Source organism: Streptomyces sp. NPDC025721, from assembly GCF_055558595.1.
The window spans coordinates 1-56,346 of sequence record NZ_JBVHMF010000010.1 but is presented as its reverse complement, the minus strand read 5'-3'; the positions used below and the strand labels follow the sequence as shown (position 1 = coordinate 56,346).

The window sequence follows — 56,346 nt, the reverse complement described above, 5'->3', positions numbered from 1 at the left end:
CTTGGCGCGGATCGCGTCCACGTAGGCGGCGACCATCTCCGCGAAGGTGGCGAAGGGCTTCTCGCCGCAGTTGAAGCCGCGGGCGCGCAGCGCGTAGAAGGGCCGGTCGGCCACGAAGTACTTGGCGAGGTTGACGAAGACGAGGACTTCGCCGACGCCGGGGTGCACGCAGAACAGCGGGGTCTTGCCGCCGCTGAGCTGCATGGGGACGATCGGGTCGTACGGCCGCTCGCCGGTCGTGGTGTCCCCGGCGGCGAGGTCGGCGGTGATCCTGGCGGCCAGGTCGCGGACGGTGGGGGCGGTCAGCACGGTGATGATCTGGAGGTCGGCGACGCCGAGTCGCCGGGCGACACTGAGCCGCAGCCGCAGGATGTCGAGCGAGGTGCCGCCGAGGTCGAAGAAGCTGGCGGTGGCGCTGATCCGGTCGGCGGTGGTGTCGAACATCTCGGCGTAGATCGCGGCCAGTCGCCACTCGGTCTCGCCCTCGGGCGCGGTGTAGCCGCCGAGTTGACGCGAGGTCAGTTCCTGTACGGCCGCGGTGGCGGCGGCGAAGTCGCCGTTCTCCAGGCGCTTGCGCAGCAGGGAGCGCTGGATCTTGCCGAGGCTGGTCTTGGGGAAGGCGCTCTCGGGCAGCGGCAGCAGCAGCGCGGGGCGGAAGCCCCAGTGCATGACGACGGTGGAGCGGACGGCGGTGAGCAGCCGGAAGAGTCCGGCTTCGTCGGCCGCGGGGATCTCGGGGTGGAAGGCGACGACGAGCTGTTCGGTGTCGGCGCCGGGCACGCGGGTGGGGAAGGCGGCGACGAACGAGCGGGCGACGCCCTCCAGTTGCTCCAGGGCGGTCTCGATGTCGTGGCTGTAGTAGTTGACGCCGTTGACGATGACGCTGTCCTTGCTGCGGCCCACCAGCGTGAGCCGTCCGCCGTCGATCCGGCCGAGGTCGCCGCTGCGGAACCAGCCGTCGGCGGTGAACGCGTCGGCGGTGGCCTGGCCGTTGTTGTAGTAGCCGCCGGTGATCATCGGCCCGCGGAGCTGGAGTTCACCGACCTGCCCCTCCGCCAGCGGCCGGTGGGTCTCCTCGTCCGCCACCCGGATGGCCAGGCCCTCCACGGGCAGCCCGAGGTTGGCGAACTCCTGCCCGGCGTCCAGCTCGGGGAAGCCGGTGGAGTAGACGCTGCCCGCGCACGTCTCGGTCATCCCGAAGGCGGGCCACAGCGCGAAGGACGACAGGCCGTACGGGGCCAGTTCGTCGAGGAAGGTACGGCCGGTGGCACACACGATGGCCTCGCCGCCGCTGATGATGTGGCGCAGGCGGGACAGGTCGAGCGGCTCGCCGCCGCTCGCGCCCTCGGTGACCGAGGACGCCCCGCTCACGGCCGCGTTGACCAGGCCCAGCAGGAAGTTGGGCGTGAAGGTCATGGTGACCCGGTGGCGGGAGAGCAGCCGCAGGAAGTCCAGCGGCTCCTTGAGCACCACCTGCGGCTCGACGTGGAGTTGGAGCGCCCCCGCGTACAGCGGCAGCAGGTGGCACTCCAGCAGCGCCGCGACATGGTCGAAGGACACCCAGTTCAGCGAGGTGTCGGCGGGGGTGAGGCGGTGGAAGCCGTTCTTGCCCGCCATCGACGCCAGCAGATTGGCGTGGGTGAGCATCACGGCCTTGGAGTTGCCGGTCGAGCCCGAGGTCAGCACCAGCAGCGCCAGCTCACCGGGCTCCGCGTCGTACAGCTCCGCGGCGGGCTCGTGCCCGCGCAGCCCTTCCAGCGGTACGGCCGACAGGCCCGGCACGCGCGGGAGTTCGGCGGCCAGCGCCTCGTCGGCGATCAGCAGCGGCTTGTCGAGCAACTGGTCGACGTGCGCCAGTTGGGCCGCCCAGCGCTCCGGGTCGCCGCGCAGCGGCACCAGCGGGCAGGGCACGAGGCCGCCCAGCAGGCAGGCCCAGAAGACGGTGAGGAATTCGTGCGGGCGCTCCACCAGCAGCGCGACCTTGTCGCCCGCGCGCAGTCCGTGTGCGCGCAGTCCGGTGAGCGACCGGCGCGCGTCGTCCACTAATTGCGGGTAGGTCTGGAGCCGGGTGGATTCACCGGCCATTCCGTGACAGTAGCGGATGCCCGAGTCCTGGTGCTTTTCCGCGGCGCGCAGCAGCAGGTGCGCGATATTGCGGACGTTCTCGTCGGCGGCGGGATTTTCCGAAGCCTCGCGTAATCGCGGCGCATTGGACATGACTGTGCCGGGTCCTTTCGTCGCACTGTCCGGTTCACCAAGGGAATCCGTGTCAGCAAGCAAGCCTCTGAGCAGCACAGTTGACCGGCGAAGGCATGACGCCGACACCGTACCGATGTAGCACAGGGGTAACGAAGGAGGTACCTCAGGCAAACTGCCGGAAACACTCGACATTGAGAGAACCGGCCAGCGCGGATTATTTCCGGAAACGCTGGGTGAGGTCGATGGTTGAACTTTAGGAGGTCGCTCACCGCGCATTCAAGGCGGCCAGGGCGACATGGCTCAAAGCAGCCTGACGCGACTGCCGCGCAGCATGAATTCCGCAGTTGGCGGCGCTCCACGTGAGATGAGCCACAACGCGGCGGCGCTGGCCGAAAACACGTGACGTACCCGCCCGACCGCACAGCGCCACCCGCCGACCCGCGCCGCCCGGTACCGGACAACCGGCCGCTTATGCTGCTGCTGCCCAGGGAAAACACCCAGCAGGGCTCTGGCCACAGCAGAGCCCGGGGCCCCGGAGCAGAACCGAGCAGGCACCGTCCGTGGAAGGCAGCACCACATGAGCCCCCGTACCGCAGTGGTCACCGGCGCGAGCAGCGGCATCGGAGCCGCCACCGCGCGCAAGCTCGCCGAGGCGGGCTTCCATGTCGTGCTCACCGCGCGCCGCGCGGACCGGCTGGAAGCGCTGGCCAAGGAGCTGACGGAGCAGGGGAGTTCGGCGTCCGTGTACGGGCTGGACGTCACCGACCGGGCGGCCGTGGACGCGTTCGCGGCGGGTCTGGACCAGTACCCGCCGGTGCACGTCCTGGTGAACAACGCGGGCGGCGCCGTCGGCACCGAGCCGGTGGCCACCGCGGACCCGGCCGACTGGCGGGCGATGTTCGAGGTCAACGTGCTGGGCGTGCTCAACGTGACGCAGGCGCTGCTGCCCGCGCTGACCGCCTCCGGCGACGGCACCGTCGTCGTGCTGTCCTCGACCGCGGGCCTGGCCACGTACGAGGGCGGCGGCGGTTACGTGGCCGCCAAGCACGGCGCGCACGTGATCGCCGAGACGCTGCGCCTGGAACTGAACGGCAAGCCGGTGCGCGTCATCGAGATCGCGCCCGGCATGGTGCGTACCGACGAGTTCGCCCTGACCCGCTTCCGCGGTGACGCCGACCGCGCCGCCGCCGTCTACGCGGGCGTCGCCGAGCCGCTGACCGCCGACGACGTGGCCGACACCGTCTCCTGGGCGGTGACCCGGCCCGCGCACGTGAACGTCGACCTCCTGGTGCTGCGCCCGCGCGCGCAGGCCAGCAACTACAAGGTGCACCGCGAGGAGCCGCAGTGATATCCGAGCCGGAGCTGACGGGCGGCGGACCCCACGAGCGCGGCGAGCCGGACTACGGGGTGCTCGGCACGCCCGACGCCGCCGATACGGCCGACGGTCCCGGCGCCTCGGGCCGCACGGCCGACCTCGTCGTGGACTTCGAGGGCGGCCCGCCCCCGCCTCCGGCCGCCGCCTCCCGCGTACGACCGCCGTGGGTGTGGGTGCTCGGCGCGGCCGTCGTCACCTCCGCGCTGTGGGCGGGCGGCCTGTTCGTGTACGACCGGGGCCACAGCGACCTGCCGGACCTGCACGGTTACCACATCGCCGACAGCCCCTGCGAGGGCCCGACCCTCCAGCCGCTGACCGCCGCCGTCCGGGCCAACAGCCCGGGGAAGCTCTCGGTGGAGACGCCCGAGACGTCGTCGCCCGCGATGCAGCACCTCGGCCCCGCCCTCGACCAGGTCGCCTGCGACTTCTCCACCCAGGCGCCGTACGCGCGGGGCGCCACGATGTCCTACATCGTCGCCGTCGCCGTCGACCTGCACAAAGAGACCGATCCCCGCGTCGAGTTCGAGGACCAGGTGCGGATGATGACCGGCAGCCTCCAGGCCGCGAGCGAGGTCTCGTCGGTGCCGGGACTCGGCGACCAGGCGTACTTCCTCACGCGCAGCGACGAGGGCCAGGAGCTGAAGATCCTGCACGGCGGCGCGGTCATCTCGCTCACCCTCAACGCCTACAGCGACGTCAACGTCTCCGAGGACACCATCAACGGCCTCGACGGGGGCGGCTATCCGCTCTCCCCCGACCTCGTCCAGTACCAGCCCGCGCTGATCGAGACGGCGCGGAACATCATGGGCGTGCTCCGGAAGTAGCCGCGGGCCGCGTGTCGCCCTCATGACGTTGCCTGCGGGCACGGCGTACGCGGCGCGCGAGCCGTACCGCCCGCGCCGTCACCGGCTGCCCGATCAGGACACCGGCCAGGACGAGCGCCAGGCCGCCCCACTGCTGCCCGCCCAGCGTCTCGGCCGCGACCAGCGTCCCGAGCAGGACGCCGGTGACCGGGTTGAGCAGGCCGATCAGCCCGACCCCGGCCGCCGTGAGGTGCCGCAGCCCGGTGAACCAGGCGGCGAAGGCGACGGCCGTACCGACCGTGGTGACGTAGCCGAAGCCCAGCAGCGCGCGGCCGTCCAGGGCGGGCGGCGCGCCCTCAACCGCGGCGGCGACCGGCAGCAGGACGAGCGCGCCCGCGACGAGCTGCCAGGCCGTGGAGGACAGGACGTCCACGGCGCCGCCCCAGCGCTTGGCCAGGATGTAGCCGATCGAGGACATCGTCATGGCGGCGACGGACGCGAGCAGGCCGAGCGGGTCGATGCCGTCCGAGCCGTCGAGCACCATCAGGCACACGCCCGCGATGCCGACGCAGGCGCCGAGCAGCGGCAGCGCGCGCGGGCGCTCGGACAGCAGCGGCCAGGCGAGCAGCGTCATCACGACGGGCGAGGTGGCCATGACGGTGGACGCGACGCTGGTCGGCAGGAGCTGCGCGGCGACGTACACGAGCGCGAAGAACGCGCCCATGTTGAGCGTGCCGAGCACCAGCGACTTCCACCACCACGCGCCGCGCGGCGCCCGCCTGCGGACCGCCAGCAGGAGCAGCCCGGCGGGCAGGGCGCGCAGCACCGCGCCGTACAGCGGGTAGTCGGCGGGCAGCGCCTCGCGGGTGACGTAGTACGTCGTGCCCCAGGCGACCGGGGCGACGGCGGTGACGAGGGACCACCGCACATTAGCTTCCATGGAAGCTAATGTAGCTTCCTCGGAAGGTATTGTGGAGGGCATGAGCGCACGCAGATCGCTGGACTCGCCCGAACCGCTCGATCACGTCGCCCGGATCCAGCGGGAGTGGGCCCGCGAGCGGCCCGACGTGGACGTACGGCCGCAGGGCGTCATCGGCCGGCTGCACCGGCTCGCGGGCCGCCTCACCGACGAACTGTGCGTCGTCTACCGCGAACACGGCCTCGGCGAGGGCGACTTCGACGTTCTGGCCGCGCTGCGCCGCGCGGGCGCCCCCTTCGAGCGGGCGCCCTCGGAGCTGGCCGAGCACACCATGGTCACGACCGGCGCGATGACCAAACGGATCGACCGCCTGGAGCGCGCGGGTCTGGCGACCCGGCGCCCCAGCGAACTCGACGGCCGCGGCCGGGTGGTCGCGCTCACCGCGCACGGCCGCGAGGTCATCGACCGCGCCTTCACGGCCCACATGGCCAATGAGCGCCGCCTGCTGGGCGCCCTGACCGGCGACGAGGCCGCGCAGCTCGAAGCCCTGCTGACGAAGTGGCTGGCCCGGGTCGAACCGCCCGACGAGTGACACGGCCGGTCCGTGGCGGACTCAGTCCTCCGGGTCGAGGTCGACGCGCATCGTGAGCAGGTTGGTCCCGAACGCCCGGACTGCCGCGCTGTTGAACTTCGGCAGCCGCTTCAGCCGCTCACGCGGGTCGTCGTCGTCCACGAGGGTGGCCGTACCGGCGTGCCACTTGCCCTTGATCTGTACGCGTACGCGCGGGTCCGCCTCGATGTTCCGCACGTACTGCGACTGCCGGCCGAATTCGCTGACCCACCAGAAGGTGGTCCCCTCCAGCGCACCCCCCACCGGCGTCCGCCGCGGCTTCCCGCTCACCCGCCCGGTCGTCTCCACCACCGCCGCCCCCGGCGTGAACGCCGCCGTCCGCCGCGCCACCGGATTCACCACCCACCGCTGCCCCCAGACCACCAGCCCACGACCCGCCACACCCACCACTCCCTCATCCACCCGCACCAACCCAACACCCCCACTTCTACCCCCCACCCGCCTCCGGCGGGCACCCCCGGCCGGGGCGGGATCACACAGGGCGGCCACGGGCCCCCCGCCCCACGAGCCACCGCCGACCCCTCGGCAACCACCCGCCTCCGGCGAACACCCCACACGTGGCAGCGGGTTCGCACCCGCCGGGCGCGGGCCCGCCCAGCGGAAGGCCGCCGCCCCCTCGGCAACCCCCCGCCTCCGGCGGACACACCCGGCCGGGGCGGGATCGCACAGCGCGGGCACGGGCCCCGCGCCCGACGAGCCACCGCCGACCCCTCGGCAACCCCCCGCCTTCGGCGGACGCACCCGGCCGGGGCGGGGTCGCACAGGGCGGGCACGGGCCCCCCGCCCAACGACCCACCGCCGGCCCCTCGACACCCCGCGCCTCCGGCGAACACCCCACACGCGGCAGCGGGTTCGCACCCGCTGGGCGGGCCCGCCCAGCGGAAGGCCGCCGCCCCCTCGGCAGCCCCCCCCCGCCTTCGGCGGACGCACCCGGCCGGGGCGGGGTTGCACAGCGCGGGCACGGGCGCCCCGCCCGACGAGCCACCGCCGACCCTTCGGCAACCCGCCGCCTTCGGCGGACGCGCCCGGCCGGGGCGGGGTTGCACAGGGTGGACACGGAACCGTCGCCGGATGGCGGGATGGTGCTGATGTGGTGTGGGTTGACGTGAGCATGTTTGGCGGAGCCAATTCATTGGGGATGATTCCCGCGGCGTTCTTCGCGCGTAGATCCTTACGACAGCAGGGCCGTTGACGCTGGAGCCGCTTGATGCCACACCCTGTACAGCCAGAGGTCAGAGCGTTACCCCGTCCCCCCACTCACCCCCACACCCCCCACCCTCACCCCCCACCGTCACCGCCATCGCGGTCTACCGCTCAGAGCCATCTTGACATGCCCACCTCAGCGCACCCCGGCGCAACTCGTTGCTGAAGTGATCGCTGAAGCGATCGTCCCGCCGATGGAGGTTCCGTGAACCGCACCAAGTCCCTCTCCATGCTGGCCACGTTGGTCATGGGCGCCGCCCTGGCCCTCGTGGGCGTCAGCCCGGCCCACGCCGCAGGCCCCGCCTATGTCGCCCTGGGCGACTCGTACTCGGCCGGAAACGGCGCGGGAAACTACGACAGCGCCAGCGGCGACTGTCACCGCAGCTTCAGCGCCTACCCGTACCTGTGGAAGAACGCGCACGCCCCGTCCTCCTTCGCCGACACCGCCTGTTCCGGCGCGGTGACCTCGGACGTGCTGAACAACCAGCTCGGCCCGCTCAACTCCTCCACCGGCCTGGTCACCATCACCATCGGCGGCAACGACGCGGGCTTCTCCGACGTCATGACCGCCTGCGTGACCGGCTCCGACAGCGACTGCGTCAACCGGGTGAACACGGCGGAGAACTTCGTCAGGAACACGCTGCCCGCCCGTCTCGACGCGGTCTACAACGCGATCCACGCCAAGGCCCCCTCGGCGCACGTCGTCGTCCTGGGCTACCCCGACATGTACACCCTCAACACCTTCTGCGTCGGCCTCAGCGCCACCAAGCACGCCAAGATCGACGAGGCCGCCGACGTGCTCGACACCACCACCGCGGCCCGCGCCGCCGCGCACGGCTTCTCCTTCGGCGACGTCCGCTCCACGTTCAAGGGCCACGAGCTGTGCTCGGGCGACGCCTACCTCCACTCGCTGGTCATCTCGCCGAGCTGGGAGTCGTACCACCCGACCGCGACCGGCCACTCCAGCGGCTACCTGCCGGTGCTCAACGCCAACGACTGACGCCCGCCCCGACCCGGCCGAAGGCCCCCCGCCCGCTCAACCCCCCACCGGGCAGGGGGCCTTCGCGTACGCACGTCGCGGCGGCGGCCTCAGAATTCGACGTCCTTCGTCGCGACCGTCCCCGCCGTGCGGCCGGGGGCCGCCTGGAAGCTCCAGTAGAGATTGATGTGGGCGATCACCTGGGCCGGGGGCGGCGCGCCCCACTCGGTCAGATCCTCCGTCGTGTGGGCGTCCCCGACCAGCGTCGTGTCGTATCCCCGCACGAACGCGCCGTGCAGCGTGGAGCGGACGCACGCGTCGGTCTGGCCGCCGACGACGATCAGGCGCCCGACGCCGAGACCGGCCAGGACCTCCTCCAGGTCGGTGTCCTCGAAGGAGTCGCCGTACACCTTGTCGATGTGCGGCTCGGCGTCGTCCGCGCCCAGTTCCGGCGCGATCCGCCACGGCTCGCTGCCCTTCGTCCGGTCTTCGCCGGAGTCCTGGACCCAGACCACCGGGGCCTGTTTCTCCCGCGCCCGCGCGACCAGCGCGGCGATGTTGGCGACCACCGCGTCCCGTTCATGGCAGCCGTCGAGCACGCCCACCTGCGAGTCCACCACGAGGAGTGCGGTGTGCGGCCGGTTCTTGAGAGTGGTCATGGTCTTTCCCCCTTGCTCACGCGCCGTTCTGCTCACGCCCTGCGTCGCACAGAGCGTCACGTCCTGCGTCACGTCCTGCGTCACGTCCTGCGTCACGTCCTGCGTCACGTCCTGCGTCACGTCCTGCGTCACGTCCTGCGTCACGTCCTGCGTCACGCTCCGTGTCGGTCTCCGCCACCGTAACCCCCGCCACTGACAACGGGCCCGACGATCTCTTTGCCGTATCGAGCCGCGCATTCAGGTGATTCCGGTACGAAGGGCGATTTTCAGCCACCTAGTATCTGGTTCCGTGACAGACGGGAAGAGCCGGCGGCGACCGGCCGACCACACCAGCGGGACGGGCGGCAGCGCGACCGACGTGGTCGTCCTCGGGGCCGGTCCCGCCGGGCTCGTGCTCGGCAACATCCTTGTGGACCGGGGGATCGACTGCGTCGTGCTGGAACGGGCCGGGGCCGCGCGGGTGCGGACCCGTGCGCGCGCCGGATTCCTGGCGGCCAACACCGTACGGATTCTCGAACGGCACGGCCTCGCCGAGGGGTTGCGGCGGCGCGGGCAGCCCCACAGCACCTGCGAGTTCCGTACCGAGGACGGCCGGTTCCGGCTGGACTACGGCGCGCTCGGACAGCGCGAACCGCACACCGTCTACCCCCAACAGGACCTGGTGAGCGACCTGTTGACCCGGTTCCAGGAACGCGGCGGGCAGATTCGTTTCGGCACCGAGGCCGTGGCCGTACGCGACGCCGACGGCGAGCGGCCCGAGGTCGTCGCGCGCGAGGCCGACGGACGGCCGGGCCTGTGGCGGGCGCGGTACGTGGCCGGTTGCGACGGGCGGCACGGCGCCGCCCGGCGTTCGCTGCCGCCCGGCGCCGTCCGCCACCACCGCGATCACGGCGTGACCTGGCTCGGTCTGCTCGCCGAGGCGCCGCCCAGCCTGGACGCGGTCGGATACGCGGTGCACGAGCGCGGGTTCGCCGGGCACATGGCCAGGACCAGCGAGGTCACCCGCTACTACCTCCAGTACGAGCGCGGCGCCCCGGCCGACGCGTGGCCGGCGGAGCGGATCTGGGACGAGCTGGAACTGCGCATGCGGGCGCGGGAGTTCGGGCCGCTGCGGCGCGGCCGGTTCGTCCAGCGGTCCGTCGTCGACCTGGAGTCCGACGTGCTCGAACCCCTGCGCCACGGCGCGCTGTTCCTCGTCGGCGACGCCGCCGGTCTGATCAGCCCGTCCGCCGCGAAGGGCGCCAATCTGGCCGTACTCGAAGCGGCGGTCCTGGCCGACGCCCTGGCCGCCGCTCTCACGGCCGGGGACCCGCGCGGCCTCGACGCCTACTCGGCGCGCTGCCTGACGCACATCTGGCGGGCGCAGGAGTTCTCGCACTGGATGATCGGGCTGCTGCACGGCCCGACCGGCGCGGACGGCGAGTCGCTGTTCCACAACTCCCTGCGCCGCGCCCGCCTCGCCTCATTGCGCACGTCGCGCAGCCAGCAGGACTGGTTCGCCGAGCATTACGTCGGCGTCTAGCCGTTCCGGCCCGCCGCCCCAACCACTCGCCCGCGCACCGCCGTTCACGCATCCCCGTACGTGCGGCCGCATCCCGTACCGCCGCATCCCCGCACCCGTCTCGCGTACACCCGTCCGCGTACACCCGTACGCGGACGACCGAACCCCGGAACGAATGAGGGTCCCCCCGCACATGATCACGGCACTGTCGGGCGAGACGTCCGACGCGTCCCGCCTGCGCGCGACGGTCGACTTCGTCAGGGAGCAGGACACCGCCACGCTGCTCCGGCTCCTGCTTCCCGGGCTCGACGGCCCGGAGTTGCGGGCGCTGGCGGAGCGCTGCGCCTTCTCGCACGCGGCGCTGCTCGTCTTCCCGTCCGGCCGGGCGGAGTTGGAGGCCACGCTCGCCGACTGCGGGCTGGTCGCGGACGCGCCGCCGACGCCGAGCGTCGTCGTACGCGAGCGGCTGGCCGTACGGCACAAGCGGCGCGCGGCGGAGCTGGACGTCGCGATTCTGCGGCCGGCGGTGGAGTGCCGGGACGGGGTACGGCGGACGGTCGAGGTGTTCGCGCTGACCGTGCCACCGGGCTCCGGCCTCGGCGAGGTCGCGGCGTACGAGCGGGAGCGGCAGCACGAGACGCATGTCGCCTTCGAGGTCGAGGCACCGGACCCGCTGATGCTGCGCGGTCTGTGCGCGGCCTTCGGGCAGTACGGCGCGACGCCCGACGGCGGCGGCTACAACCCGCACGAGAACGGCACGGTGTTCTACTTCGCCGCGCCCGCCGAGGCCAAGGCCGGTTACGGGCGGGTGGAGTTGTACGTGCCGGGCGACCACCGCGACCTGCTCGACGCGCACTTGGAGGCGCATCGGGCGCGGCAGCCCGCCGAGACCTTGCTGCGGCTGCTGACCGGGGCGTGGACGACGCAGGCGCTGGCCGCGTTCGCGCGGCTGGGGGCGGCGGACGCGATGGACGGGGAGCGGGGCGTCGGCCTGCCCGAACTGGCCCACACGGTCGGCGCGTTGGCACCCAACCTGGCCACCTTGCTGCGGTACCTCACCATGCTCGGCGTGGTGAGCGAGGACCGCGACGGCTTCCGGCTCACGGACACCGGCGGGCTGCTGCGGGCGGACGCCGAGGGGTCGATGCGGTCGCTGGCGCTGATGTACGGGGGGCCGTTCTACGCGTCCTTCGCCGGGCTCGACCACACCGTGCGCACCGGACAGGTCGCCTTCGAACGGCACTTCGGCGAGAACCACTTCGAGCACTTCGCCCGCGATCCCGAACTCGCCGGGCTGTTCGACCAGTCGATGGCCGCCGGCGCCCGGATGTTCGCCCCGCTGCCCGACCACCCGGTCCTCGTCGCGGCGGCCGGAAGGGCGGCCGGAAGGGCGGCCGAAGCGCCGGCCGAAGGAGCCAAGGGAGCCGAAGGAGCCACCGTGGTCGACATCGCGGGCGGCAACGGCGAACTGCTCGGCCGAATCCTTTCCGCACACCCCCGCCTGCGCGGTGTCCTGCTGGAGCGCCCGCACACCGTCGAGACCGCCCGCCGCCTGCTCGGCGCGGCCGGTCACACCGGGCGGTGCGCCTTCCTCCCGGGCTCCTTCGCCGACGTGCCCGCGGGCGGCGACGTCTACATTCTGTCCCGCGTCCTGCACGACTGGGACGACGACCGCTGCCGCGAGATCCTGCGGCACTGCGCCCGCGCGATGTCCCCGACCGCCGAACTGCTCGTCGTGGAACGCGTCCTGCCCGACGACGGCTCGGCCTCCCTGGCCACCGCCTGGGACCTGCACATGATGTGCAACGTCGGCGGTCGAGAACGCCGCGCCGACCACTACGCCCGGCTGTTCGCCGACGCGGGCCTCACCCTTGTCGGCCGCTCGCCCCTCTCCCTGGACGGCACCGTCCTGCACGTCCGCAGGGCCTGAGCCGCGCCCCCGCACACGAAGCCATAGCCGAAGCCGAAGCCGAAGCCGTAGCCGAAGCCATAGCCGTAGCCGTAGGAAGGAACCCGCCACGGGCGCACGGCTCCAGGAACCGTGCGCCCGACGCGTCAGCCTTTGACGCAGACGACCTGCTTCAGCTTGGCCACCACCTCGACCAGGTCGCGCTGCTGGTCGATGACCTGGTCGATGGGCTTGTAGGCGGCCGGGATCTCGTCGACGACGCCGGAGTCCTTGCGGCACTCGACGCCGCGGGTCTGGTCCTCCAGATCGCGGGTGGTGAAGCGGCGCTTGGCCGCGTTCCGGCTCATGCGGCGGCCGGCGCCGTGGGAGGCGGAGTTGAACGCGGCGGAGTTGCCGAGGCCGCGGACGATGTAGGAACCGGTCCCCATGGAGCCGGGGATGATGCCGTGGTCGCCGGAGCCCGCGCGGATGGCGCCCTTGCGGGTGACCAGGAGGTCCATGCCGTCGTAGCGCTCCTCCGAGACGTAGTTGTGGTGGCAGGAGATGACCTCGTCGAAGGTCGGCCGGGCCTTCTTGAACTCCTTGCGGATGACGTCCTGGAGGAGCGCCATCATGATGGCGCGGTTCTTCTTGGCGTACTCCTGCGCCCAGAACAGGTCGTTGCGGTACGCGGCCATCTGCGGGGTGTCCGAGACGAAGACCGCGAGGTCGCGGTCGACCAGGCCCTGGTTGTGCGGCAGCTTCTGCGCCTGGCCGATGTGGAACTCGGCCAGCTCCTTGCCGATGTTGCGGGAGCCGGAGTGCAGCATCAGCCATACGGCGCCGGACTCGTCGAGGCAGACCTCCACGAAGTGGTTGCCGCCGCCGAGCGTGCCCATCTGCTTGGTCGCGCGGTCGGCGCGGAACCTCACGGCCTCCGCGAGCCCGTCGAAACGGTCCCAGAAGGAGTCCCAGCCGGAGGTCGCCATGCCGTGGAAGCGGCCGGGCGCGACCGGGTCGTCATGCATGCCGCGTCCGACCGGAATCGCCTGCTCCACCTGGGAGCGCAGCCGGGAGAGGTCGCCGGGCAGGTCGTTCGCCGTCAGGGAGGTCTTGACCGCGCTCATACCGCACCCGATGTCGACGCCGACCGCCGCGGGGCAGACCGCGCCGTGCATCGCGATGACGGAACCGACCGTGGCGCCCTTGCCGTAGTGGACGTCCGGCATGACGGCCAGGCCCTTGATCCACGGCAGCGAGGAGACATTGCGGAGCTGCTGCATCGCGACGTCCTCGACCGTGGTCGGGTCCGTCCACATCCGGATCGGCACCCGGACACCCGGCACCTCGGTATAAGACATGACAATCCCCCGTAAACGGCAAAATCAAGGATGCCTCACGCGATAAAACCGCCCCAAGAGGTGGTTTGGGTGAAGCTTGCGGTAGACATTGTGTCCACGGCGCACCCGCTCACGCCAAAGGTTTAGCGCGCGGGAGCGGCAGAACCTGAGGGGAAGGGGGCCCGCCCAGTGCGGTCCACGCGAAGTGTCCCGGCGGCGCGAGGTGCCCAGGCGACGCGACGTGCTCCGGCGGGACGCGGCCTCCCGGCCGCCGTCGGCACGGCCGTGACCGCGGTGGCGCTGGCCCTGGCCACGCTCGGCGCGTGCACCGGCGGCGGGGACTCGGCGGGTTCCGCCTCGGACCAGAAGGCGCAGCTCGCGGGCGGCGGCAGTGCGAGCACGGTCTCGCCCGCGCCGCCCGGCAAGTACCAGACGCTGCCCGCGCCCTGCACGGCCGTCGGCCAGGAGCTGCTCAAGTCCCTGGTCCCCGCCGTTCCCGACGTCGCGGGCTCGGAGTCGCTCACGTACGACACGGACCGCCGGGTCGGCTGCTCCTGGCGCGGCACCCGGGCCGACGGCACGTCGAACACCCTGAAGATCGACCTCGAACGCGTCGTGTCGTACGACCCGGCCGTCAGCGACGAGGTCCAGGCCGACCTCGACTTCTCCAACGAGGCGGCCGACGCCTCGATCCCGCCGCTGTCGTCCTCCGCCACCCCGAGCGGCCAGCAGACGACCGCCACGCCGACCGGCGGTACGACGAACGGCAACAATTCCACCACCGGCAGCGGTACGAACGGCGGCAACGGTACGAGCACGGGGTCGGCGACGAGTTCCGGCACGGCCGGTGGCGGCGGCACCGACCTCCTCCCCCGCCGCCTCACCGATGTGGGAAACGCCGCATTTATCAATGACGTCCTCAAGCCCCACGCACAGCCTCCCCGCCGCGACGTGACACTGGTTTTCCGCACCGCCAACGTCCTGGTGACCGTCACTTACGCGGAGTCGTCACCCCGTGGCAGTACGCCACCGGACAGCGCTGACCTGCAAAAAGGCGCCCAGCAGGTCGCGGAGCAGCTCCTGAGGAAAGTCAAGGACTGACCGGGGGCCGACAGCGCGGCCCTTTAGGGTGACCCCCATGGAACGACGACACACCGCCTCCCGCCTCGCTCTGCTGCTCGCCTGTGCGGCCGTCCCCGCGATGGCTCTCGCGGGATGCTCGTCCGGTTCGGGATCATCCGACGCGAAGTCCTCGGCCTCCTCCTCCACGGGTTCCGGCCCGTCCGGCGGCTCGGCCACCCCGACCCTCGCGCCCGCGAAGTTCGCCGCGCTCCCGGCGTCCTGCAAGGCGATCACGCAGGCCACCGTGAACGCGCTGGTGCCCAAGGCCAAGACGCCCGGCGGCACCCCGGTGAAGTCCGACGACATCACCTCGCGCGCCGGCTGCTCCTGGACGGGCAACGGCAAGGACGGCTACCAGTACCGCTGGCTGTCGGTCACCCTTCAGCGCTTCACGTCCTCCACCGCGCTCGGCACGGCCGAGGACCAGGCGAAGAAGCGGTACACCGAGCAGGTCGGCACGTTGAACCAGGTCCCCGGCGCGGCCTCCGCCGCCCTCACCGGCCTCGGCGACCAGGCGGCCTCGGTGGTCAGCAAGGCCACCGTCGCGAAGGTCACCTCGCAGAACGACTCGGTGGTCGTCCGCAGCGGCAATGTCGTGGTCCTGGTGGAGTTCAACGGCGCGGGCCTCGAAGGCAAGAAGAACCCGTCGGCCGGCGACGTACAGAGCGGTGCGCAACGGGCGGCGAAGGAGGCCGTCGCGGCGGTCGCGGCGGCGAACGCGTAACAACTCCCGCTCCCCTCGCCCCGGTATTCGCGCGTTTGTACGGCGTTCGTTCGTCAACGCCGCGCCTCTCCTTCTCACCCGTATGGCAGTCTGGGGCCCGCCGGAGCCGGTACGGCTCCGGTCCGCCAGTGAGGCTGGAGCCAAGGGGTAGGAGGGGTCGCGGGTGGCCGCGATACGTTTGACCCGGACGCACCGCATATTGATCGGCGTGGTCGTCACCGGAGCGGTGGTGATCGCGGGGATCGGCTTCGCCGGTTCGTACGCGGCCGTGCGCTCGCTCGCCCTGGACAAGGGCTTCGGCTGGTTCGCGAACGTCTTCCCGATCGGCGTGGACGCGGGCATCGTCGTCCTGCTCGCGCTCGATCTGCTGCTGACCTGGCTGCGCATCCCGTTCCCGCTGCTGCGGCAGACCGCGTGGCTGCTGACGGCCGCGACGATCGCCTTCAACGGCGCCGCCGCCTGGCCCGACCCGCTCGGCGTCGGCATGCACGCGATCATCCCGGTGCTGTTCGTGGTCTCGGTGGAGGCCGCCCGGCACGCGATCGGGCGGATCGCCGACATCACCGCCGACAAGCACATGGAGTCGGTGCGCATCACGCGCTGGATCCTCGCCCCCCTCCCCACCTTCCGGCTGTGGCGCCGGATGAAGCTGTGGGAACTGCGGTCGTACGAGGAAACGATCCGGCGCGAGCAGGACCGCCTGGTCTACCGGGCGCGGCTGCGGGCGCGGTACGGCGTCGCGTGGCGTCGCAAGGCCCCGGTCGAGGCGATCATGCCGCTGCGGCTGGCGAAGTACGGGGTGCCGCTGGCGGAGACGGCCGACGCCGGACTCGAAGCGGCGGGCATCGAGATCACGCGCCCCGCCAAGGAGTTGACGGCCGGGCCCGAGTCGGCCGCGCCGATCGCGGCGGAGGCCGCGGAGCCGGTGACGGCGGCGCCGTCGAAGGCCGCCGCGAACGGGACGGTCAACGGGGCGGTGAACGGAGCCCTGAACGGGGCGGTGAACGGCCATGTGAACGGCCACGCCCTCCCGAACGGCGTTCCCGACCTCGCGGCCGAGGCGGCTGCGGCCCTCGCGGAGGCGGCCCGGCAGCAGCAAAGCGGCCAGCAGAACGGACTCGCGGGCGGACAACCGGGCGGACAGCAGGCGGGGCAGCAGGACGGGCGGCAGGACGGGCGGCAGTTCCAGCCGCAGTCGGAGTTCGAGCACCAACAGGCGTACGAGCAGCGGCAGTTCGAGCAGTTCCAGCAGTATCAGCAGTACAACCAGCAGCCGTACCCGCAGGAGTGGCCCCAGCAGGACACGCCGGGCGCGCACGACAGCCCGTGGTTCGCCGCCGCCCAGCTCCAGGCCCAGCGCGAGCAGCAGGCGTTCATGGCGCAGCAGATGCAACAGGCCCAGCAGCAGGGGCAGCAGGGCCAACAGATCCAGCAGCAGCCGGAGCCGGAGCAGCCGCAGATCATGGTCCCGGCCGGCCCCAACCGGTCGCGCCCGCTGGGCGGTTCCGGACTGAACGGCAGCGCCGCCGCCGCGCAGCAGCGCTTCCAGCAGGGCCCCGAGCCGCAGTACGCCGCTCCGGAGCCGGAAGCGGTGCCCGCACCCGAGCCGGAGCAGCCTCCGGCGCCGGAATTCGTCTCGGGCCTCGAATTCCCCGACGGCATCTCGCAGGACGAGGCGTTCTTCGGCGCCTACCGCCGCTACGTCCGCGAATTCGGCACCTTCCCCAACGCCCGGCAGTTCGCCCGCTACCTCTCCGACATGTACACCGGTACGCCGCCGGAGGAGCGCGAGCTGGTCCCGTCCCTGCGCGACCTGCGCTACCGCTTCCAGTCCGAGTCCGACACCGAGCACATCCCGTAGACCGGGGGCCGTGAACCACAGGCCGCAGGCCGGGGGCCACGCATACGACGGGGGCGGAACCGCGGTCGCGGTCCCGCCCCCGATGCCGTACGAGCCCTTACGCGCCCGCGCCCAGCAGCGTGCGGACGCGGTCGGCGCCCACCGCGAGGAGCAGCGTCGGAAGGCGCGGACCTGTGTCGCGGCCGACCAGCAGCTCGTAGAGCAGGGCGAAGAACGACCGCTGGGCGACCTTCAGCTCAGGAGTCGGCTTGGCGTCCGGCTCAAGACCGGCCAGCACCTTGGGCACGGCGTAGACGAGGGTCGTCAGACCGTCCAGCGACCAGTGCGAGTCGAGGCCGTCCACCAGGAGCTTGAGCCCGGCGCGCTCGCTGTCGCCGAGGGCGGCGAGGCGGGCGGTGTCAGGCTCGGCGCGCACCACGGTGCGCTGCTCGGCGGGCACCTGGGTGGTGATCCAGGACTCGGCGCGGTCGAGCCGGGGCCGCACCTCGTCCAGCGAGCCGATCGGCCGGTCCGGGTCCAGCTCGGTCAGGATGCGCAGCGTCTGGGCCTCGGCGCCCGCGGTGATGTCGGCGACGGACGCCAGCGTGCGGTACGGCAACGGCCGCGCGGTACGCGGCAGCTCACCGGCGGCGGTGCGGGCGGCCCTGCTGTGCGCGGCGACGTCGGCCGGGAGCGCGGTGCCCTCGGCGACCTTCCGCTCCAGCGCGTCCCACTCGTCGTAGAGCCGCTGGATCTCCTGGTCGAAGGCGATCTTGAAGGACTGGTTGGGGCGGCGGCGGGCGTAGAGCCAGCGCAGGATCTGCGGCTCCATGATCCGCAGCGCGTCGGCGGGGACGGGCACACCGCCCTTGGACGACGACATCTTGGCCATGCCGGAGATGCCGACGAAGGCGTACATCGGGCCGATCGGCTGCTTCCCGCCGAAGATCGGGCCGACGATCTGCCCGCCGACCTGGAACGAGGAGCCCGGCGAGGAGTGGTCGACGCCCGACGGCTCGAAGATCACGCCCTCGTACGCCCAGCGCATCGGCCAGTCGACCTTCCACACCAGCTTGCCGCGGTCGAACTCCTCCAGCCGGACCGTCTCCCCGTGCCCGCAGCCGCAGGTGTACGTCAGCTCGGTCGTCTCGTCGTCGTACGCGGTGACCGTGGTGAGGTCCTTGCCGCAGACCGCGCAGTACGGCTTGTACGGGAAGTAGCCCACGCCGGAGCCGCTGCCGTCGTCCTCGCCCGCCGCGCCCGAGCCCTCGGCGGCCTCCAGCTCGGCCGCGTCCACCGGCTTCTGCGACTGCTGCTTGGCCGGGGCCTTCTTCGTCCGGTACTGGTCGAGGATCGCGTCGATGTCGGCGCGGTGCCGCACCGCGTGCAGGATCTGGGCGCGGTAGGCGCCCGCCTGATACTGGGCGGTCTGGCTGATGCCGTCGTACTCCACGCCCAGCTCGGCCAGCGACGCGGCCATCTGCGCCTTGAAGTGCTCCGCCCAGTTCGGATACGAGGACCCGGCGGGCGCGGGCACCGAGGTCAGCGGCTTGCCGATGTGCTCGGCCCACGACTCGTCGACCCCGGGGATGCCGACCGGGACCTTGCGGTACCGGTCGTAGTCGTCCCAGGAGATCAGGTGCCTGACCTCGTGCCCGCGCCTGCGCACCTCGTCGGCGACCAGGTGCGGGGTCATGACCTCGCGCAGATTCCCGAGGTGGATCGGGCCCGAGGGGCTGAGCCCGGACGCGACGACAACGGGTTTCCCGGGTGCGCGGCGCTCCGACTCGGCGATGACGTCGTCCGCGAAACGGGAGACCCAGTCGGCCTCGTTGCTCTCAGCCACGGTCCTCTTCTTCCTGAGGGTTCGATGGGGGTGTTCCGACGGCTCCGATTCTCCCAGACATCCGGCCCCCGATCGCCAGCGGATAACCCGGCCTGTGGATAACTCGCCCGCTCCGTCCCCACCTGTGGATAACCGGCTCGGCCCATCGGGGCTCGCGTGGGACACTGGGACCTCGCCTCACCGCGAGGCGAAGTCCGCTATCCACGACACACGGAACGGCACACCCATGGCCTCGGTCACCTCCCTGTCCGCTTCACTCCAGCAGCGTGTCTCGGCCGCCCTCGCGGCCGCCGTGCCGTCGGCCGACGGTGCCGACCCGCTGCTGCGCCGAAGCGACCGGGCCGACTTCCAGGCCAACGGCGTGCTGGGCCTCGCCAAGAAGGCGAAGGCCAATCCCCGGGAGCTGGCCGCCGCCGTGCTGGCCGGGCTGCCCGCGGACGGCCCCGACGGGCTGATCGGCGAGATCGAGGTGTCAGGACCCGGCTTCCTCAACATCTCGGTCACGGACACCGCGATCACCGCCAACCTCGCGCTGCGGGCCGAGGACGACCGGCTCGGCGTACCCCTGGCCGAGCACCCCGGCACCACCGTCATCGACTACGCGCAGCCGAATGTCGCCAAGGAGATGCACGTCGGGCACCTGCGGTCCTCCGTCATCGGCGACGCGATCGTGCGGATTCTGCGGTTCAGCGGCGAGACGGTGATCCCGCGGCACCACATCGGCGACTGGGGCACCCAGTTCGGCATGCTCGTCCAGTACCTGATGGAGCACCCGGACGAGCTGGAGAGCACGCAGACCACCGCGGACTCCGCGGTGGCCGGTGAGGCGTCGATGTCCCGGCTCGACCGGCTCTACAAGTCGTCGCGGACGCTCTTCGACTCCGACGAGGCGTTCAAGGACCGGTCCCGCAAGCGGCTGGTCGAGCTCCAGTCGGGCGACGCGGAGACGCTGAAGATCTGGCAGTGGCTGGTCGACGAGTCGCTGATCTACTTCCACTCCGTCTACGACAAGCTCGACATCGCGATCCAGGACGAGGACATCGTCGGCGAGTCCGGGTACAACGACATGCTGGTGGAGACCAGCGACCTGCTGGAGAAGTCCGGTGTCGCGGTCCGGTCCGACGGCGCGCTGTGCGTGTTCTTCGACGACATCAAGGGCAAGGACGGCGAGCCGGTCCCGCTCATCGTCCGCAAGTCCGACGGCGGCTTCGGCTACCCGGCCACCGACCTGTCGGCGGTGCGGGACCGGACGCAGAATCTGCACGCCACCACCTTGCTGTACGTGGTGGACGCCCGGCAGGCGCTGCACTTCCGGATGGTCTTCGAGACCGCCCGGCGGGCGGGCTGGCTGACCGACGAGGTCACCGTCAAGCACATCCCGTTCGGCACGGTGCTCGGCAAGGACGGCAAGCCGTTCAAGACCCGGGCGGGCGAGAGCGTCAAGCTGGAGGACCTGCTGGACGAGGCGGTGGAGCGGGCGACGGCCGTCGTCAAGGAGAAGGACACCAAGGGCGAGCTGTCGGACGCGGAGGTCGCCGAGCGCGGCGCCGAGGTCGGCATCGGCGCGGTGAAGTACGCGGACCTGTCCACGTCCCTGGGCCGGGACTACGTCTTCGACCTGGACCGGATGGTGTCGCTCAACGGCGACACGAGCGTGTACATCCAGTACGCGTACGCCCGGATCCAGTCGATCATCCGGCGCTCGGGCGACGCGCGGCCCGCGGCCCACCCCGAGCTGCCGCTGGCACCCGCCGAGCGGGCGCTGGGGCTGCTGCTCGACGAGTTCGGCGAGGCGCTGGCCTCGACGGCGGAGACGTACGAGCCGCACAAGCTCGCCGCGTATCTCTTCTCGGTGGCCTCGGCGTTCGCGACGTTCTACGAGCAGTGCCCGGTCCTCAAGGCGGACAGCCCCGCCGTGGTGGAGAACCGGCTCTTCCTCTGCGACGTCACCGCCCGCACCCTGCGGCAGGGTCTGACGCTGCTCGGTATCCGTACCCCCGAGCGCCTCTAGGAGCTAGGACCCCTCGGGCCCCTCCGGCTCGCGGAAGATCGCCGCTGTGTCGAAGTCCCCCTGGACGACGTCGTAGGCGAGCGCCGCGAGCCGCAGGTGGTGCGCGCGGGCGTAGCGGCGGAAGGCGCCGAAGGCGTCGTCCACCGACAGACCCCAGCGCTCGGCGAGCACGCCCTTGGCCTGCTCGATCACGATCCGGTTGGTCAGCGCGGTCTGGAGCTGCACGCGCTCGACCTGGCTGCGCTCCAGGGTCCGCTGCTGGAGGATCGCGATCGTGGCGATGTCCGCGAGCGCCTGCGCCAGCAGCCGGTCCTCCTCGCTGATCGGCGTCGACTCGCGCTGGAAGAGGCTGAGCGCGCCCACCACCCGCTGCCGCAGCCGCATCGGGAAGGCGTGGGTGCGGACGAATCCGGCCTCGGTGGCCCGCGTGGTGAAGTGCGGCCAGCGGGTCCGGGTGATCGGCGCGGTCAGGTCCACGTCGATGCGGGCGTCGCCGGTGCGGAAGCACTCCACGCACGGGCCCTGGTCGTGCTGGGACGCGAAGAGTTCCAGCAGCCGGGTGCTCTCGTCGGACGCGGCCAGCGGGTGCAGCGTGCCGTGCTCGTCCACGAGCAGGATGCCGACCGTCGCGATGTCCAGCAGTTCCGCGCAGCGCTGGGCGAGCCGCTGGAGGAAGTCGATGATGTCGAAGTCGTCGGTGAGCGAGTCGGCGACCTCCACGAAGACTTCGGTGAGGCGTTGCACACGCGTCATGGGGATCAGTCCTTGTCTGCTGCGGTGGAGGGGAGGGTGCCGTCGCCGTTGACATCGAGGCGCAGCCGTCTGGCCACCACATCATGCGCCACGACGCGGATGGGCCGCCCGCTCCGGAAGGCGTGCGCCCGCAGGCGCAGGAGCGCGTCCGCGAGCGGGAGGCCGAGTTGCACGCTCGCCATGCCCGCCGCCTGGTGGACGACGGCGCTGTACAGCGTGCCGGGCAGTTCGGCGCCGCCCTCGTCCCCCAGGTAGCGGGCGGCCAGCGCGTCGGCGAGGACGAGGGCGTCGCCGGTCTGTTCGGTGCCGAGCGCCCCGGCCGTGGCGCGTACGGCGGTCAGCACGCCGATCCGGATGGCGCCGAGCGCGATCGGGAAGCAGAACACCGCGCGGACCGGCAGCCGTTCGGCCTCCGGCACCAGCGCGGGCCAGCGGTCGGCGCGCACGCGGCGCAGGTCGGGTGCCAGGACGGCGTGGCCGGTACGTACGGCGTCGGCGGCCGGCCCCTCGCCGACCGTGTACTGCAAGTCCTCGAAGGCACGGCTCAACGGGCCGGAGCACCAGAGCACTTCGGCCGCCTCCCGGCTCCCCGGGGTCTTCCCCGGCGAGGTGTCCCCCGCCAGAGCCGTCGACACGCCGTCCACCCCGAGCGCCACGGCCGCGAGACGCGCCCGCTGCGGCCACTCGCCCCGGCGCAGCGACACCAGTGCTTCCGCCATCGCGTCACTGATCACGGCTCAGCGCCCAACACCCTTTGTCCTGCGGCTGATCTGTCCGAGCGGCCACCCGCATGGCGTCCCCTCAGCCGGGTGTTGTACGGACGACGGACGCCGTGCGCCCGCCGACCTTATCCCCTGCGTGCGCGATCACCCCGTTTTCCGGAGGTTACGGGCGCACGCCACGTTGACGGTGTACGTCGTCGGGGCCGCGCGCCCCGCGAAACCCCCGGCTCGAGGAGTCCCGGCTCCGTTTGACGCGGGTAGTTATACGACCCACAATCATTGTTATGACTACAACCAATTCGGCATCCGGCAAGCGCGTCCTGCTCATCGGCGCCTCCCGCGGCCTCGGCCTCGCCCTCGCGCGGGAGTGGCAGCGCGAGGGGTGGCACGTCGTCGCGACCGTGCGCGGCACCCGGCGGACGGAGCTGCACGACCTCGCCGAGGCGCACCCGGACAGCGTCGAGATCGAGACGGTGGACGTCACGGTCCCCGAGCAGGTCACGGCGGTGCGCGAGCGGCTGGAAGGGCGCGTCTTCGACCTCCTCTTCGTGAACGCGGGCGTCACGAACGAGCCCGAGGGGACGGTGGCGGAGACGTCGACCGAGGAATTCGTGCGGGTCATGGTGACCAACGCGCTGAGCCCGCTGCGGGTCGTCGAAACGCTCTCGGACCTCGTGACCGGGACCGGCACCATCGGGGTCATGTCCTCGGGCCAGGGCAGCGTGGCCAACAACGAGCGCGGCGGGCACGAGGTATACCGGGGCAGCAAGGCCGCGCTGAACACCTTCATGCGCAGCTACGCGGCGCGGCACGAGGGCGAGTCCCGGCCGCTGGTGCTGATGGCGCCCGGCTGGGTGCGGATCGGCGTCGGCGGACCCGGCGGGCGGCTGACCGTCGAGGAGAGCATTCCGAACGTCGTCAGGACGCTCGATTCCCTCCGGGACAGCCCCGGCCTGCACTACGTCGACTACCTCGGCAACACCGTCGCATGGTGACCCCGCCCCCGGACCCGGACCCGACGTCGGCCACGGACCCGGACGCGGAACCCGCCGCCCCCTCCGCCGAGACCGTCTGGGCCCTCATGCACGGCTTCGTCGAGGCCCACAACCGCCACGGCGAGCTGGCCGAAGCCCTCGGCTTCCGGCTCGGCGCCGGACGCGGCAAGGCCCTCTTCCTCCTGCGCGACGCGCCCCTGACCCTCACCCAACTCGCCGCGTCCATCGGCGCCGACGCCCCCTACACCACCCTGATCGTCGACAAACTCGAATCCCACGGCCTGGTCGAACGCCTCCCCCACCCCGCCGACCGCCGCCGCAAGCTCGTCACCCTCACCCCGGCGGGCCACGACGCCATCGCCACCGCCGACGCGATCCTCCACCGCCCCCCGCCGGCCCTCTCCGCCCTCTCCCGGAAAGACCTCGCCCACCTCACCACCCTCCTGACCCGCCTCACCTCCGCGACCGAATCCGCCGAACCAGCCGACCCCGCCGAACCTCCGCGATGAGTTCCGGGCCCGCCCCGAGTCTCCTGTAGTGACCGCCGCCGGAAATCCGGCGCCGGACACGGCCGAGAACACTCACGACAGAGCGCGGAGGACATCGTGACGAGCACGCAGGGCGAAGCGGGCGGCGGACGGCCGCCGGTGGTGGACATGGAGACGTGGCAGGCGGCGCGGGACGAGCTGCTGGTCAGGGAGAAGGCCCATACGCGCGAGGGGGACGCCATCGCGGCGGCGCGGCGCCGGTTGCCGATGGTGGAGTTCGACGGGTCGGTGGAGGTGACGGGCGCGCAGGGCCCGGTGCCGTTCAGGGACCTGTTCCAGGGGCGGAACGAGCTGCTGGTCTACAAGCACATGTGGCACGACGGGGCGCCCCACCAGGGCCAGTGCGAGGGGTGCACGGTCACGGCGTGGCACATGAAGGACGCCGCGTATCTGAACGCGCGCGGCATCTCGTGGGCCGTGCTGACGACGGGACGCTGGGAGGAGGTCCCGCCGTTCGTGGAGTTCATGGGCTACACCGAGCCCTGGTACTCGGTGCGCGACGTGGCCGCGCCGGTCGGCGGGGCGATGGGCCACCTCACCTCCTACCTGCGCGACGGCGACCGTACGTTCCTCACGTACGACACGACGGGCCGCGGCACCGAGGCGGCCAGCGGGAGCTTCGCGCTGCTGGACATGACGCCGTACGGGCGGCGCGAGGCGTGGCAGGACACGCCGGAGGGCTGGCCCGAGGGGAACGGTCCGTGCTGGTACTGGCGCGCGGACGTGGACGGGAACGCGACCTGGGGCCCGACCGGCCGGCCCGTACCGCAGTGGACGCGTCCCGGCGTGACCGCCGAGCAGACCCTGGGCCGCGGCGGCGAACACCACTGACGCGCCGCGGACGCCGTTGACGCGCCCGCCCGCCCGCACGCCACCCCGCCCCCGCCCTCACTTCCGTGAGACGAAAAACAGATAAGGCAGGTTGATAAGGTAGCCTTAGCATATGAACGAGGATCTGGACCCCGCAGCCGTCGCCGCCTCCCTCCTGACCGGCGTCGGCGCACTGGTGCGCCGCGCCCGGCAGGTGCCCACCGGCGGGGGCCTCACCATGCCCGAGCGGACGGCGTTGTCGCTCCTGAACCGCTCGGGCCCCACGACCTCCTCCGCCCTGGCCCGGCAGGTGCAGATCACCGCCCAGGCCATGGGCACCACCCTCGCCGGGCTGCGGGACCGCGGCCTGGTCGACCGCGGCCAGGACCCGGACGACGGCAGGCGCGTGGTGCTGACGGTGACCGAGGCGGGCCGGCGGGCGCTGGAGGACAAGCGCAACGCGCGCACCGAGCAGATCACCCGGGCCCTGACCAGCGGCGCGTTCACCCCGGCCGAACTGGCACAGCTCGCGGCGGCGGCCCCCCTGCTCGACCGGCTGGCCCAGGCCGTCTGACGCGACGGACCCCGCCCGAGGACCCGTCGGGAAGCCCCCGGACGCGACAGGAAGCGAGCCGATGTCCCATCCCTCCCAGGCGCTGGGCGACCGGTACAAGTGGACGGCGCTGACCAACACCACCGCCGCCGTCTTCATGTCCGCGCTCGACGGCTCGATCGTCCTGATCGCGCTCCCCGCCATCTTCCGCGGCATCCACCTGGACCCGCTCGCGCCGGGCAACATCGCGTACCTGCTGTGGATGATCATGGGGTACCGGCTGGTCCAGGCCGTCCTCGTCGTCACCGTCGGCCGCCTCGGCGACATGTACGGCCGGGTCCGTATCTACAACTCCGGTTTCGCCGTCTTCACCTTCGCCTCGATCCTGCTCTCCTTCGACCCGTACGACGGCGGCCACGGCGCGATGTGGCTGATCGGCTGGCGGGTGCTGCAAGCCGTGGGCGGCTCGATGCTGACGGCCAACTCCGCCGCGATCCTGGTCGACGCCTTCCCCAAGGAGCAGCGCGGCTTCGCGCTCGGGATCAACCAGGTCGCGGCCCTGGCCGGGATGTTCATCGGCCTGGTCGCGGGCGGCCTGCTCGCCGCGTGGGACTGGCGCGCGGTGTTCTGGGTGAACGTGCCGGTCGGCGTCTTCTTCACCCTGTGGGCGTACCGCACCCTGCGCGACACCGGAAAGCGCGGCGGCGGCCGTGTCGACTGGTGGGGCAACATCACCTTCGCGGTGGGCCTGAGCGCGGTGCTGATCGCGGTCACCTTCGGCCTCCAGCCCTATGGCGGCCACACCATGGGCTGGACGAATCCGCTGGTCGTCGCCCTGGTCGTCGGCGGCCTCGCCCTGCTGGCGGCGTTCGTCGTCATCGAGAGACGCGCCACCTCGCCGATGATCCAACTGGGGCTGTTCCGGCTGCGGGCCTTCACCTTCGGCAATCTGGCGGGCCTGGCCATCTCGATCGGCCGCGGCGGCATGCAGTTCGTGCTGATCATCTGGCTCCAGGGCATCTGGCTGCCGCTGCACGGCTACGACTACAGCGACACGCCTCTGTGGGCGGGCATCTTCATGCTGCCGCTGACCGCCGGTTTCCTCGCCGCGGGCCCGGTCTCCGGCTATCTGTCGGACCGGATCGGCTCCCGCGGCCTGGCCACCGGCGGCGCGCTGCTGTTCGGCGCCAGCTTCCTCGGCCTGATGCTCCTGCCGATCGACTTCAGCTACTGGATCTTCGCGCTGCTGATCGCGCTCAACGGGATCGCGAGCGGCATGTTCGCCTCCCCCAACTCCTCCTCGATCATGGGCAGCGTGCCGGACGAGCTGCGCGGGGTCGCGTCCGGCATGCGGGCGACCTTCCAGAATTCGGGCACCGCCGTGTCCATCGGCGTCTTCTTCTCCCTGATGATCGCCGGACTGGCCAGCAGCCTCCCGCACACCCTCACCAGCGGCCTGCGGCAGCAGGGCGTACCGGCGCACGTCGCGGCCCAGGTCGGCGGCCTGCCCCCGGTCTCGTCCCTGTTCGCCGCGCAGCTCGGCGTCAACCCGGTGCAGCACCTGCTCGAACCCACCGGCACCCTGGCACGTCTGACGGCGGCGCAGCGGCAGACGCTGACCGGACACGAGTTCTTCCCCGACCTGATCTCGGGGCCCTTCCACTCCGGCCTGGTCATCGTGTTCGCCTTCGGCGCCGTCCTCGCCTTCCTCGCCGCCGTCGCCTCGATGCTGCGCGGCGCCAACCCCGCCGCTCCCGGCCGCGAGCGCCGGAAGCGCGAGCACCAGCCGTCCACGGCTCCCTGACGCCGCCGACGGCCCCTCACCCCAGGAGAGACACATGCCCCTGCTCGGCCGACTCCTCAGCAACCGCAAGTCGGGCGACGCCCACGCGGCGTGGCACCTGCCCAACCTCCAGGGCCCCGACCTGCTGACCCTCACCAGCGAGGACTTCAGGGACGGCGGCCCCCTGCCGCTGGAGCAGTGCGCGAAGAACGTCGGCGGCGCCGACCTCTCCCCGCGCCTGGCGTGGACCCCGCTCCCGGACGGCACCGCCCAACTCCTCCTGTCCGTCGAGGACATCGACGTCCCCATGTCCAGGCCCGCCGTGCACTGCCTCGCCCTCATCGACCCGGCGACGGCCGGCCGCCTGGACACCGGCGCCCTGTCCGCACGCCAACCCGCCCCGGGCGTACGGGTGCTGCGGTCGACCATCGGCCGCGGCTACCACGGTCCCGCGCCGATCAAGGGCCACGGCCCGCACCGCTACGTCTTCCAGCTCTTCGCCCTCGCCGCCCCCGTGACCGACGGCGCCCCGACCACGAAGGACCTGACCCGCGCGCGCCCTCGTACCGTCCTGCCCGCCGTCGCCTCCCCCGTCCTCGCCCGCGGCCGGCTGACCGGGGTGTACGAGCGCTGACCCCGGCCGGCCGCGGCCTTGTGATCCACACTCTTGACGGCATATCGGCGCGTCATATGCGCATTTCGGGCGAACGGCTGTAATTCTGGCGGCCGTTGCGTCGCTCTCCGTCTCCCCCCGCCCGGACCGTCCCGTCCGGGCGGCGAGCGACGCGTGCCCGCCTCACCCAAGGAGCGCAGATGTCCCTGTCCCGTGCCGTGTCCCGCACCCGGTCCCGCCTTCTGGCGGTGCTCAGCGCCGCCGCCGTCGCGAGCGGGCTCGCGGTCGCCGTTCCGGCGGCGCCCGCCGCGGCGGCCGGTTCGTTCGTCGTCAGCGAGGCCCAGTTCGGCCAGATGTTCCCGGCGCGGAACTCCTTCTACACCTACCAGGGCCTGGTCCGCGCGCTGGACGCCTACCCCGGCTTCGCCCGCTCCGGCGACGGCTCGGCGCGCAAGCGCGAGGCGGCGGCCTTCCTGGCCAACGTGAGCCACGAGACCGGCGGCCTGCGGTACGTGGTCGAGCAGAACACCGCCAACTACTCCCACTACTGCGACCGCGGCCAGCCCTACGGCTGCCCGGCCGGCACCGCCGCCTACTACGGGCGCGGCCCTCTCCAGTTGAGCTGGAACTTCAACTACAAGGCCGCCGGTGACGCCCTCGGCATCGACCTGCTGCACAACCCGTCCCTGGTGCAGCGGGACGCCGCCGTGTCCTGGAAGACCGGGCTGTGGTTCTGGAACACCCAGAGCGGCGCCGGAAGGATGACCCCGCACAACGCGATGGTCAACGGCAAGGGCTTCGGTGAGACCATCCGCAGCATCAACGGCGACCTCGAATGCAACGGCAAGAATCCGGACGAGCGCAACGACCGCATCAACCTCTACAAGAAGTTCACCCGCCTCCTCGGCACCGACGTCGGCGGCGGCAACCTCTCCTGCTGACCCCCTTGCCGGGGCGGCTGGCCGGTCTTTTCAGGGGCCCGCCCCTCGGCGGTTCCCCTGCCAAGACGGCTGGCCGATCTTTTCAGGGGCGCGGGGAACTGCGCGACCAGCCCCCACCGGGCTGTCAGCCCGAAAACAACCGCATCTGCCCCGCTGGGGCCGGTTCTCAAAGGCGTACCACCGCGCGGGCTGAGCGCGCAGTTCCCCGCGCCCCCGGTGGGCAACCTCCTGCGCAAGGGGAGGGCACAGGGGCCGCGCCCCTAAAAGCATGGCCCTGCGCAAGGGCACCGTGGGGCTACTTGGGGGAAAGGTGGCATATGCGCGTAGGGGAGGAGGCCGGGGTGGTAGGGATCAGGCGTCCCTGTCCCCCAGGTCAACAGGAGTTTGAGCATGCGGAAGTTGCTCGGTCGGACGGCTGCGATCACGGCGCTGGCAATACTTTTGCTCGCCTCTGTGCCAGGCCCGGCCTCGGCCGCCGGACCCGCACGACAGGGGCGGCCCTCGGCGATGGCCGACGAGTGCTACCGGCACCACGGCGTCTGGTACTGCGCGGACGGCTGGGACTGGTATCCCGACCGCCACAGCACGGGCCCGGTCCTCTGACGAGGCCCCGCGGAGCCGGGCCGGGGCCCGGCGCCTGACCGCCGGGAAAGCCCGGCCCGCAGGGCCGCACCGTACGTCCCGGATCCCGTCCCCACGGTCCGGGACGCACGGCTGTCCGGCTGTCAGTGGTCGCCCCTAGAGTCGGGCGCATGGCGATGCTTCCTAACCCCCTGCCGCGACTCGCGGAGTTGGACCTGCGGCTGCCCGCGGGCACATTGGTCGACACGACGTTCGAGGGCCGCTGGCACGAGCCGCTGCTGTGGATGGCGGACGGCCCCGCGGCGGACGACGCGTGGGCGAGCCTGCTGCCCGCGCGGGCGGCGGGCCTGCAACCGCTGCTGATAGAGGCGAGCGCGCCGTACTCGAAGGGCCCGGTGGACTGGCAGTTGATGCCCGACCACGCGTCGTACGCCGGGGACCACGACGCCGAGGAAGTGCTCGCCGAGTTCTGGGCGGGCCTGATCGAGGAGGACGCCGAGGACGTCGAGGAGGACGACGTCCTCGCGCCGTACGGCGCGGCGTGGCCGGGCCTGGCCCCCGCCGCGAAGGCCGTGGACGACCCCGACGACCTGGCCGCCGAGGTCACCGCCGACATGGTCGGCTCCGGCTGGCTGGAGAATCCGCGCGCGGCCCTCGTCCACGCCCGCCGCAGCGCCGACATACCCGCAGCGATCGGCTGGAGCGGCCCGCTCAACTACGAGAGCGACCCCGCCCGCCTGTGCGCCGTGCTCCGCTCGTGGGAGGACCGGTTCGGCATACGCGTCATCGCCCTCGCCTTCGACCGCCTCACCGTCTCCGTCGCCGCGCCCCCGAGCACCCGGGAAGAAGCCGAGGCCGTCGCCGCCGAGCACTACGCCTTCTGCCCGGACAACATCGACCAGGGCACCTACGAGACGCTGCGCGAGTACGCGGAGAAGGCCGTCCTCGACGTCCACACGTGGTCCTTCTGGTGGGACTGACGCCCGGTCAGCGGGCGGCGAACTCGCACCACACGATCTTGCCGGGGTTCCGCTCCCCCACGTCCCACTTGTCGGCCAGCGCGTCGACCAGGACGAGCCCGCGCCCGGACTCCTCCTGATCGCGCTCACGCCCCGGCCGGTCGGCCAGGTGCGGACGGCCGCCGCCGCTGTCGTGCACCTCGACCCGCAAGGTGGTGCCGAGGTCGCGGCGCAGCAGTAAGAGGAAGCCGCGCCCCGGGGGCACGCCGTGCAGCAGCGCGTTGGTCGCCAACTCGCTCACACACAGGAGGACTTCGTCCTCCCGGCTCTCGAACCCCCACGCGGTGAGGGCTTCCCGCGCGAACTCCCGCGCGGCGGGGACCGAGCGCCGTTCCCGACGGTAGAACCGCTCCCGGCGGTCCAGGTGCTGGACGTCTTCGTTCATGAAGCTCAGCGTCGCGCAGCGTGTTCGGGGTGTACTAGACCTGTTACTCGTACACGTCCTGTGTACGAGTAACAGGCGATACAAGTCGGGCAGGAGTGGGGTATTTCAGGTCCATGGCACCACGCAAACGGCAGCAGCCGAAGAAGCCGAACCGGACCGTCTTCCAGTTGATCGGCGCGCAATTAGCCCTGTTCCGCGTCGCGAAGGGTTATACGCAGGCCGAGTTGGCTCCCCTCGTCATCATCAGCGAAAGCAAGCTCGCCTCGATAGAGCAGGGTCGGCGCCCCCTCACCCTCGCCCTGGCCCAGGAACTGGACCGCGCCCTGGAGACCAAGGGTGCGCTGGAGGTGGCCGTGAACTACACGCCGGACATCGACGTCTACCCGACGTGGGCGGCGGAGTACATGGACCACGAGCGCGACGCCCTTGCCATCTCCTCATACGAGAACCAGGTGCTGCCCGGTCTCTTGCAGACCAGGGAGTACGCATGGGCGGTGTTCCGGAGCCGACTGCCCATCCTCAGCGAGGAGGAGATCGAGCTCCAGGTCTCGGGCCGCATCGAACGACAGGCGGTCCTGCACCGCAAGGAGCCCGTGTCGGTTTCCTTCGTCATCTCGGAGGCCGTTCTGCGCGACCGTCTCGGCGGCGAACAGGTCTACCGAGACCAGCTCCGGCATCTGCGCGAGTGCAGCGATCTCCCCGGCGTCACGATCCAGATCCTGCCGCTCGCCCAGCAGTCCCACCCTGCGCTCGACGGGTCGTTCGTCCTCTTCGAGACCCGTCAGCACGAGCATCTCGCCTACGCTGAAACCCAGCGCGGCAGCCTCGTCATTTACGACCCGGACGAGGTGAGCATCCTCGCAATGAGGTATGCCATGCTGCGCACGCAGGCCCTCAACCCCTATGACACACAGGGCCTGTTGGACCGGCTGCTAGGAGAGTAATGAGCGCCCCACTGAAGTGGTTCAAGTCCAGCTACAGCGGAAGTGACGGCGGGAACTGCGTCGAGATCGCCTACGCGTGGCGTAAGTCCAGCTACAGCAGCGAGCAGGGTGGCGAGTGCATCGAGGTCGCGGCTCACCCGGCCGCCGTGCACGTGCGGGACTCCAAGGACCCCCTGGGTCCGAGCCTCACGTTCACCCCGGCCGCATGGGCGGCCTTCGCCACCTTCGCCGCGACCGCCACCGCCACCGCCACGGCGGCGCCGGGTTCCGATATGACCGATAAAACGCCACTTCTTTAGGACATTCCTAAAAATTACCCGGGGGTAAGGTGGGCGGAATCCCCAATTCGCCTCAGTTCACCTCTAGGACACCCCACCTATGAGCACCGTTGTTCGCGGAGATGCCGCCCCCACCGGCTCCGCGCCGCTGCCCGACCTCGCACCGGTCCCTGAGCCCGCCGCCGGAGGCAAGGCCGGGAGCGCGGCACCGCAGCCGAAGAAGCGGCTGTACGTGCTGGACGGTCTGCGGCTGATAGCCGCGCTCATGGTGGTGGCCTACCACTACATGGGCTTCGACGACTGGTTCGAGTCCCCGTGGGGGAAGTCCTCGCGCGCGGTCTTCCCCGGCGTCCACGAGGTGGCCGGGTACGGATGGCTGGGCGTCGAGCTGTTCTTCCTGATCAGCGGGTTCGTCATCTGCATGTCGTGCTGGGGGCGGACGCCGAAGCAGTTCGCCGTGTCGCGGTTCGTCCGGCTCTATCCGGCGTACTGGTTCGCCATCGCGGTGACCACGACGGTGCTGGTGACGCGGCCGGGGGGAACGACCCTTGCCGCGAGCGACGTGCTGACGAATGTCACGATGTTCCAGGAGCTGCTGGGCGCGCAGGACGTGGACGGCGTGTACTGGTCGCTCTGGGTGGAGCTGCGGTTCTACCTGCTGTTCATGGTCGTGGCGATGATGGGGCTGACCTACAGGCGAGTGGTCACCTTCTGCATCGCCTGGCTGTTGCTGGCCGGAATCGCGCCGCAGTCGGGGATCGATCTGCTGCAGTTGATGATCGTTCCCCAGTACGCGGCCTTCTTCGTCAGCGGCATCGTGATCTACCTGATGCACCGGGTGGGGCCCACGCCCATACTGTGGCTGCTGCTGGGGGCGTCCTGGCTGATGGCACAGAACCAGCTCACGGATCTGGTGGCCAGCGCCGAGGCGTCCACACACACCAATCTGTCGTGGTGGTGGTCGCTGGCCGTCGTGAGCATCTTCTACGGTCTCGTCCTGGGCGCCGCGCTCGGGAAGCTGAACTTCTTCAACTGGCGCTGGCTGACGGTCGCCGGTGCGATGACGTATCCGTTGTATCTGCTGCACGAAGACATCGGGTGGGAGATCATCCGGCACACGCACGGGGTGCTCCCGGCCCGCATCCTGGTTCCGGCGCTGGTCGCCGTGATGCTGCTGGCGGCCTGGCTCGTCCACACATACGTGGAGACGCCGCTGGCCAAGGCGCTGAAGAACTGGCTGCTACCCAAGAAGCCGGCCAAACCGGCCAAGCCGGTCCCCGCGCCGACAACCGGGGCCGACTCGAAACCACCCGCCGGGTAGCACCAGCGGGCGGTCGGGCTCTAGGGCCTGTCCGGCCCTAGAGCCGCTGGGCGGCCTCGGTCGCCCAGTACGTGAGGATCATGTTCGCGCCCGCCCGGCGGATGGACGTCAGCGTCTCCATGATCGCGCGGTCGCGGTCGATCCAGCCGTTCGCGGCGGCGGCCTCGACCATCGCGTACTCACCGGAGATCTGATACGCGGCGACGGGCACGTTCACCTCGTCGGCGACGCGGCGCAGCACGTCCAGGTAGGGCAGGGCGGGCTTGACCATCACCATGTCGGCGCCCTCCTCCAGGTCCAGCGCCAGCTCGCGCATCGCCTCACGGAGGTTGGCCGGGTCCTGCTGATACGTCTTGCGGTCGCCCTTGAGCGAGGAGTTGACGGCCTCGCGGAAGGGGCCGTAGAAGGCGGAGGCGTACTTCGCGGTGTACGCGAGGATCGCCACGTCCTGCTTGCCGATCTCGTCCAACGCGTCGCGTACGACGCCGACCTGACCGTCCATCATGCCGGAGGGGCCGACCACGTGGACGCCCGCGTCGGCCTGGACCTGGGCCATCTCGGCGTAGCGCTCCAGCGTGGCGTCGTTGTCGACGCGGCCCTCGGCGTCGAGCACGCCGCAGTGACCGTGGTCGGTGTACTCGTCCAGACACAGGTCGGACATCACCACGAGCGCGTCGCCGACCTCGGACACGACGTCGCGGATGCCGAGTTGGAGTATGCCGTCGGGCTCGGTGCCCTGGCTGCCGACCGCGTCCTTCACCTCGGGCACCCCGAAGAGCATGATGCCGCCGACCCCGGCCGCCGCCGCTTCCGCCGCCGCCTTGCGCAGCGAGTCGCGGGTGTGCTGGACGACGCCGGGCATGGAGGAGATCTCCTGCGGCGCGCTGATGCCCTCGCGGACGAACATCGGCAGGATCAGCTCCGCCGGGGACAGCCGGGTCTCGGCGACCATGCGGCGCATCGCCGGGGTCGTCCGCAGACGTCGCGGGCGCGCGCCCGGAAACTCGCCGTATTGGCTGCTCATGGCTGCGCCGCCTTCCCGTGGGTCCGAACCCGTGGAGATCGAGGCACCCTCACGATCGAGGGCTCTCTCCCACGGTACGCCCGCTCCCGGTGTGCTTTTCCCGACGCCCAGTCGGCTCCGCAAAGGCCCGCGGCAATGCGGAGGAGAAGAAGATCCGTTCGCTTCCGCGCCGCGCAATTCGTCGGCCGCCGCCGTATCCGCGGAAAGGCGGCCACCGGAAATTCGGGCGTTGCCGACGGGCCATCGGTGTCGCGGCCCAGGGGGTGTCGCAACCTGGTGCATGCGCCTTGCCGATGCGGGCCGGGCTCACCCGGAGAAGAAGCGCGCCTCCGGGCAGCGGTGCGAGGGGCGGTCGTAGCCGCGCGAGGCGAGGTCGTCGTAGAGCTTGGTGCCCATCGAGCGCGGGTCGCCCGCGCCGGGCGAGCAGAGGACGACCGGGTACGGGCCGCGGGGCACGAGAAATCCCCGGTGGGCAATTGCCGACCGGGGATCGCCACGCGTATATTGGTTTCTTCTGCGCGCATTCAGCGCACATGGGAAAGGCCCCGATCACGGGGCCAACAAGAAGAACCATATCCGACGGGGAGCCGTTTTGTCAAATCGGGAAAGCGTCGAATTGCGGGAAGAGCAGGAATTCATCGACCGCGTCCACGCGCGGGTCGACGCGCTGCGCGGTGTCGCGGCGCAGGGCGTCGAGGACGCGCTGACGCCGGTCGGCACCGGCCTCCAGGCGCGGCTCGAACGCGACATCCGGGTCGCGGAGCGCTCCGGCCTGCTCGCGGCGCTGAACGCGGTCGACGGTTCGCTGTGCTTCGGCCGCGTCGACCGCTCCGACGGTGCCACGCACCACATCGGCCGGATCGGCATCCGCGAGGACGACGCCGACCGTACGCCGCTGCTCATCGACTGGCGCGCGCCCGTCGCCCGCCCCTTCTACCTCGCCACCGGGCACACCCCGATGGGCCTGCGGCGCCGCCGCCACATCGCCAGCGAGGGCCGCACCGTCACCGAGCTGCACGACGAGATCCTGGACCTGGCCGACGGCGAACGCACCGGCTTCGAGGACCCCAACGGCGACAGCGTGCTGCTCGCGGCGCTCAACTCCGCGCGCACCGGCCGGATGGGCGACATCGTGCGGACCATCCAGGCCGAGCAGGACACCATCATCCGCGCCCCGCACCGGGGCGTCCTGGTCGTGGAGGGCGGCCCCGGCACCGGCAAGACCGCCGTCGCCCTGCACCGGGCCGCGTTCCTGCTGTACGAGCAGCGCGAACTGCTCTCCAAGCGCGCGGTGTTGATCGTCGGCCCCAACCCGGCGTTCCTGCGCTACATCGAAGAGGTGCTGCCCGCGCTCGGCGAGACCGGCGTCCTGCTCGCCACCCAGGCCGAACTCTTCCCCGGCGTCCACGCCACCGGCACCGACACGCCGCGCGCCGCCGCCGTCAAGGGCGGCGAGGAGATGGCCGAGGCGCTGGCGACGGCCGTCCGCGACCGGCAGCAACTGCCCGAGCCCGGCGCCCCGTTGATCATCCGGCACGACGACGGCGACCTCATCCTCGACTGGGAGATCGCGTACGAGGCCCGGCAGGCGGCCCGCGACACCCTGCTGCCGCACAACCTCGGCCGCCCGCACTTCGTCTTCCGCGTGATCGACGCGCTGACCGCGCAGCTCGCCGAGCGGATCGGCGCCGACCCGTACGGCGGGCCCAACTTCCTCGGGCCCGACGACATCGCGCTGCTCGGCCGGGCCATCGCGGCGAGCAAGGAGGTCCACGCCGCCGTCGACGAGTTGTGGCCGCCGCTGACCCCCGAGGCGTTCCTGGCCGACTATCTGGCCGCGCCGGTGTACCTGCCCGCCGAGGACGCCGACGCGATCCGGCGCCCGCGCCCCGACAACCCGCTCGACGCCCCGTGGACGCCAGCGGACGTCCCCCTGCTGGACGAGGCCGCCGAACTCCTCGGCGTGGACGACAGCGCCCGGCTGGCGGCCGAGGAGGCCGTACGGCAGGAGCGGATCGCCTACGCGCAGGGCGTGCTGGAGCTGTCGCGGGGCTCGGAGTCGTACGAGTTCGAGGACGAGGAGTCCGAGGTCCTGGCCGCGCACGACATCATCGACGCCGAGCGGATGGCGGAGCGGCACGAGGAGGACGACCACCGCAGCGCGGCCGAACGCGCCGCCGCCGACCGCACCTGGGCGTTCGGGCACATCATCGTGGACGAGGCGCAGGACCTGTCGCCGATGGGGTGGCGGCTGCTGATGCGCCGCACCCCGACGCGTTCGCTGACGCTGGTCGGCGACCCGGCGCAGACGTCGGAGGCGGCGGGCGTCGGCTCGTGGGAGAACATCCTGCGGCCGTACGTCGGGGACCGCTTCGAGCACGTCACGTTGAAGGTCAACTACCGTACGCCCGCCGAGATCATGGAGCTGGCGGCCAGGGTCGTACGGGCGCAGGACCCGCGGTACGTCCTGCCGGTGTCGGTGCGGTCGACCGGCGAGCGGCCGTGGACGCGGGACGCGGGCGGGGACCTGGCGGGGACGGTCGCCAAGGCCGCCGCGGAGCTGACGCCGCTGCCGGGGCAGGGCCGCCTGGCGGTGATCGCGCCGCGCGAGCTGCACGAGGAGATCGCCGCCGCGCTGGACGGTGTCACGGCGGGCGAAGCGCCCGACCTGACCCGGCCGTTGGTGCTGCTGGCCCCGCGCCAGGCCAAGGGCCTGGAGTTCGACCATGTGCTGGTCGTGGAGCCCGCCCGGTTCGGATCGAGCGACCTGTATGTGGCGCTCACCCGCGCCACGCAGCGCCTGGGCGTCGTCCACCGGGAGCAACTGCCCCCGGCGCTGCAGTAGTCGTGGGCCCGTGCGGCCCACCAGGTCCTCGACGCGGGCCCTGGGTCCGGGCCCTGGGTCCGGGCCCTGGACGCGGGCCTCAGATCCGGGCCTCAGATCCGGGCCCTAGACGCGGGCCCTTCTGCGCGAGCCGGGACGGCGCTCGCTGGGACGGGTCACCGGGTCGCCCGCCTCCTCGGCCGCGACCCGGCGGGCCGTACCGAAGTCGGCGAGGGCCTGCGCGAGAGCGAGCACGGACGGCTCGGGCGACATGACGTCCACCCGCAGCCCGTGCTCCTCCGCCGTCTTGGCGGTGGCGGGCCCGATGCAGGCGATCACGGTGACATTGTGCGGCTTGCCCGCGATGCCGACGAGATTGCGCACGGTCGAGGACGAGGTGAACAGCACCGCGTCGAATCCGCCGCCCTTGATGGCCTCACGGGTGTCGGCGGGCGGCGGCGAGGCGCGCACGGTCCGGTAGGCCGTCACGTCGTCCACCTCCCAGCCCAGCTCGACCAGTCCGGCCACCAGCGTCTCGGTGGCGATGTCGGCGCGCGGCAGGAAGACGCGGTCGATCGGGTCGAAGACCGGGTCGTACGGCGGCCAGTCCTCCAGCAGCCCGGCCGCGGACTGCTCGCCGCTGGGCACCAGGTCCGGCTTGACGCCGAACTCCACCAGCGACTGGGCGGTCTGCTCGCCGACCGCGGCGACCTTGATACCGGCGAAGGCCCGCGCGTCGAGCCCGTACTCCTCGAACTTCTCGCGCACCGCCTTGACGGCGTTCACCGACGTGAAGGCGATCCACTCGTAGCGTCCGGTCACCAGGCCCTTGACGGCCCGCTCCATCTGCTGCGGGGTGCGCGGCGGTTCGACCGCGATGGTCGGCACCTCGTGCGGCACGGCGCCGTACGAGCGGAGTTGGTCGGACAGCGACGCCGCCTGCTCCTTCGTGCGCGGCACCAGGACCCGCCAGCCGAACAGCGGCTTGGTCTCGAACCACGACAAGTGCTGGCGCTGGGCGGTGCGTTCGCCGACGACGGCTATCGCGGCGATCGGTCCCTCGGGCGTCGGCAACGCCTTGGTCGCCTTCAGCTCCGCGGCGATGGTGGCCAGCGTCGCGGTCCAGGTGCGCTGCCGGGTGGTGGTCCCGGCGACGGTCACCGACAGCGGGGTGTCGGGCTTGCGTCCGGCGGCGATGAGTTCCGCGGTGGCGATCGCGACGGTCTGGAGCGTGGTGGAGACCACCAGCGTCGCGTCGCTCGCGCCCACCTCGTTCCAACAGCGGTCGCCGGCGGTGGCCGCGTCCACGAAGCGCACGTCACTGCTCAAGTGCACGCCCGCGTAGGCGGGTACGCCGACGGCGGCGGCCACGCCGGGCACGACCTCGAAGGGGATGCCCGCGTGGGCACAGGCCAGCATCTCCTCGGCCGCGGACGAGTCGAGGCCGGGGTCGCCCGCGACCGCACGGACGACCCGCTTTCCGGTCCGCGCGGACGCCATGACAAGCTGGGTGGCAGCAGCCGAGACAGCGGAGATGTCCAACACCTCGCCGTCTGCGGCGGGTTGGGCCGTGCCCACGTCCGCGCGGGCGTGCGTGCGGACCACGTCGAGCACCGGCGCGTCGCCGACCAGCAGGTCGGCACGGGCCAGCGCCTCCACAGCGCGCAAGGTCAGCAGCCCGGGGTCTCCGGGCCCGGCACCGAGGAAGGTGACGTGGCCGGAAGAAGGTCGGTTGGAACCGGCGGTCCCGGCGGTGTTCGTCGTTGCAGCGACGGCGGCGGGGTTCAAAGTGCGCGCTCCCCCATAAGACCGGCCGCACCCTTGGCGAGCATCTCGACGGCCAACTCGCGCCCGAGGGCACGCGCTTCGTCGTCGGACGCCGGTACGGGGCCGGTGATGGACATCTGCACCAGTGAGGCGCCGTCGGTCGTGCCGACGACACCGCGCAGGCGCAGCTCGGTAGTCTGCCCGTCGGCCACGAGGTCGGCGAGCGCGCCCACAGGGGCGGAGCAGCCGGCTTCGAGGGCGGCGAGCAGGGATCGCTCGGCGGTCACGGCGACCCGGGTGAACGGGTCGTCGAGCTCGGCGAGCTGTGCGGCCAACTCCTGGTTGGAGGCGGCGCATTCGACCGCCAACGCTCCCTGGCCGGGAGCGGGCAGTACGGCGTCGGCAGCGATCAGCTCGCTCGCCTCCGCGAGCCTGCCGATACGGTTCAGCCCGGCGGCGGCCAGTACGACCGCGTCGAGCGTGCCGGAAGTAACGTACCCGATGCGGGTGTCAACATTGCCACGGATCGGCACCGTCTCCACGGCCCTGCCGTGTGACCGTGCCCACGCGTTGAGCTGCGCCATCCGTCGCGGGGAGCCCGTGCCGACCCGCGCTCCGTCGGGCAGCGTCTCGAACGTCAGGCCGTCGCGGGCCACGAGTGCGTCCCGCGGGTCCTCCCGTACCGGGATCGCCGCGAGCGTCAGGCCGTCCGCCGCCGCGGTGGGCAGGTCTTTGAGGCTGTGCACCGCGAAGTCGATCTCGCCGGCCAGGAGGGCGTCCCTCAGGGCCGACACGAAGACGCCGGTGCCGCCGATCTGGGCCAGATTCTCGCGCGAGACGTCGCCGTACGTGGTGATCTCGACCAACTCGACCGGGCGGCCGGTCAGTTCCGTCACCTGGGCGGCGACCATGCCCGACTGCGCCATCGCCAGCTTGCTCCGCCGGGTCCCCAGCCGAAGGGGCTGCGCCCCGTGCGAGGAGGGTGCCCCCTCGACGGCTTCCTCGCGCACGGCGGGTGCCCCCTCGGGGGCGCGGGGCGCCGCGGCCTCAGCCGCGGCGGCGCCGCTCGTCTGCGCCGGGTCCGGCGGGGCACCACCGGTTGTTCCCGGACCACCGGCCGTCACCGGCCGGCCGCGCAGTTCCCCGCGCCCCTGCGGGGCACGTCCAGCCGCGTCCGGCACCTCGCGCCCACCCGGCGGCAGCCTCAGATCAGACACAGCCCCGGGCTCGTGCGGGGCACCCGTCTCGTTCATTCAGCGGCCTCGATTCGGTTCTGGGACGCCCAGGGTGGTGCGGGTCGGCGCGGAGCGGACGGCGGCTACGGCCTGCGGGTCGAGGTCGAAGAGCTCGCGCAGGGCGTCGGCGTAGCCCGCGCCGCCCGGTTCGCCCGCGAGCTGCTTGACCCGCACGGTGGGCGCGTGCAGGAGCTTGTCGACGACGCGGCGCACCGTCTGGGTGATCTCGGCGCGCTGCTTGTCGTCCAGATCGGGCAGCCTACCTTCGAGGCGGGAAAGTTCACCCGCCACGACGTCGGCGGCCATGGCGCGCAGCGCCACCACGGTGGGCGTGATGCGAGCGGCACGCTGAGCCGCGCCGAAGGCGGCGACCTCTTCGGAGACGATGGCGCGCACGGCGTCGACGTCGGCGGCCATGGGCGCGTCGGCGGACGCGGCGGCCAGCGACTCTATGTCGACCAGGTGCACGCCGAGCAGGGCGTGCGCGGCCGAGTCGATGTCGCGCGGCATGGCGAGGTCAAGCACGGCGAGGTCGGTGCCCGCCGGGCGCTCGGCGAGGGCGGCGCGCAGGTCGTCCGCGCTCAGCACCAGGCCGGTCGCGCCGGTGCAGGACACCACGACGTCGGCGGTGCGCAGCGCGGCGGACACCTCGGACATGGTGATCGCGCGGCTGTCGAGGGCGCCGTTGTCGGAGGCCAGGGTCGCCGCGAGGCGCTCGGCCCGGTCGACCGTGCGGTTGGCGATGGCCAGCTCGCGCACGCCCGCGCGCGCGAGCGTGGCGGCGGCCAGGGAGGACATGGAGCCCGCGCCGACGACGAGGGCGCGGCGGCCGGCGAGCGGTCCCGTCGTCACGGCGAGCTGGTCCAGGCCGAAGGTGACCAGGGACTGGCCCGCCCGGTCTATCCCGGTCTCGGAGTGGGCGCGCTTGCCGACCCGCAGGGCCTGCTGGAACAGGTCGTTGAGCAGCCGCCCCGCGGTGTGCAGCTCCTGCCCCGCGGCCAGCGCGTCCTTGATCTGGCCGAGGATCTGGCCCTCGCCGACGACCATGGAGTCCAGCCCGCAGGCCACGGAGAGCAGGTGGTGGACGGCCCGGTCCTCGTAGTGCACGTACAGGTGCGGGGTCAGCTCTTCGAGGCCGACGCCGCTGTGCTGGGCGAGGAGCGTGGACAGTTCGGCGACCCCGGCGTGGAACTTGTCGACGTCCGCGTACAGCTCGATGCGGTTGCACGTCGAGAGCACCACCGCCTCGGCCGCGGGCTCCGCGGCGAGCGCGTCCTGGAGCAGCTTGGCGCGGGCGTCCCCGGTGAGCGCGGCCCTTTCCAGGACGCTCACGGGTGCGCTGCGGTGGCTGAGTCCGACGACGAGAACACTCATGCGGGCATCACGGCGGGTACGTCACCGTCCGGGTCCTGGCGGTCCTCGCCCGCCTTGCGCTGCTCGTGGAAGGCGAGGATCTGCAGCTCGATGGAGAGGTCGACCTTGCGTACGTCGACGCCGTCCGGAACGGTCAGCACGGTCGGCGCGAAGTTGAGGATCGAGGTCACACCGGCGGCCACGAGGCGGTCGGTGACCTCCTGGGCGGCGCCGGCGGGCGTGGCGATGACGCCGATCGACACCTGGTTGTCGTCGACGATCGACTCCAGCTCGTCGATGTGGCGGACCGGGAGCCCGGCGACCAGACGGCCCGCGAGGGCGGGGTCGGCGTCCAGCAGCGCGGCGACCCGGAAGCCGCGGGAGGCGAACCCGCCGTAGTTGGCGAGCGCGGCGCCGAGGTTGCCGATACCGACGATGACGACCGGCCAGTCCTGCGTGAGGCCCAGCTCACGGCTGATCTGGTAGACGAGGTACTCGACGTCGTAGCCCACGCCACGGGTCCCGTAGGAGCCGAGGTAGGAGAAGTCCTTGCGCAGCTTGGCCGAGTTGACCCCGGCGGCGGCGGCGAGTTCCTCCGACGACACGGTGGGCACCGAGCGCTCGGAGAGTGCTGTCAGTGCCCGCAGGTACAGCGGAAGTCTGGCGACGGTGGCCTCGGGAATCCCTCGGCTGCGGGTCGCCGGTCGGTGAGATCGGCCAGTTGCCACGGTGCTCCTGCGGGTAGAGCTGGGCTGAAGACGACCACGGTCTTTGGGGCCGCCCCGTGGACAGCAGGCTATGTCTTTGTGAACGCGTGCACAAAGATGGTGTCCGATTTGCCCGGCGGACGTGACCGGCATCACGCGCTCCCATTACGGACATTGGGCACCATTCGCCGTGCGGAATCGTTGCTGCGGCGCTTCCAGAGTGCGTCAACGACCCCCGGTAGGCCAGTGGCCTGCGGCCATTCCACCGCGGCGGCCTGCGCCAGCCGCTCGTCCAGAACGGCGGATTCCGCAAATTCGACCGATTCCGCACCCCGAACGTAGTGCGAGAACAGCTCAGCCGTCGCACGGGCGTCACCCAGCGCGGTGTGCGCGTGCCACTCCGTGACGCCCGCTGCCGCAGCGCAGTCGCGCAGTGACAGTCCGTGCGGAGCGGGCAAGCGGGCGGCGGCCATCCGCATCGTGCAAAGTTCTGGTATAGACGGCAGCCGCACCCCGACGCGGGCGTACTCGGCGGCCAGGAACGAGCGGTCGCACCCCACGTTGTGCCCCACGAGCACCCGGCCGCGCAGCAGGCTCAGCAGCCGGGCCGCGATGCCGTCGAACGAGGGCGCCCCGCCGAGGTCGCCGCCCTCGATGCCGTGGATGTGCGTCGGGCCGACCGGACCGTGCGGATCGACGAGCGTCGTGAACTCGCCCTGCGGAGTCAGGTCCTTGTCCAGCAGCACGACCGCCAGCTCCACCACCCGGTGCCGCCGCGACGACGAACCGGTCGCCTCGACGTCGACCACGGCAAAGCCGTACGCCGAAGCCTGGCTCGGAGCCGAGAGCACGCGGTCACACTCCTCACGCATCGCCCCCGGCCGTACAAAACGACCTCGATCGTAATCGAATGTGCGCGAGTGCGAGTAACGCCCGCATATCGCCTGTGACACAGGTGCAGTACGGCCGCACGGAGGGTCACGGGTGACAGGTGGTGCGACCCGGCGCCGTACGGGCGCCTGTTCCTCGCACGAGAGCCCGTTCCCCGTACGCGAACCCGTCGTACGGGCGCCCGGACCGTCCGGCGCACAATGGCCCGTATGACGAACGACGACACCGCGGCGGCCGTGCGCACGGTCACGCTCATCGGCAAGCCCGGCTGCCACCTGTGCGACGACGCGCGCACCGTGATCGAGAAGGTGGCGGGCGAGACCGGCGCGGCCGTGGAGGAACGGGACATCACCCGGGACGAGGCGCTGTACGCGCGGTACTGGGAGCAGATCCCCGTCGTCCTCATCGACGGCGAGCAGCACACGTTCTGGCGCGTGGACGAGAAGCGGCTGCGCGCGGCGCTCACCGCGGGCTGACCCGGCCGGGACCCGCAGCCGGTCACTGTCCGGTCGTGTGGCGTTCACGCCCCCGCATCGTGCGCGAACAGGGCTTGACGCGCCGGGTGGTTATGCTCGCGGTATGGCCGCACGCAGATGGCTCACCCCCCGTAGGCAGGCCGGCACCGAGCGCAGTGTGCTGGCAGGCGAGGCCGCGGCACTGGCCGCGGAGACCGCCCTGGCCACCAAGACCCGGCCGCGGGACGCGGTTTCCGCCGGGCCGGAGGAAACCGTCACGTCCGCGAGATCCGCGGCGTCCGCGAAATCCGCCAGGACGGGGAAGCCGGACGAGCCCGCCGAACCTGAGTTCCCGGCGCACGACCAGCCCCGCGCGGCGGCCTTCTTCGACCTCGACAACACCGTGATGCAGGGCGCCGCGATATTCCACTTCGGCCGCGGCCTGTACAAGCGGAAGTTCTTCGACACCCGCGACCTGCTGCGCTTCGCCTGGCAGCAGACGTACTTCCGCATGGCGGGCAACGAGGACCCCGAGCACATGCGGGACGTGCGCGAGAGCGCGCTGTCCATCATCAAGGGGCACCGCGTCGAGGAACTGATGTCCATCGGCGAGGAGATCTACGACGAGTACATGGCGGGCAAGATCTGGCCCGGCACCCGCGCGCTCGCCCAGGCCCACCTGGACGCCGGGCAGCGCGTCTGGCTGGTGACCGCCGCACCCGTCGAGACCGCCACGATCATCGCCCGCCGCCTCGGCCTGACCGGCGCGCTCGGCACGGTCGCCGAGTCGATCGACGGCGTCTACACCGGGCACCTGGTCGGCGAGCCGCTGCACGGACCCGCGAAAGCCGAGGCCGTACGCGCCCTGGCCGCCGCCGAGGACCTGGACCTGTCGCTGTGCGCCGCGTACAGCGACTCCTCCAACGACATCCCGATACTGTCCCTGGTCGGCCACCCCTACGCCATCAACCCCGACAGCAGGCTGCGCAAGCACGCCCGCGCCGAGGGCTGGCGGCTGCGCGACTACCGCACCGGGCGCAAGGCCGCCAAGATCGGCATCCCCGCCGCGGCCGGGATGGGCGCGGTGGCGGGCGGCGCCCTGGCCGCCGTCGCGATCAGCCGCCGCCGGCACTCCTGACGCAGCCGTCACGGGACGCCTGTGACCCCCGTGACGCCGCGGATCCGCCGCGCCGCGGGGCGTCCGAAGTGGCGGGAGCGACACGCGTGAACACGACCACAACACGCTCTCTCCGCGACCATTTCACGAGCAGAAGTGGTCAACTAAGGGCGCCTGTTCGATAATTGCTCGATCACCATTCCGCTTAGGAAGTGGCGGAAACGGCGATTTGAGCAACTCGGTGTAGCGTCGCCTGTACGAAGCGTTATTCTCCTCAGACGCATTCCGGTACCCACACGTCGCCACGACGAGTGAACGGTCCCGTACTGCACGTGATGGAAGTTCTGCCTCTGGGAGTCCCGTGTACCCACACGACGGGGTTGACACCTCTGGCCTGGCTGCGTTGCGCGCACTGGTGGTTGACCGCCTGATGCGCACAGTCCCCACGTACGCCGTGCCCGCCTTCGCCACGTCCGGTCCCACCGTCCCCGGCCACGCTTACGCGCTGGCCGAAGTCAGCACAGCCGCAGGCAGACGCACCCGCAGCAGCTCCACCAGCACCACCGGCGCGGGCAACGGCTCCGGCGGCGGTCAGTCGACCGCCACGACCACCGCCCGCCGCCCGGCCTCCGACACCGACAGCGGCCGGATGATGGACCTGGTCGAAAGGGCCCAGGAAGGCGAGACCGAAGCCTTCGGACGGCTCTACGACCACTACTCCGACACCGTCTACCGCTACATCTATTACCGCGTCGGCAGCAAAGCCACGGCCGAGGATCTGACGAGTGAGACGTTCCTGCGCGCCCTGCGCAGAATCGGTACCTTCACCTGGCAGGGCCGTGACTTCGGCGCGTGGCTGGTCACGATCGCCCGCAATCTGGTCGCCGACCACTTCAAATCGAGCCGGTTCCGGTTGGAAGTGACCACCGGTGAAATGCTCGACGCGAACGAGGTCGAGCGCAGCCCCGAGGACTCCGTTCTGGAGTCGCTGTCGAACGAGGCGCTGCTCCAGGCCGTGCGCAAGCTCAATCCGCAGCAGCAGGAGTGCGTGACGCTGCGGTTTCTCCAAGGTCTCTCGGTGGCCGAGACCGCCCGCATCATGGGCAAGAACGAGGGGGCGATCAAGACCCTCCAGTACCGGGCGGTCCGCACCCTGGCCAGGCTGCTACCGGAAGACGCCCGGTGAGTCCGCGTTGTCCCGTACCCCGGCAGGCCGTCATTCGGCCTATCAGTCCGATCATCAGAGCCGACCCGATCATCAGACCTGCGTAACCCAACTGGCCCGGCACTCGTTGCATCACATGCAGACATATCTGTGCCGCGCGCTGCCTGTTGCTGTTCACTCGATCGGGTGGACGGCAGCCGGGAACGCAACCTTCCGGGCGGCATGGGGAGTCGAGTGTGGATGACGAGAGGAGGTGCCGCCCGTGATCGGACAGGCAACGGCACACCGCCGGGCGAACGCCTTCGCCCAGGCCCTTGAGGACGCTGCTGTCCTCGACGAGACCACCGGCGAGCGCGGTGGCGGCGGTGCCGGACCGGCGAGCGGGCAGCACGGCAGCCATGCCGCGGCCCGGCACGCGGATCCCGAACAGGACTCGCTGCTGTCGCTCGCCGCGGCCATCGGCGACCGGCCGGCGCCCGTACTGGACGCCGAGAAGAAGACCGTCCAGCGCGCGCAGCTCATCGCCGCGATGGAACAGGCCATCGCCGACGGCAGTTTCGAGGTCACCGGCCGGGTTCCCGAGCAGCGCTCGGAGGGCACCGGCGGACACGGGGCCCACCGGCTGCGCAAGCTCACCCCGCGCTCCCGGCTGTCCCGGCGGCTCGCGGTCGGCGGCCTGTCCGTCGGCGTCGCCGCCGGTGCCTTCGGCGGAGTCGCGGCGGCCAGTACGAACGCGCTGCCAGGTGACACCCTCTACGGCCTCAAGCGGGGCATGGAGGACCTGAAGCTCGACATGGCGGGCAGTGACGCCTCCCGCGGCAAGGTCTACCTCGACATGGCCTCCACGCGCATGCAGGAGGCCCGGCGGCTCATGGACCGGCAGCGCGGCGGACAGCTCGACGACGAGTCCGTCGGCGATGTGCGCAAGGCGCTGTCCGGCATGCGGCAGGAGGCGGCCGAGGGACACCGGCTGCTCACCCAGGCGTACGCGAAGGACGGCTCGCTCCAGCCGATGGCGCTGCTCAACACCTTCGCCGCGTCGCACCGGCAGAGCTGGACCGAGATGCGGGGCAAGCTGCCCAGCCAGCTCACCGATGTCTCCGACCAGGTCTCGTCGGTCTTCGCCGCCATAGACGATGACGTCAAGCCGCTCGAATCCGTGCTCCCCAAGCCGAAGGACGACAGTTCCTCCGGCTCCCGGGGCCACCGGCGTTCCGGCGGCGGAAGCGACGACGGTACGGGCAGCGGTACGGGCTCCGGCTCCGGCACGCCGTCCGCGCCCGCGTCCGGGGACAGCAAGTCCGGGCAGGCGCCGAGCGGCAACCCGTCGGCGTCGCCCACCACCCCGCAGCACGAGGGCCTGATCGGCGGCCCGCTGCTCCCGCCCCCGCCGAACAGCACTCCCGGCAGCGGCAACGGCGCCACGGACACCCCGTCCGCCTCCGCCACCCCGCCCCACTCCGTCACCCTCCCCCCGCTCCTGCCCGGCCTCCTCCCCGGCCTCGGCCTCGGCGTGGACGACTCGAACGACTAGCACCACCGCACACCCAAGGGCGGCCGGCTCCCCGCGAGGAGAACCGGCCGCCCTTTCACGTTCAGAAGAACACCGCCCGACGCGTGGCGGGGCCGCCCTCAGAAGAAGACGGACCGCCTGTCCACCAGCAGCTTGTAGAGGGTGTGCTGGATAGTCTCGCGGACCTGGTCGGTCAGGTTGAAGACGAGCATGGGGTCCTCCGCCGCCTCGGGCGGGTAGGCGTCGGTGAGGATGGGCTCGCCGAACTGGATCGTCCACTTGGTGGGGAGGGGGACGAGCCCGAGCGGCCCCAGCCAGGGGAAGGTGGGGGTGAGGGGGAAGTACGGGACGCCGAGCACGCGCGCGAGGGTGCGGGAGTTGCCGACCATCGGATAGATCTCCTCGGCGCCGACCACCGAGCACGGAATGATCGGCACCTTCGTCTTCAGCGCCGTCGCGACGAATCCGCCGCGCCCGAACCGCTGGAGCTTGTAGCGCTCCGAGAACGGCTTGCCGAGTCCCTTGAAGCCCTCGGGCATGACCCCGACGACCTCCCCGCGCTCCAGCAGGACCTCGGCGTCCTCCGCGCACGCCAGCGTGTGCCCGGCCTTGCGGGCGAATTCGTTGACCACCGGCAGCATGAAGACCAGGTCGGCGGCGAGCAGCCGCAAGTGCCGTCCCGCCGGGTGGTGGTCGTGCACGGCGACCTGCGTCATGAGGCCGTCGACCGGCAGCGTCCCGGAGTGGTTGGAGACCACCAGCGCCCCGCCCTCGGCGGGGATGTTCTCGATGCCCTTCACCTCGACCCGGAAGTACGTGTCGAAGAACGGCCGCAGCACCGACATCAGCACCTGCTCGGTCAACTCGGCGTCGTAGCCGAATTCGTCGACCTCGTATTCGCCGGTGACCCGGCGCCGCAGGAACGACAGGCCGGAGGCGACCTTCCGCTCCCAGTCCCCGCCGAGCAGCCGGTCGGCGACCCCGCCGAGCGCGGCGGCCAGCCCCGGACCCTCGTCCCCCGCGGCGGAACCGGAAGCGGACCCTGAAGCGGACCCGGAACCGGAACCCGTACGCGCCCCCGTGGCGGATTCCGCTTCGGTCCCGCCGCCGCTTGCCTGCGCGGGGACCGCTGCGCCCGTACCGCCCGGGTCTGAGCCCGCCTCGGCCGTCTCCTGGGTCTCCGGCACCTCGGGCACCGCCGCCAGCGGCTGCGTGCCCGGCCCGCCCGCGCCGGACGACCCGGCGCCGTCCTTCTTCCTGGTGCCCGCGGACCGGCCGCCGCGCGACCGGCCGGACCCCGAGCCGGACCCCGGACCCGAGCCGGAACCCGAGCCCGTACGCCGCGCCCGCGAATCGTCGCCGAACGGGATCACCTTGGCGTCTGCCATGGTTCGACTCCTTCTGCCTGGTGCGGTCACGCGTGGTCGGCGTCGGTGGCGTCCGCGGCGTCGGGCGCCAGCGCCGCCGCGGCGAGCCGGTCGACGGCGCGCGCCATCCGGTCCGGCGGCAGCAGCCCGGGCCCGCGGCTGCGCGCGAAGTCGGCGAACGTCTCGGCCGTGGTGTACGCCGGCACGAAACCGAGCGTCTCACGCATCTGCCGGGTGTCCACCACCCTGCCGTGCGTCAACAGCCGAATCTGTTCGCGCGAGAAGTCGGTGACGCCCGCGGCCTTCAGCGTCCGTCCGATCCAGGTGACCGCGGGCAGCAGCACCGGCACGGTCGGCTTGCCGAGCCGCCGCGCGGTCTGCGACAGCAGCAGCACCCCGTCGCCCGCGATGTTGAACGTCCCGCTGTTGAGCGTCCCGCGCCGCGCGTCGAGCGCGGCCAGTACCAGCACCTCGTTCACGTCGTCCTCATGGACGAACTGCAACCGGGGGTCGTAGCCGAGGACGGTGGGCAGCACGGGCAGCGCGAAGAACTCCGCGAGCGGAGTGTCGGCGTGCGCGCCGAGGATGTTCGCGAACCGCAGCACCGCGACCGCGACGTCCGGGCGGCGGCGCGCGAAGCCCCGTACGTACCCCTCGACCTCGACGGCGTCCTTCGCGAAGCCGCCGCTCGGCAGCGACTTGGCGGGCATCGTCTCGGTGAAGACGGCCGGGTCGCGCGGCGCGGCGCCGTAGACGCTGGTGGTGGACTTCACGACCAGGCGCCGTACGGTCGGGGCCTTCTGGCAGGCGCCCAGGAGCTGCATCGTGCCGATGACGTTGGTCTCCTTGACCTGCGTCCGGCCGCCGGAGCCCATCGTGGTGGTGGCGCTGACGTCCAGGTGCACGACGGTGTCGACCGACGTCTGCGCGAGGACCTTGGCAATCATGGGCTGCCGGATGTCGGCGCGGACGAACTCCGCGGCGCCCAGATCGTGCTCGGGCGGTACGGCGTCGACCGCGATCACCCGGTCGACCTCCGGCTCCCGCAGGACGCGGCGGACGAAACGGCCGCCGATCGGTCGCGCGACTCCGGTGACGAGCACCACCTTGCCCACGGTTCAGCGCCTTCCTACGGGGTTGTACGCACCGTACCCGTTCGTTGTTGCGCCGCAGTGACGGCCCGCTGTGCGGGCCGCCGACGTCACGCCGCTGCCCCCTCCGTCACACCTGCCCCGGAAAACGCCACTGCCCCCTCCACCGCCTACGGGCGGTGGAGGGGGCAGGAAGAGCGGCGTACTGCGTCGAGCCCGCTTACTTCTTGTTGCGACGCTGAACGCGCGTCCGCTTCAGCAGCTTGCGGTGCTTCTTCTTGGCCATACGCTTACGCCGCTTCTTGATGACAGAGCCCACGACTACCCTCGCTTCGTTTTCACTCGGTGCGGGGCGTCCGAGCCCACACGACCTACGTCGGCCAAGCCTACCCGCCCGAGGCGGACGAGCATAAACCGAGCCCCACGCAGGCGGTCAGCGGCCCTCGGCGGGCGAGATCAGGCAGATTCCCCCACCCCCACCCCCACATAGGACTCACGCAGGTAGTCGTGGACGGCCTGCTCCGGAACCCGGAAAGACCTCCCCACCCGGATCGCCGGCAGATGACCGCTGTGCACCAGCCGGTACACCGTCATCTTGGACACGCGCATGACCGCGGCAACTTCGGCCACGGTAAGGAACACGACCTCGTTGAGAGGCCTGGTTTCGCTTGAAGCCATGACACACCTGAACTTTCCGCACCTGACGGCCACCGGCTTCCCCTCCGGCGACTCCAACAGTCAAGTGCGCTCCCCCTCAGATTAGGGGCGCATGATGCAAGTGGGGAAGAGGAGTTGCCAATAGTTGATTACTGTGACAGCCACGCCCGATGGAGTACGTAGCGGGTAAGCGGCCGGTAGTAATCGGACCGCACGGTGTCGTCCAGCGGTACCGCGACCGACACCCTGCCCTCCGCTTCCGCGACGAACACCGCGGGGTCGTCGGAGTCGGCGAGACCGATCGCCTCGATGCCCAACTGCCCTGCCCCGCATACGAATCCGTGGTCCCCGACCACCAGCCGCGGCAGCACTCCGCCCTGCTCCGCGGCTGCCGCGAGGGCCGCTCTGACGGGCAGCGGGGAGTGCGTATGAGCACCCGGTTCGCCCGCCCCCGCACCCTCCTGCGAACCCTCCGCACCAGGCACGGGGCGCACCACGGCGACACCTCCCACGTACCAAAGATTGTGACGCCGTACCCCGAACTGTGTCGGCATATCGACGTAGCCGCCGTACGCAGGGGTGAGAATCACACATCCCGCCGCCGACAGCGCGGCGGCCAAAGAGGCGTAGAAGCCCAACAGCCGATGAGGGTGGCCCGTCCCCAGCAGAACGGGGATACGATCCTGCGCCGCCCTGCCAAGGCGCTCGGCGAAGGCGTCCAGCGCCGCCACCGTGCAGTCCGGGTCGATCGTGTCCTGCCCCGAGGTGTCCGCCGGGTCCGGCGACACACCGCAGCGGTCGGCCATCAGCCGCAGCAACTCCGCCGTGCCCCACTCCCCTTCCGGATCCAGCCCCAGCGTCTGGCGCGGATCCCGCGCCGCGAAGAGCCGGTAACTGTGCAGACTTTTCTCCCTCGGGGTCGAGACCCGTCCCGCCAGCCCGGCCGCCACCAGATGCGCGCGCAGCGCGCCGACACTCAGCACCCCTTGATCGTCCCGACTCCCTCCGCCCGCCGGGTACGAAACCGCCAAAAACACCCCGTGCGGGTGACCCGCGCCGAGTGCGCTCCGGACGTAGAAGACCTACGCCACACGCGTACGCGCTCCGCTGTAACGGGTTACCGAACAACGCGGTGACGGCGTGTGCGAAATTGGGGGATTCCGTGGAGAAGGAGCGCCACGCTCGCCGGAAAAGGGGACAACGCGCTACGGCGTGCCGCCGGACAGGCCCTACGGCAGCAGGCCGTGGAGCGGGAAGACCGCGCGGCGGGTGGCGATCACGGCCTGGTCGAGCCGGTCCGCCGGGTCGTAACCGGAGTCGGCGAAGTCCGCCCAGTGCGGATCACGGCCGTCCGTCATCCGCAGCGGCCCCTGCTGCCGGGTCCGGGCGTAGACCTCGTGCCGCCACTCCTCGGGAACCGGCGTCTTCGGCGCCACCGGCGCGCCCGCCGCGATCCCCACCAGATGCGTCCACGTACGCGGCACCACATCGGCCACCGCGTAACCCCCGCCGCCCAGCGCGACCCAGCGGCCCTCCGCGTGGTCGTGCGCCAGCGCGTGACACGCCTCCGCGACCAGCCGCTGCGCGTCCAGCGACACCGCCAGATGCGCCAGCGGATCCTCGAAGTGGGTGTCCGCGCCGTGCTGCGAGACGACCACCTGCGGCCGGAACGCCGCCACCAGCTCCGGCACCACCGCGTGGAAGGCCCGCAGCCAGCCCGCGTCACCCGTCCCCGCGGGAAGCGCCACATTGACCGCGCCGCCCTCCGCGGACGGCCCGCCCGTCTCCTCCGGCCACCCCGTCTGCGGGAACAGCGTCCGCGGATGCTCGTGCAGCGAGATCGTCAGCACCCGCGGGTCGTCCCAGAACGCCGTCTGCACACCGTCGCCGTGGTGTACGTCCACGTCCACGTACACCACCCGCTCCGCGCCCAGCTCCAGCAGCCGGGCCACCGCGAGCGCCGCGTCGTTGTAGACGCAGAAACCCGCCGCCGCGCCCGGCATCGCGTGGTGCAGCCCGCCCGCGAAGTTCACCGCGTGCAGCACATCGCCCTGCCACACCGCCTCGGCCGCGCCCACCGACTGCCCCGCGATCAGCGCGGACGCCTCGTGCATCCCCGCGAACGCCGGATTGTCCTCGGTACCGAGCCCGTACGACAGATCCGCCGCGGCCGGATCGGCGGACGCCGCCCGCACCGCCGCCACGTAATCCGCCCGGTGCACCAGCGCCAGCGTCGAGTCGCCGGCCGCGGGCGCCGCCACCACCGACAGCTCCCGGTCGAGCCCGAAGGCCCGCACCAACCCGCGCGTGAGCGACAGCCGCACCGGGTCCATCGGGTGGCCCGGACCGAAGTCGTACTTGGTTACCCGCTCATCCCACATCAACTGTGCTCGGCCGCTCATGGCCGACACCGTACCCGGCGGGCCCGGCCTCGAAGGACTTGGCGTACAACAGCGTGGCCCCCACCAGCACCATCGGCACGAGCATCGCCCCGCGGTAGCTCCACACATCGCCCAGCGCGCCCACCAGCGGCGAGCCGACCAGGAAACCCACGTAGTTGAAGATGTTCAGCCGCGCGATGGCCGAGTCCGAGGCACCGGGGAACATCCGCCCGGCCGCCGCGAACGTCTGCGGCACGATCACGCACAGCCCGAGCCCCAGCAGCGTGAAGCCCAGCATGCCCACCCACGCCCCCGGCGCCACCGCCACCACCGCGAAGCCCGCCATCGCCAGCACCGTCCCCAGCCGGACGACGGGCGCGGCACCGTACCGCCGCACCCCGAAGTCACCCACCGAACGGCCGATCAGCGTCGTCACCATGTAGACGGCGTACGGCACGGTGGAGAGCTGCTCCGAGCTGTGCAAGGTGTCCTGGAGGTACTTCGCGCTCCAGTTGGAGACCGTCGAGTCACCGATGTACGCGAAGGCCATCACCAGACAGAGCGGCATCAGCAGCCGCATCACGACGGCCTGCTTCTCGCCCGCCAGCTCGGTGACGGACGGCTGCTCCTGGTCGGCGTACCAGCGGCTCGCCACCAGCGTCAGCGGGATCAGCAGCGCCACCACCGGCCCGTACAGCGCCACCAGCGAGATGTGCCAGTGCGCCCCCGACCACGCCAGACACGCCCCGACGATCCCGCCCAGGCTGTACGAGGCGTGGAAGCCGAGCATGATGCTGCGGCCGTAGGTGTGCTGGAGGCTCACCCCGAGCATGTTCATCGACGCGTCCAGACCGCCGACGCACACCCCGAACAGCGCCAGCGTCACCGCGGCCATCCACAACTGGTCGCCCGCGCCGAGCAGCAGCAGGACCAGGGCCACCACCGGCTGCACCCAGCGCAGCACCGCACTCGGCCTGATCCGCTTCACGACGTACTCGGTCGCCACGCTGCCCAGGCCCGCGAGGATCGGCACCGCCGCCAGGAACACCGGCAGCAGCCCGTCGCTGATGCCGTACCGGTCCTGGATCGCCGGAATCCGGGTGACCAGCAGCGCGAACAGCGCGCCCTGCGCGAAGAAGCTGATCGCGAGCGCGGCCCGCCCGTGCCGCAGCCGGTCGTCCGGCTGCCGGTACTTCACGGGGGCGGCGGGCCCCCCGGGGGCGCTCTGCGCGGCTTCGTCCATGAGCGAGCAGCGTAAACGCGGAAGCTACGGATGAGTAGGTGGCGGGGGTCACAATTGTGATCAACCCGCGCCGGACGGCTCCCCGGACCGCTCCCGCTCACCTCAGCAGCAGGTCGGGCAGCCCTTCCATCGCACCGAACAGGGCCGTCGCGTCGGCCACCTTCTCCGCCGGGGTCATCGCCGTGAACGCGTACACGTCCATCCCCGCCGCGACCGCCGCCCGCACCCCCAACGGACTGTCCTCGACCACCGCGCACCGCTCGGGGGCCACCCCCATCACGGCCGCCGCGTGCAGGAACAGATCCGGCGCCGGCTTCCCCCGCCCCACGTCCTGCGACGAGAAGATCCGCTCCTCCCCGAACCGCTCGTACAGCCCCGTCCTGCGCAGCGCCACCCTGATCCGCTCATGGCTCCCCGACGACGCCAGGCAGTACGGCACCCCCTCCGCCACCAGCCGGTCCAGCACCCCGGCCGCCCCCGCCACCGGCTCCAGCTCCCGCTCGAAGGCCGCGAAGACCCGCGCGTGCAGCTCCTCGTCGAACCCCTCGGGCAGCCGCCGCCCCGACCGCTCCCACACCACGTCGTGCACCCGGTGCACCGCCGCGCCCATGTAGTCCCGGATCGAGTCCTCGTACGTCGTCGGATGCCCCACCTCCGTCAGGTGCCCGGCGAGAATCCGGTTGGATATCGGCTCGCTGTCCACAAGGACGCCGTCGTTGTCGAAGATGACCAGGTCATACCGCATACGGCCACTGTAGTTGGGGGCACGCATCCGGTAGCGTACGGGCCATGTCGAGCCCCGAGGCATCCAAGGCGGGGGCTTTCGGTCACGCCGTCAGCCCCCTGAACCACTGAGTTCGCAGCTCCCTTTCACCGTCCGCCTTTTTCGCACGCACCTTTTGCGCGGCCTTTCGCGGCCCTCCGCGCTTTTGGGCGGCCCTCCGGGCTTTCGTGGCCCTCCGGGCTTTCGTGCGACTCTCCGCGCGGCTCTTCGCGCGGCCATGGCTGGACGGCTGCCGCACCCCGGGTGCTGACCGCGGTGACGAGACGACGTTTTCACGTTTCCTCTCGTGCATCTCCTCACCTCGGAGCCTTTCCCGATGCCTCTCCGTCTCCCTGTTCCGCTGTACCTGCTCGCCATGGCCGTCTTCGCCATGGGCACCTCCGAATTCATGCTGGCCGGCCTCCTGCCGGACATCGCCGCCGACCTCGACGTGACGGTCGGGACCGCGGGCACGCTCACCTCGGCCTTCGCGATCGGCATGGTCGTCGGCGCCCCGCTGATGGCCGCCCTCGCCCGCGCCTGGCCCGCCCGCAGCAGCCTGCTCGCCTTCGTCGTCGCCTTCGCGGCGGCGCACCCCGCGGGCGCCGTCACCGGCAGCTTCCCGGTCCTGTTCGCCACCCGGATCGTCGCCGCGCTCGCGAACGCGGGCTTCCTCGCCGTCGCCCTCACCACCGCCGTCACCCTCGTCTCCCCCGACCGCAAGGGCCGCGCGCTGGCCGTACTGCTCTCCGGGACGACGGTGGCCACGGTCGCCGGGGTGCCCGCGGGCGCGGTACTCGGCGCCCTGGTGAACGCGGCCACCTTCGCGAGCTTCACCTTCCTCGCACCGGTCGTCACCGACACCGCGGGCCTCGGCCGCCTGTGGATCCCGGTGGCCCTGATGCTCTTCGGCGCCGGCTCCTTCGCCGGAGTCACCCTCGCGGGCCGCCTCGCCGACCACCGCCCCGGCCTGGTCCTCACCACCGCGGGCCCCCTGCTGCTCCTCGGCTGGCTCGCCCTGGCCCTCCTGGCCGACCGGCCGGCCGCCCTGCTCCCCCTCGTCTTCCTCCAGGGCGCCCTGTCCTTCCTCCTCGGCGGCACCCTGATCACCCGCGTCCTCTACGAAGCAGCCGCCGCCCCCACCATGTCCGGCTCCTACGCCACCGCCGCCCTCAACCTCGGCGCGACCCTCGGCCCCCTGACCGCCGCCGCCACCCTCCACACAAGCGCCGGCCCGCTCGCGCCCTTCTGGACCAGCGCCCTCCTCGTCCTCCTCGCGCTCCCGCTCCTCCTGTCCTCGACGCCCGGCTGATAGGCGGGCTCGAAAACCGGTTTTCCGGTGGGTGGCGGGGAACGCAAAAGAGGCCCGGCGTCGGATCCTAAGATCCGAGGCCGGGCCTCTTCCATAAAAATTGTTCGGCGGTGTCCTACTCTCCCACAGGGTCCCCCCTGCAGTACCATCGGCGCTGAAAGGCTTAGCTTCCGGGTTCGGAATGTAACCGGGCG

General features: G+C 71.6%; 52 protein-coding genes and 1 rRNA gene (1 of these 53 only partly in view). 28 read left to right on the top strand and 25 right to left on the bottom strand.

The annotated features are described in order from the left end of the window. A protein-coding gene (locus ACZ4EF_RS16370; RefSeq protein ID WP_467505009.1) for an alpha/beta fold hydrolase crosses the window boundary here: on the bottom strand, positions 1-2,217 show its 5' portion. Its footprint begins 675 nt before the window's first position; 2,217 of the gene's 2,892 nt are visible here — the first part of the coding sequence; the start codon lies at positions 2,215-2,217; its stop codon lies off the left edge, out of view. Positions 2,218-2,776: 559 nt separating this feature from the next. Here ACZ4EF_RS16370 and ACZ4EF_RS16365 point away from each other — a divergent pair. After that, the gene (locus ACZ4EF_RS16365; RefSeq protein WP_355340578.1) at positions 2,777-3,547 is read left to right on the top strand and encodes an SDR family oxidoreductase; all 771 of its coding nucleotides are present in this window, start codon (positions 2,777-2,779) and stop codon (positions 3,545-3,547) included. Then, the gene (locus ACZ4EF_RS16360) at positions 3,544-4,398 is read left to right on the top strand and encodes a hypothetical protein (RefSeq protein ID WP_391163526.1); all 855 of its coding nucleotides are present in this window, start codon (positions 3,544-3,546) and stop codon (positions 4,396-4,398) included. Before ACZ4EF_RS16365 ends, ACZ4EF_RS16360 begins: the two co-directional genes overlap by 4 nt. On the opposite strand, the gene ACZ4EF_RS16355 is transcribed toward ACZ4EF_RS16360, so the two are convergent. Next, positions 4,376-5,317: an EamA family transporter gene (locus ACZ4EF_RS16355; protein WP_391163527.1), complete on the bottom strand. Its 942-nt coding sequence runs from the start codon at positions 5,315-5,317 to the stop codon at positions 4,376-4,378. The two genes, ACZ4EF_RS16360 and ACZ4EF_RS16355, sit on opposite strands and share 23 nt — an antisense overlap. A gap of 40 nt (positions 5,318-5,357) precedes the next feature. On the opposite strand from ACZ4EF_RS16355, the gene ACZ4EF_RS16350 reads away from it, so the two are divergent. Then, the gene (locus ACZ4EF_RS16350) at positions 5,358-5,888 is read left to right on the top strand and encodes a MarR family winged helix-turn-helix transcriptional regulator (protein ID WP_467505006.1); all 531 of its coding nucleotides are present in this window, start codon (positions 5,358-5,360) and stop codon (positions 5,886-5,888) included. 21 nt (positions 5,889-5,909) lie between these two features. Here the strand turns inward: ACZ4EF_RS16350 and ACZ4EF_RS16345 are convergent, their stop codons facing one another. Beyond that, positions 5,910-6,317: a nitroreductase/quinone reductase family protein gene (locus ACZ4EF_RS16345; protein ID WP_391052078.1), complete on the bottom strand. Its 408-nt coding sequence runs from the start codon at positions 6,315-6,317 to the stop codon at positions 5,910-5,912. A gap of 1,042 nt (positions 6,318-7,359) precedes the next feature. On the opposite strand from ACZ4EF_RS16345, the gene ACZ4EF_RS16340 reads away from it, so the two are divergent. Continuing rightward, entirely contained in the window at positions 7,360-8,130 is a 771-nt protein-coding gene (locus ACZ4EF_RS16340) for an SGNH/GDSL hydrolase family protein (protein ID WP_391123983.1), read from the top strand. An 89-nt stretch (positions 8,131-8,219) separates the two neighbouring features. Here ACZ4EF_RS16340 and ACZ4EF_RS16335 read toward each other — a convergent pair whose 3' ends face one another. Then, positions 8,220-8,768 carry an isochorismatase family protein gene (locus ACZ4EF_RS16335; protein WP_467505146.1) on the bottom strand — a complete coding sequence of 183 codons (549 nt, stop codon included), beginning with the start codon at positions 8,766-8,768 and terminating at the stop codon, positions 8,220-8,222. 358 nt (positions 8,769-9,126) lie between these two features. Here ACZ4EF_RS16335 and ACZ4EF_RS16330 point away from each other — a divergent pair, with 358 nt between their 5' ends. Together ACZ4EF_RS16330 and ACZ4EF_RS16325 are read left to right on the top strand one after the other, a co-directional pair. After that, entirely contained in the window at positions 9,127-10,290 is a 1,164-nt protein-coding gene (locus ACZ4EF_RS16330; RefSeq protein ID WP_467505144.1) for a 4-hydroxybenzoate 3-monooxygenase, read from the top strand. Positions 10,291-10,462: 172 nt separating this feature from the next. Further along, complete coding sequence (locus tag ACZ4EF_RS16325) at positions 10,463-12,199, top strand: methyltransferase (RefSeq protein ID WP_467505004.1); 1,737 nt, start codon at positions 10,463-10,465, stop codon at positions 12,197-12,199. Between the two features lie 125 nt (positions 12,200-12,324). On the opposite strand, the gene ACZ4EF_RS16320 is transcribed toward ACZ4EF_RS16325, so the two are convergent. Continuing rightward, entirely contained in the window at positions 12,325-13,518 is a 1,194-nt protein-coding gene (locus tag ACZ4EF_RS16320) for an RtcB family protein (RefSeq protein WP_355340599.1), read from the bottom strand. 168 nt (positions 13,519-13,686) lie between these two features. Between ACZ4EF_RS16320 and ACZ4EF_RS16315 the strand changes: the two genes are divergently transcribed. The 3 genes from ACZ4EF_RS16315 (at position 13,687) to ACZ4EF_RS16305 (ending at position 17,204) form a co-directional block, all read left to right on the top strand. Beyond that, complete coding sequence (locus ACZ4EF_RS16315) at positions 13,687-14,598, top strand: hypothetical protein (RefSeq protein ID WP_467505002.1); 912 nt, start codon at positions 13,687-13,689, stop codon at positions 14,596-14,598. 37 nt (positions 14,599-14,635) lie between these two features. Then, positions 14,636-15,343, top strand: a complete 708-nt coding sequence (locus ACZ4EF_RS16310; RefSeq protein WP_467505000.1) for a DUF3558 domain-containing protein — start codon at positions 14,636-14,638, stop codon at positions 15,341-15,343. Between the two features lie 163 nt (positions 15,344-15,506). Further along, a complete protein-coding gene (locus tag ACZ4EF_RS16305; protein WP_467504998.1) occupies positions 15,507-17,204 on the top strand; it encodes a DUF2637 domain-containing protein in 1,698 nt (565 codons plus the stop codon). A gap of 97 nt (positions 17,205-17,301) precedes the next feature. Here the strand turns inward: ACZ4EF_RS16305 and lysS are convergent, their stop codons facing one another. Beyond that, the gene (gene lysS, locus ACZ4EF_RS16300; protein WP_467504997.1) at positions 17,302-19,029 is read right to left on the bottom strand and encodes a lysine--tRNA ligase; all 1,728 of its coding nucleotides are present in this window, start codon (positions 19,027-19,029) and stop codon (positions 17,302-17,304) included. A gap of 226 nt (positions 19,030-19,255) precedes the next feature. On the opposite strand from lysS, the gene argS reads away from it, so the two are divergent. Further along, a complete protein-coding gene (gene argS, locus ACZ4EF_RS16295) occupies positions 19,256-21,040 on the top strand; it encodes an arginine--tRNA ligase (RefSeq protein WP_467504995.1) in 1,785 nt (594 codons plus the stop codon). Positions 21,041-21,043: 3 nt separating this feature from the next. Here the strand turns inward: argS and ACZ4EF_RS16290 are convergent, their stop codons facing one another. Next, positions 21,044-21,793 (bottom strand): GAF and ANTAR domain-containing protein, encoded by a 750-nt coding sequence (locus ACZ4EF_RS16290; RefSeq protein WP_355340616.1) that lies wholly within the window; start codon positions 21,791-21,793, stop codon positions 21,044-21,046. 5 nt (positions 21,794-21,798) lie between these two features. Further along, positions 21,799-22,512, bottom strand: coding sequence for a GAF and ANTAR domain-containing protein (locus tag ACZ4EF_RS16285; protein WP_355340618.1), 714 nt, complete (start codon positions 22,510-22,512; stop codon positions 21,799-21,801). 287 nt (positions 22,513-22,799) lie between these two features. On the opposite strand from ACZ4EF_RS16285, the gene ACZ4EF_RS16280 reads away from it, so the two are divergent. The 9 genes from ACZ4EF_RS16280 to ACZ4EF_RS16240 all read left to right on the top strand — a co-directional run bounded on the left by ACZ4EF_RS16280 (position 22,800) and on the right by ACZ4EF_RS16240 (position 30,320). Next, positions 22,800-23,510 carry an SDR family oxidoreductase gene (locus tag ACZ4EF_RS16280; RefSeq protein ID WP_355340621.1) on the top strand — a complete coding sequence of 237 codons (711 nt, stop codon included), beginning with the start codon at positions 22,800-22,802 and terminating at the stop codon, positions 23,508-23,510. After that, the gene (locus ACZ4EF_RS16275) at positions 23,504-24,019 is read left to right on the top strand and encodes a MarR family winged helix-turn-helix transcriptional regulator (RefSeq protein ID WP_467504993.1); all 516 of its coding nucleotides are present in this window, start codon (positions 23,504-23,506) and stop codon (positions 24,017-24,019) included. The genes ACZ4EF_RS16280 and ACZ4EF_RS16275 overlap by 7 nt, the downstream gene beginning before the upstream one ends. A 96-nt stretch (positions 24,020-24,115) precedes the next feature. Beyond that, positions 24,116-24,889 carry a DUF899 family protein gene (locus ACZ4EF_RS16270; protein ID WP_401308974.1) on the top strand — a complete coding sequence of 258 codons (774 nt, stop codon included), beginning with the start codon at positions 24,116-24,118 and terminating at the stop codon, positions 24,887-24,889. Between the two features lie 112 nt (positions 24,890-25,001). Continuing rightward, complete coding sequence (locus ACZ4EF_RS16265) at positions 25,002-25,442, top strand: MarR family winged helix-turn-helix transcriptional regulator (protein WP_391163538.1); 441 nt, start codon at positions 25,002-25,004, stop codon at positions 25,440-25,442. Between the two features lie 61 nt (positions 25,443-25,503). Further along, positions 25,504-27,225 carry an MFS transporter gene (locus ACZ4EF_RS16260; RefSeq protein WP_355340633.1) on the top strand — a complete coding sequence of 574 codons (1,722 nt, stop codon included), beginning with the start codon at positions 25,504-25,506 and terminating at the stop codon, positions 27,223-27,225. A gap of 34 nt (positions 27,226-27,259) precedes the next feature. Then, positions 27,260-27,838, top strand: coding sequence for a YbhB/YbcL family Raf kinase inhibitor-like protein (locus ACZ4EF_RS16255; RefSeq protein WP_467504991.1), 579 nt, complete (start codon positions 27,260-27,262; stop codon positions 27,836-27,838). A gap of 179 nt (positions 27,839-28,017) precedes the next feature. Next, positions 28,018-28,758 carry a chitinase gene (locus ACZ4EF_RS16250; protein WP_391163539.1) on the top strand — a complete coding sequence of 247 codons (741 nt, stop codon included), beginning with the start codon at positions 28,018-28,020 and terminating at the stop codon, positions 28,756-28,758. A 390-nt stretch (positions 28,759-29,148) separates the two neighbouring features. After that, positions 29,149-29,361 carry a hypothetical protein gene (locus ACZ4EF_RS16245; protein WP_467504989.1) on the top strand — a complete coding sequence of 71 codons (213 nt, stop codon included), beginning with the start codon at positions 29,149-29,151 and terminating at the stop codon, positions 29,359-29,361. A gap of 149 nt (positions 29,362-29,510) precedes the next feature. Beyond that, the gene (locus ACZ4EF_RS16240) at positions 29,511-30,320 is read left to right on the top strand and encodes a DUF4253 domain-containing protein (protein WP_401723166.1); all 810 of its coding nucleotides are present in this window, start codon (positions 29,511-29,513) and stop codon (positions 30,318-30,320) included. A 7-nt stretch (positions 30,321-30,327) separates the two neighbouring features. On the opposite strand, the gene ACZ4EF_RS16235 is transcribed toward ACZ4EF_RS16240, so the two are convergent. Continuing rightward, positions 30,328-30,744, bottom strand: coding sequence for an ATP-binding protein (locus ACZ4EF_RS16235; protein ID WP_355340645.1), 417 nt, complete (start codon positions 30,742-30,744; stop codon positions 30,328-30,330). Between the two features lie 113 nt (positions 30,745-30,857). Here ACZ4EF_RS16235 and ACZ4EF_RS16230 point away from each other — a divergent pair, with 113 nt between their 5' ends. The 3 genes from ACZ4EF_RS16230 to ACZ4EF_RS16220 all read left to right on the top strand — a co-directional run bounded on the left by ACZ4EF_RS16230 (position 30,858) and on the right by ACZ4EF_RS16220 (position 33,287). Next, on the top strand, positions 30,858-31,688 hold the full coding sequence (locus ACZ4EF_RS16230; protein WP_467346588.1) for a helix-turn-helix domain-containing protein: 831 nt from the start codon (positions 30,858-30,860) through the stop codon (positions 31,686-31,688). Beyond that, positions 31,688-31,987 carry a DUF397 domain-containing protein gene (locus ACZ4EF_RS16225; protein WP_467504987.1) on the top strand — a complete coding sequence of 100 codons (300 nt, stop codon included), beginning with the start codon at positions 31,688-31,690 and terminating at the stop codon, positions 31,985-31,987. Before ACZ4EF_RS16230 ends, ACZ4EF_RS16225 begins: the two co-directional genes overlap by 1 nt. Before the next feature lie 79 nt (positions 31,988-32,066). Further along, the gene (locus tag ACZ4EF_RS16220) at positions 32,067-33,287 is read left to right on the top strand and encodes an acyltransferase family protein (RefSeq protein ID WP_391052036.1); all 1,221 of its coding nucleotides are present in this window, start codon (positions 32,067-32,069) and stop codon (positions 33,285-33,287) included. Positions 33,288-33,324: 37 nt separating this feature from the next. Here the strand turns inward: ACZ4EF_RS16220 and hemB are convergent, their stop codons facing one another. Both hemB and ACZ4EF_RS16210 read right to left on the bottom strand, forming a co-directional pair. Continuing rightward, complete coding sequence (gene hemB, locus ACZ4EF_RS16215; RefSeq protein ID WP_391052047.1) at positions 33,325-34,311, bottom strand: porphobilinogen synthase; 987 nt, start codon at positions 34,309-34,311, stop codon at positions 33,325-33,327. A 306-nt stretch (positions 34,312-34,617) separates the two neighbouring features. Further along, positions 34,618-34,767: a hypothetical protein gene (locus ACZ4EF_RS16210; protein WP_467346582.1), complete on the bottom strand. Its 150-nt coding sequence runs from the start codon at positions 34,765-34,767 to the stop codon at positions 34,618-34,620. A 160-nt stretch (positions 34,768-34,927) separates the two neighbouring features. On the opposite strand from ACZ4EF_RS16210, the gene ACZ4EF_RS16205 reads away from it, so the two are divergent. Next, positions 34,928-37,156, top strand: a complete 2,229-nt coding sequence (locus tag ACZ4EF_RS16205; RefSeq protein ID WP_467505142.1) for a HelD family protein — start codon at positions 34,928-34,930, stop codon at positions 37,154-37,156. A 105-nt stretch (positions 37,157-37,261) separates the two neighbouring features. Here the strand turns inward: ACZ4EF_RS16205 and ACZ4EF_RS16200 are convergent, their stop codons facing one another. From ACZ4EF_RS16200 to ACZ4EF_RS16180, 5 genes are all read right to left on the bottom strand, one after another. Beyond that, positions 37,262-38,923 (bottom strand): bifunctional uroporphyrinogen-III C-methyltransferase/uroporphyrinogen-III synthase, encoded by a 1,662-nt coding sequence (locus ACZ4EF_RS16200; protein ID WP_355340670.1) that lies wholly within the window; start codon positions 38,921-38,923, stop codon positions 37,262-37,264. Then, positions 38,920-39,912 (bottom strand): hydroxymethylbilane synthase, encoded by a 993-nt coding sequence (gene hemC / locus ACZ4EF_RS16195; RefSeq protein ID WP_355340673.1) that lies wholly within the window; start codon positions 39,910-39,912, stop codon positions 38,920-38,922. Before hemC ends, ACZ4EF_RS16200 begins: the two co-directional genes overlap by 4 nt. 243 nt (positions 39,913-40,155) lie before the next feature. Continuing rightward, a complete protein-coding gene (locus ACZ4EF_RS16190) occupies positions 40,156-41,511 on the bottom strand; it encodes a glutamyl-tRNA reductase (protein WP_401855356.1) in 1,356 nt (451 codons plus the stop codon). Then, on the bottom strand, positions 41,508-42,218 hold the full coding sequence (locus ACZ4EF_RS16185) for a redox-sensing transcriptional repressor Rex (protein ID WP_188281706.1): 711 nt from the start codon (positions 42,216-42,218) through the stop codon (positions 41,508-41,510). Before ACZ4EF_RS16185 ends, ACZ4EF_RS16190 begins: the two co-directional genes overlap by 4 nt. Before the next feature lie 131 nt (positions 42,219-42,349). Next, positions 42,350-43,048 carry a 3'-5' exonuclease gene (locus tag ACZ4EF_RS16180; protein WP_467504983.1) on the bottom strand — a complete coding sequence of 233 codons (699 nt, stop codon included), beginning with the start codon at positions 43,046-43,048 and terminating at the stop codon, positions 42,350-42,352. Positions 43,049-43,297: 249 nt separating this feature from the next. Here ACZ4EF_RS16180 and ACZ4EF_RS16175 point away from each other — a divergent pair, with 249 nt between their 5' ends. From ACZ4EF_RS16175 to ACZ4EF_RS16160, 4 genes are all read left to right on the top strand, one after another. Beyond that, positions 43,298-43,564, top strand: coding sequence for a glutaredoxin family protein (locus tag ACZ4EF_RS16175; protein ID WP_355340682.1), 267 nt, complete (start codon positions 43,298-43,300; stop codon positions 43,562-43,564). Between the two features lie 103 nt (positions 43,565-43,667). Next, the gene (locus ACZ4EF_RS16170; protein ID WP_355340685.1) at positions 43,668-44,681 is read left to right on the top strand and encodes an HAD family hydrolase; all 1,014 of its coding nucleotides are present in this window, start codon (positions 43,668-43,670) and stop codon (positions 44,679-44,681) included. A gap of 340 nt (positions 44,682-45,021) precedes the next feature. Next, positions 45,022-45,846: an ECF subfamily RNA polymerase sigma factor, BldN family gene (locus ACZ4EF_RS16165; protein ID WP_391052059.1), complete on the top strand. Its 825-nt coding sequence runs from the start codon at positions 45,022-45,024 to the stop codon at positions 45,844-45,846. 241 nt (positions 45,847-46,087) lie between these two features. Next, complete coding sequence (locus tag ACZ4EF_RS16160; RefSeq protein ID WP_467504980.1) at positions 46,088-47,359, top strand: DUF5667 domain-containing protein; 1,272 nt, start codon at positions 46,088-46,090, stop codon at positions 47,357-47,359. Between the two features lie 98 nt (positions 47,360-47,457). Here ACZ4EF_RS16160 and ACZ4EF_RS16155 read toward each other — a convergent pair whose 3' ends face one another. The 8 genes from ACZ4EF_RS16155 to ACZ4EF_RS16120 form a co-directional block, all read right to left on the bottom strand. Continuing rightward, positions 47,458-48,726, bottom strand: a complete 1,269-nt coding sequence (locus ACZ4EF_RS16155) for a lysophospholipid acyltransferase family protein (RefSeq protein WP_467504978.1) — start codon at positions 48,724-48,726, stop codon at positions 47,458-47,460. Positions 48,727-48,752: 26 nt separating this feature from the next. After that, on the bottom strand, positions 48,753-49,820 hold the full coding sequence (locus tag ACZ4EF_RS16150) for an NAD-dependent epimerase/dehydratase family protein (RefSeq protein WP_355340696.1): 1,068 nt from the start codon (positions 49,818-49,820) through the stop codon (positions 48,753-48,755). A gap of 196 nt (positions 49,821-50,016) precedes the next feature. Then, a complete protein-coding gene (locus ACZ4EF_RS16145; protein WP_003948845.1) occupies positions 50,017-50,115 on the bottom strand; it encodes a 30S ribosomal protein bS22 in 99 nt (32 codons plus the stop codon). A 137-nt stretch (positions 50,116-50,252) separates the two neighbouring features. Continuing rightward, a complete protein-coding gene (locus ACZ4EF_RS16140) occupies positions 50,253-50,474 on the bottom strand; it encodes a helix-turn-helix domain-containing protein (RefSeq protein ID WP_188281714.1) in 222 nt (73 codons plus the stop codon). 128 nt (positions 50,475-50,602) lie between these two features. Further along, a complete protein-coding gene (locus tag ACZ4EF_RS16135) occupies positions 50,603-51,436 on the bottom strand; it encodes a phosphatase (protein WP_391052069.1) in 834 nt (277 codons plus the stop codon). A 246-nt stretch (positions 51,437-51,682) separates the two neighbouring features. Then, a complete protein-coding gene (locus ACZ4EF_RS16130; RefSeq protein ID WP_355340703.1) occupies positions 51,683-52,855 on the bottom strand; it encodes an acetoin utilization protein AcuC in 1,173 nt (390 codons plus the stop codon). Then, positions 52,824-54,005, bottom strand: a complete 1,182-nt coding sequence (locus ACZ4EF_RS16125; RefSeq protein ID WP_467505140.1) for an MFS transporter — start codon at positions 54,003-54,005, stop codon at positions 52,824-52,826. The genes ACZ4EF_RS16130 and ACZ4EF_RS16125 overlap by 32 nt, the downstream gene beginning before the upstream one ends. A gap of 169 nt (positions 54,006-54,174) precedes the next feature. Beyond that, positions 54,175-54,822, bottom strand: a complete 648-nt coding sequence (locus ACZ4EF_RS16120) for an HAD family hydrolase (RefSeq protein ID WP_355340706.1) — start codon at positions 54,820-54,822, stop codon at positions 54,175-54,177. Positions 54,823-55,177: 355 nt separating this feature from the next. Between ACZ4EF_RS16120 and ACZ4EF_RS16115 the strand changes: the two genes are divergently transcribed. Further along, complete coding sequence (locus ACZ4EF_RS16115; RefSeq protein WP_467504975.1) at positions 55,178-56,152, top strand: MFS transporter; 975 nt, start codon at positions 55,178-55,180, stop codon at positions 56,150-56,152. A gap of 102 nt (positions 56,153-56,254) precedes the next feature. On the opposite strand, the gene rrf is transcribed toward ACZ4EF_RS16115, so the two are convergent. Next, a 5S ribosomal RNA gene (rrf, locus tag ACZ4EF_RS16110) occupies positions 56,255-56,346 on the bottom strand; the annotation flags it as partial.

Excerpts from the sequence above, each read along its gene's own strand:
- ACZ4EF_RS16365 (WP_355340578.1), top strand. The coding sequence starts at position 2,777 with ATGAGCCCCCGTACCGCAGTGGTCACCGGCGCGAGCAGCGGCATCGGA.
- ACZ4EF_RS16355 (WP_391163527.1), bottom strand. The coding sequence starts at position 5,317 with ATGGAAGCTAATGTGCGGTGGTCCCTCGTCACCGCCGTCGCCCCGGTC.
- ACZ4EF_RS16350 (WP_467505006.1), top strand. The coding sequence starts at position 5,358 with ATGAGCGCACGCAGATCGCTGGACTCGCCCGAACCGCTCGATCACGTC.
- ACZ4EF_RS16340 (WP_391123983.1), top strand. The coding sequence starts at position 7,360 with ATGCTGGCCACGTTGGTCATGGGCGCCGCCCTGGCCCTCGTGGGCGTC.
- ACZ4EF_RS16335 (WP_467505146.1), bottom strand. The coding sequence starts at position 8,768 with ATGACCACTCTCAAGAACCGGCCGCACACCGCACTCCTCGTGGTGGAC.
- ACZ4EF_RS16325 (WP_467505004.1), top strand. The coding sequence starts at position 10,463 with ATGATCACGGCACTGTCGGGCGAGACGTCCGACGCGTCCCGCCTGCGC.
- ACZ4EF_RS16320 (WP_355340599.1), bottom strand. The coding sequence starts at position 13,518 with ATGTCTTATACCGAGGTGCCGGGTGTCCGGGTGCCGATCCGGATGTGG.
- ACZ4EF_RS16310 (WP_467505000.1), top strand. The coding sequence starts at position 14,636 with ATGGAACGACGACACACCGCCTCCCGCCTCGCTCTGCTGCTCGCCTGT.
- argS (WP_467504995.1), top strand. The coding sequence starts at position 19,256 with ATGGCCTCGGTCACCTCCCTGTCCGCTTCACTCCAGCAGCGTGTCTCG.
- ACZ4EF_RS16290 (WP_355340616.1), bottom strand. The coding sequence starts at position 21,793 with ATGACGCGTGTGCAACGCCTCACCGAAGTCTTCGTGGAGGTCGCCGAC.
- ACZ4EF_RS16285 (WP_355340618.1), bottom strand. The coding sequence starts at position 22,512 with ATGGCGGAAGCACTGGTGTCGCTGCGCCGGGGCGAGTGGCCGCAGCGG.
- ACZ4EF_RS16280 (WP_355340621.1), top strand. The coding sequence starts at position 22,800 with ATGACTACAACCAATTCGGCATCCGGCAAGCGCGTCCTGCTCATCGGC.
- ACZ4EF_RS16275 (WP_467504993.1), top strand. The coding sequence starts at position 23,504 with ATGGTGACCCCGCCCCCGGACCCGGACCCGACGTCGGCCACGGACCCG.
- ACZ4EF_RS16265 (WP_391163538.1), top strand. The coding sequence starts at position 25,002 with ATGAACGAGGATCTGGACCCCGCAGCCGTCGCCGCCTCCCTCCTGACC.
- ACZ4EF_RS16260 (WP_355340633.1), top strand. The coding sequence starts at position 25,504 with ATGTCCCATCCCTCCCAGGCGCTGGGCGACCGGTACAAGTGGACGGCG.
- ACZ4EF_RS16255 (WP_467504991.1), top strand. The coding sequence starts at position 27,260 with ATGCCCCTGCTCGGCCGACTCCTCAGCAACCGCAAGTCGGGCGACGCC.
- ACZ4EF_RS16250 (WP_391163539.1), top strand. The coding sequence starts at position 28,018 with ATGTCCCTGTCCCGTGCCGTGTCCCGCACCCGGTCCCGCCTTCTGGCG.
- ACZ4EF_RS16245 (WP_467504989.1), top strand. The coding sequence starts at position 29,149 with ATGCGGAAGTTGCTCGGTCGGACGGCTGCGATCACGGCGCTGGCAATA.
- ACZ4EF_RS16240 (WP_401723166.1), top strand. The coding sequence starts at position 29,511 with ATGGCGATGCTTCCTAACCCCCTGCCGCGACTCGCGGAGTTGGACCTG.
- ACZ4EF_RS16235 (WP_355340645.1), bottom strand. The coding sequence starts at position 30,744 with ATGAACGAAGACGTCCAGCACCTGGACCGCCGGGAGCGGTTCTACCGT.
- ACZ4EF_RS16230 (WP_467346588.1), top strand. The coding sequence starts at position 30,858 with ATGGCACCACGCAAACGGCAGCAGCCGAAGAAGCCGAACCGGACCGTC.
- ACZ4EF_RS16225 (WP_467504987.1), top strand. The coding sequence starts at position 31,688 with ATGAGCGCCCCACTGAAGTGGTTCAAGTCCAGCTACAGCGGAAGTGAC.
- ACZ4EF_RS16220 (WP_391052036.1), top strand. The coding sequence starts at position 32,067 with ATGAGCACCGTTGTTCGCGGAGATGCCGCCCCCACCGGCTCCGCGCCG.
- hemB (WP_391052047.1), bottom strand. The coding sequence starts at position 34,311 with ATGAGCAGCCAATACGGCGAGTTTCCGGGCGCGCGCCCGCGACGTCTG.
- ACZ4EF_RS16190 (WP_401855356.1), bottom strand. The coding sequence starts at position 41,511 with ATGAGTGTTCTCGTCGTCGGACTCAGCCACCGCAGCGCACCCGTGAGC.
- ACZ4EF_RS16175 (WP_355340682.1), top strand. The coding sequence starts at position 43,298 with ATGACGAACGACGACACCGCGGCGGCCGTGCGCACGGTCACGCTCATC.
- ACZ4EF_RS16170 (WP_355340685.1), top strand. The coding sequence starts at position 43,668 with ATGGCCGCACGCAGATGGCTCACCCCCCGTAGGCAGGCCGGCACCGAG.
- ACZ4EF_RS16155 (WP_467504978.1), bottom strand. The coding sequence starts at position 48,726 with ATGGCAGACGCCAAGGTGATCCCGTTCGGCGACGATTCGCGGGCGCGG.
- ACZ4EF_RS16140 (WP_188281714.1), bottom strand. The coding sequence starts at position 50,474 with ATGGCTTCAAGCGAAACCAGGCCTCTCAACGAGGTCGTGTTCCTTACC.
- ACZ4EF_RS16130 (WP_355340703.1), bottom strand. The coding sequence starts at position 52,855 with ATGAGCGGCCGAGCACAGTTGATGTGGGATGAGCGGGTAACCAAGTAC.
- ACZ4EF_RS16120 (WP_355340706.1), bottom strand. The coding sequence starts at position 54,822 with ATGCGGTATGACCTGGTCATCTTCGACAACGACGGCGTCCTTGTGGAC.
- ACZ4EF_RS16115 (WP_467504975.1), top strand. The coding sequence starts at position 55,178 with ATGCCTCTCCGTCTCCCTGTTCCGCTGTACCTGCTCGCCATGGCCGTC.